This window comes from Wolbachia endosymbiont (group A) of Apotomis capreana (assembly GCF_964027025.1).
GTDB lineage: Bacteria > Pseudomonadota > Alphaproteobacteria > Rickettsiales > Anaplasmataceae > Wolbachia > Wolbachia pipientis.
Map to the genome: position 1 here is coordinate 1210955 of NZ_OZ034721.1, position 57671 is coordinate 1268625.

The following is a 57671-nucleotide window of genomic DNA, read 5'->3' on the forward strand; positions in this document are numbered from 1 at the left end:
TGTCTCGCATGCTGATCTCAGACTAAAAGAAGCACAAAAGTTAGGATTCAAAAAAGCAATTATGCCTAAAAATGGTAATTACTCTTCTCACGATATTGAGATAATTAAGCTTGGTCACGTAAGGGAATTAAGAGAAATTTTTAATTACAATTAAATAACGCTTCAGCAAATTCTTTGCTAGTAAACTCCCTTAAGTCCTCTATATTTTCGCCAATTCCTATAGCATGTAACTTTATCTTATAAGCTTCTGCAAGTCCAATTACCACTCCACCCTTAGCAGTGCCATCTAGCTTTGTTACGATTAGCCCGGTAACATTAACCATTTTGCTAAATGCTTCTAATTGGCTATAAGCATTTTGGCCGGTAGTTGCATCAAGAACTAAAATAACATCATGAGGGGCAGTGTCATCCAATTTCTTTATCGTTCTATATATTTTTGATAACTCCTCCATAAGGTTCACATTATTTTGCAGCCTTCCTGCTGTGTCAATTAGAACAACATCAACGTTGTCTTTTATAGCTTGACTTACAGCTCTGTATGCCACACTTGCAGAGTCGCTACCGTACTCTCCAGTAACAATTAAGCAATCAGAACGTTCTGCCCAAATGTTTAATTGCTCACTAGCAGCCGCTCTAAATGTATCGCATGCAACAAGCATAACGGATTTTCCCATTTCCTTATATTTATATGCAAGCTTACCTATAGTTGTGGTTTTACCGTTACCGTTTACTCCGCATACCATTATTATATGTGGTTTTTTATTTAAAATTAACGGCTGTACAACTGGGCTCAATATAGCTTCTATTTCGTTCATTAACTGCTGCGAGATAATATTATGTTCAACTTCCTTGTCAAACTTGATGCTTGTGAGCCTATCGATAATCAACTTAGAAGTTTTATGACCAATGTCCATGCTAATTAGCAATTCTTCTAGCTCGTCTAAAAGCGACTGGTCTAATTTTTTTTTGCCAGAGAAAATACTTTTCACTCCGTCGCTAAAGCGAGAAGAAGTTTTTAACAGGCCTTTATAAAGATTACCAAATAAACTCAAGGGAATGCTCCTTTTAAAATTACAATATAAAGAATGACATGCACTGAGTGTATTTGTAAAGTTAAATACACTCACTTTTGTGTTATTCTGTGAGTAAAATATACCGTTTGCTAGTGTATTTTACTTTAGTTTTTAACCTAAATATGTTATAATGTAGAATAGCGGTTCACAGGTAATTTTATGAGTTATAATGAGAAAATTTTAGATCATTACGAAAATCCAAGGAATGTTGGCTCTCTGGATAAAAATGATCCAAGTGTTGGCACTGGTCTAGTTGGTGCACCATCGTGCGGTGATGTAATGAAATTGCAGATAAAGGTCAATGACAAAGGTGTTATTGAAGATGCAAAATTTAAAACTTTTGGCTGCGGTTCTGCCATTGCTTCAAGTTCCTTGTTAACAGAGATGATAAAGGGAAGAACCATCAGTGACGTTACACAGATAAAGAATACTCAAATAGTGGAAGAGTTGTCTTTACCTCCAGTGAAGATACACTGTTCGGTACTTGCTGAAGATGCTATAAAGGCTGCTATTCATGATTATCAAAGTAAGCAAAAGAATTAAGAAGCATGAGTGAATATCAAGAAGTAGGCGGAGGTGAAACTGTAAAAAAGAATAAAAAACTTATCACTATAACTGCGGAAGCAGTAGAAAGGATAAGGTATTTATTGGACCAAAAGAAGCATACTAACCTTGAGAAACCGGAAGAAGCAATAGGAATAAGAGTGCTAATTAAGCAAAAAGGATGTTCTGGTTTAAAATATGATATTGAATATGCATATGATACTCGTCCTTTAGAGTCGGTAATTGAAGAAAACTGTAGTGATGGCCAAAAAGTTAAAGTGTTGATCGACCCAAAATCCGTCATGTTTATTCTTGGCTCTGAAATGGATTATGTAGAAGAAAAATTTTCATCGGGTTTTGTTTTCAAAAATCCTAATGAGAAAGGAAAATGTGGTTGTGGAGAGAGTTTTCATGTCTAGCAACTATTTTGCATTGTTTGAAATTGAACCAGCTTTCAATATCAGCTTTGATGAGTTAGAGAAAAAATATATTGAGCTAAGCAAGACTGATATAAATGAAAGACAGTCCAAAAACATGGAAAATATCAACAAAGCTTATCAAGTGCTAAAGTCACCACTAGAACGTGCTGAGCATTTGTTGAATCTTTTTGGTGTGGGAAGCCCAAAGGATCATCCAAATTCTGAAATATTAAATGAATCAATGGAAATAAGAGAGTACTTACTAGACTGCGATGATCTACAATTTGCAAGCAGGATAATTGATGAAAAAATAAAAGATTGCGTTAAAAACCTAATTAACACTTTTGCTGTAAAGAATTTTGATGGAGCTGCTACACAAGTCTTAAGATTGAAATATTTATATAAGTCATTTGAGGAGGTGAAAAAGAATGCAACCAATTCAAATTTCTGAACCAAATTCAAGTGAAGTAGTTTTTGGTATAGACCTTGGCACCACCAATTCTTTGATTGCTATGGTGAATAAAGCTGGCAACGTGGAGATATTTAAAGATAAACAAGGAAGAGAACTGCTGCCTTCTGCTCTTTCATATGAAAATAATACATTGAAAACTGGCTACGATGTCGGTCAAAATGCAATCTACTCAATAAAGCGTTTAATGGGTAAAAGTGTTGAAGAATTAAATAAAGAAGGCGTCAATTTTGAAATAGATCATGAAAGCGAAAAAGTTATTAGAATAAAATGCGCAGAGGAAAAGTATCTTACTCCTATTGAGATTTCTGCTGAGATATTAAAAGCTTTATGTGAGAGGGTAAAAAAGTCTAAGGGACTGGAAGTAAAAAAAGCAGTGATTACTGTGCCAGCTTACTTTGACGATTCAGCACGTAACGCAACTAAATATGCGGCAAAATTAGCTGGAATAGAAGTTCTTCGCCTCGTTAACGAGCCAACCGCTGCAGCGCTTTCTTACTCCATTGAAAAGAACAATAGCAGTGGAATATATGCAGTGTATGACCTTGGTGGCGGAACGTTCGATATTTCGATATTGAAATTGCACCAAGGAGTGTTTCAAGTCCTTGCGGTTGGTGGTGACACCAAACTCGGCGGTGATGATTTTGATCATTTGCTAAGCTTAATTGTGCTCAATAAGTATAGAGAAAAAGTAGGTTTAAACAAAGAATGCTCTAGTGTCATCCCAGTGCTCCGACACTGGGATCCAGAAAGTTTGATTACAAATGAACACACCAGAAAGTTATATAATAAGAACTGGATTCCAGTGTCAGCTACTTACATGACAGGGCTATTATCATTCGTTGAATTACGTACTGTGAAGGAATATCTGAGCAAAAATACTGTAGGCACTTTTAAATTCAACATTAACGGCGAATTATTTAAATGCGAAATTACTAGAGAAGAATTCGAGCAGGCAATCAGTTCTTTGGTCAATAAGACTATCAATATAGTCACTCGTACTATAAGCGATATAGATCTTAAAATTGATGATATAAAAGGAGTAATTTTAGTTGGTGGTGCAACTAGAACACCATTGGTTCAAAATTCACTAGTCAAACTCTTTGGAAATAAAGTACTAAATGACGTGGATCCAGATAAAGCAGTTGCCATTGGGGCAGCTCTGCAGGCTCATGATTTAACTTCGAGCTCAAAAGATAGGAATATTCTCCTGGATGTTCTACCTTTATCACTTGGCATAGAAACTATGGGAGGTATAGTTGAAAAAATCATACCAAGAAATACGCCACTACCAGTTTCAGAGATAAAAGAGTTTACAACTTATGTTGATGGGCAAACAGCAATGAAAATTCACGTTTGTCAGGGAGAACGTGAAATGATAGAGGATAACAAATCTCTAGCGCAGTTTGAACTGAAAGGTATACCGCTACTGCCTGCAGGTTCTGCAAGAGTTGAAATAGAATTTACAGTTAACGTTGACGGAATATTGACTGTTACTGCAAGAGAAAAAACCACCAGAATCGAGCAGACAGTTGAAGTAAATTCAAGTTTTGGCTTAAGTGAAGCCGATATTCAAAATATGGTTAACCAGTCAATAAACAGCTTTGATGAAGATATGAAGGATCGTTCCCTTGCAGGCGCTAAAATTAATGGAAATAAACTCATACACTTGGTTGAAAACAATAATAACTTTTCCACTGATCAAAAGTTGAAAAACCTATTACAAAATGCAAAAAAAGCTTTACAAGGCAATGACTTGAATGAAATTAACAACACTATCGCCGAGTTAGAAAATTCTTCTTTAGAGTTGTGTGAATTAACAAATAGGTAGAAAAAGCTTACACAACCTTGTGCAATACCCTATTTAATCTCAAAGCAACAGGTAACCTGAAATTAAATGGTAACCAATCGACCTTTTCTAATTTAAATGATAAACCAACTATGCTTACACGCCCAATGATATTTTCCATTGGTACAAAACCAACTTCAGGAAACCTGCTATCTAAAGAATTATTTCTATTGTCTCCCATAACGAAAAATTGATCGTTAGGTACATAATAAACCGGAGTGTTATATGATAGCTTATTAGAAATGTCATCTACCAAAATCTCATGTTCCTTGCCACTTAAAAGCGTTTCTATATATCTTGGTATGTTACGATTTGACTCATAATCAAAAAAACTTTCAATTTGCCTTCGCTCTACTTTCTGATCATTTAGGTATAATTCTCCCTCTATCATTTGCACTTTGTCACCTGGTGTTCCTATTACTCGCTTAACAAACCTGATGCTGTCATTTCTTGTGGGTTTGAAAACTACTATGTCGCCACGCTTTGGAGGGGTATAAAAAATCCTGCCGCTAAAAATGTTTGGAGAAAATGGAAATGAGTGTTTACTGTAACCGTATGAATATTTACTAGTAAAAATGTAATCCCCTTCAAGTAGGGTGCTTTTCATTGAACCAGAAGGTATATGAAATGGCTCGAATAAAAAACTACGTATTGACAGCGCAATCAACAGTAAAAAAAACAATGAAGATAAAAATCTTCCCGTTCTTATCACCCAGTTTTTGCTTAGTTCTTCCAACTTTTCCAACTTTGTTTTTCTTATAGATTAAGCTTATTATAATACATAAATTAAAAAATGGTAATATGAAATTTTACTTGTGAATGTTATTCCTCTATTCAAAACAATTTTGAAAAGGCGGTTCATTTCTTTCAACGGTGTCATCCAAGTAGCTGACACATAACTGTACGAACATTGCAATTTGCAGGTGGCAGATGAAAGTAGCTGATGCACATCTGTACGAACATTTGCTTTTGTTAAGGTAATATGGTGTTATGAAAGTAGCTGACACTGGAATGGCTTTGTTGCATCGCTACTTATGAAAGGCTAACTATAGTTAGGATTATAAGCAACCTATTGAAAATCTTGTTTTTTTGCAATCAATCTGATCAAATTTAAGAATAGTAATTTGTTATTTATATTAATAAATTTAATTCTATTGAAAATAGCTAAAGCATTGAAATTCTTGAATTTTAGCCGGATTGGTAAATGGTAGTGAAATTTCTTTTACTCAAATTTAGGTATTCATTGACCGTTCTTGTTATAAATACCAGAATAATAAGCTACTGATATTCCCTATCTTTTTTATCTTTAATCCATCATAGCTAGCGATGCAACAAAGCCCACTGGAATCCAGGTTGTAACCGTTCACGGATTGTGAGAATGAATAAAGAACTAGGCAGTGTCGACATTTATTTTAACCAAAGATAAATGCCAGCAATGTGAACAAAAGACAGAAAAGCTATGGCCAATTTGTCGTAGCGTGTAGCAACTCTGCGGAAGTGCTTGATTTTGTTGAACATCCTTTCGATTAAGTTTCTCTCTTTATACAATTCTTTGTCATATTCTCTTGGTGTTTTTCTGTTGGAACGCGGTGGGATTACTGGCTCAGCATTTACAGCTTCTGCAGCCTCAATCATATAATTTGCGTCATACCCTTTATCGGCAATAAGTGCCTCCATGTTCTTGCCTTCTATCAGGTCTAAAGCTTTTACGTAATCCGATCTTTGCCCTGCAGTAACAAAGAATCTCAGTGGGTTGCCCAAAGCATCACAAGCAGCGTGTAATTTGCTTGAAAATCCTCCTTTGCACCGTCCCAGCTCTTGTTCTTGTCTACCAGTTTCCACATTTTTTTCTTGCACCAGCAGCATGTTGATGTGCCCTGATTATTGTTGAGTCTATCATGAGCCACTCTGTGTCTCCATTAACAGCTAATGTGTTGAAAATCATCTGCCAAACACCAGATTTTGCCCACCTTATAAAACGTTTATGTACACTTGACCATTTTCCATACTCAGCCGGCAATGCTCTCCATGTTGCTCCTGTTCTACCTATCCACATTATTGCAGCTACGAATCTCCTGTTATCTTTTGCGCTTCTTCCTCTATCTCCTTCCTTACCTGGCAGACTGTTTTTTATTCTCTCCCATTGCTCATCTTTTAAATCATATAGCATTCTCTTTACCTATTAATAAAGAGTACTCTATATCACTATTTTTTTTTATGTCGACAAGACCTAAGCAGTCGTAACTTTTGGAAGGGATTTTGGCCATTGAGACGTGATGTCAAAAATATCGACAACATTCTTTCCACAAATCTTTCTCCATGTTCCGACCAGGTGAAAAAGCTGTTTTTACGATAGCCGTCTAATTTGCCGTTCTGCAAGGTTGTTGATTGACTTCAGGCTTTCGTAAAAACTTCCACACCATATCCTCGGCCTTAACATCTTAATGGCCATTCTCAAACCATTTACAAGCCTTGTCATTTCATGCCCCCCCTTTTTGCATTAGTTGTGTAGCATCTTTTAATATTAGCAAGGCCTATAATAGTGCAACACTGCCTTACGTATTGCCAATCCAAATTCTACTTGCTGTAAAATAACACAATCTGCTACATCGCTGCTAATCTCAATCCCTCTGTTTATTGGCCCTGGGTGCATAACAATCGCATCTGGTTTTGCGTATGATAGCTTTTGTGAATCAAGTCCATACAAATAAAAATATTCTTTCTCTGAAGAACTATTATTCATGCGCTCTTTCTGCAATCTCAAAAGCATAATTACGTCAGCATCCTTTATACCTTCAATTAATGAATAATGGACTGAATCTACTTCAGGAAAATGCTTACAAATCAAAGTTGGTGGTGCGACCAAGTTTATCTCTGCTCCAAACATTTTTAGCAATCTTATATTTGATCTTGCAACTCTACTGTGCAGAATATCTCCACATATCACAACTTTGAGGTCCTTTATTTGCTTTTTGTGATTGCTGATTACAAGATAGTCTGCAAGAGCTTGAGTTGGATGTTCACTACTTCCATCGCCTGCATTGATTAGCGAGCAGTTAACATACTTTGCCAGTGTATTAATGATACCACTACTTTTATGCCTGATTATTATGTAATCAGGATTCATTGCATTTAATGTTTTGATCATGTCTTTTAGATCTTCTCCCTTGTTAATAGAAGAAGATCTTATTGGCAAAGTTACAACATTTGCTCCAAGGCTTTTTGCTGCTATTTCAAAAGACGCAAGTGTACGCGTTGAATCTTCAAAGAATAAATTTATTACTGTCTTATTTTCCAAGATATGACTATTTGCAACTTCTTTTTTAAGGTACTGGTTGGCCAACTTAGTTATATTTTCTACATCATCGACTGTAAGGTCTGAGATGTTTAACAAATTCCTTCTCTTGTTCATAGTTTCCTTTTCAACTACTTGAACCTATTCTACTTTCTTATTACCTTTTTTCAATAGACTTCTTGTGCAGCAATTGTTTTGGTGAAAGAACGGAAAAAGATAGTAAAGTCAAAATTAAGTTAGAAGGAAGAAAAAGTTCAGCGAGTCAAGAGTAAGGTATATTAGCATAAATCTTTCATCCCAATGTTTAGTGGCGCTGGGGATTACTTCCACTTACACTCATCCGCTATCATAACAGCCTCAAAAAGATGCTTCTCAAGTTCACTTAGAGGCAAATCACTTTGTGAATAATTTCCCCAAGATTTTAGTATATCGGAAGTTTCAACGCCTTCAATAATAGGATATTCTTGGTTTTTTTTAGCGTATAACTCTTGAGCCTGCTTGCTTACTAAAAATTCCAATAAGACTATAGCATTTTCCCTGTTTTTTGCGTTTTTTGTTACTGCTGCACCACTGATGTTTACCATTACACCGTGATCGTTGCGATTAGGAAAAAAAGCCCCTAGCTTGTCTGCAACATTCTTTTTATTTTCTGATGAAAGAATTCTCGCAAAGTAGTAGCTGTTTACTATTGCAACATCTCCCTCACCCGCTGCTACGGCGTAAATTTGATCAGTATCACCACCACTTGGTTTTCTTGCCATATTGCTCACAATTCCGCTTACCCATTCTTTCGTCTTTTCAAAACCATTATTTGCAATCATAAAAGCAATTAACGATCTGTTATATGGACTTGTAGAAGAACGCACTAATATTTTTCCTTTCCATTTTTCATTTGCTAAATCTTCATAAGTACTTAAGTCCTTAGGGTCTACTGACTCTTTATTGTAAACCAATATCCTAGCTCTTTTTGTAAGACCAAACCAATAATCTTCACTGTCTCTAAATCTTGCAGGTATAACACTTTTTAAAACCTCTGAATCTACTTGAGATAAAAGTCCTCTTTTTTTTGCTAGAATTAAGTTGATTGCATCAGCAGTCAAAAATAAGTCAGCTTCACCACCGTTTTCCATTCGTGAAAGTAGCTGAGAATAATCATCAATGATGTAACGTACTTTAATACCTGTATTTTTCGTGAATTCATCAAACAAAGTACGTACTAATTCTTCTTTGCGCGATGAATAAACATTTACCACTTGTGAGTCATTAGTTCCGTCGTTTCTGTATAAATAAGTAATAACTATCAATATAACTGCTATTAAGGATGTGAATATAAAGGCTTTTTTCATATTGGATAAAAAATAACTTCTTTCAGTTAAAGTTACCAAGATGGTACAACTTTAGCAAGTGTAAAGTTCGTTAGATAAATCATAAAAACTTGCTTGACAAGCCTTGCCAGTCCCCTTATCATGAAACTGAAGCTATTTATTTATCTTCTCTGTACAGATTAAATGACAAAAAAACTCACGTATCTGGCGTCCCATGTTTAATTTTTTGCACTATGTGCATCTTATGTCTTTATAAAATTTCTAGGTTTTTACCTAATATAAGCTGAAATGCGCTTATAAAGCATTTAAAACATCAAAAAACGCCGATTTAAAAAATGGATAGTGAATAACTAGCTACCCTAGGGTTTCTTTTGCCTTTTTTTTATTTGGTAAATTTCTTAATATTTATAGCTAAACGACAACCGTCATCCCGCTGCTTGTTAGCGGGATCTATGTTAAGGTATGACGGTTCGTGGCGGTATGACGGTTCATGGTGGCATGACGATAAGCTCGTCATCCCGCTACGTGTTAGCGGGATCTAGAGATACCGTGACGGTATGACGGTCTGCGGCGGTATGACGGTTCGCGGTGGCATGACGATAAGCCTCGTCATCCCGCTACGTGTTAGCGGGATCTGCCGAGATACCGTGGCGGTATGACGTCTCGCTTGCAACCTATAGCCTTGTCATTCCAGTGCTCCTTTTTTTGTCATCCCAGCGTCACGCGTTGGTTTCAACATTATATCATGAACTTTCTAAAATTCATTGAACTGTGCTTTCAAACGGTGGTGCCGGGGTGTGAGTATAATGATTATCAGTATATAAAAGTCATAGCAGACAGACTTGAAGCGGCAAATGTTGGCAAAATGAGGCGAATAATATTCAATATGCCTCCGCGTTCAATGAAGTCCCTGTGCGCTAGTGTTGCGTGGCCCGCATGGATACTGGGAAATCAGCCAACTGCAAGAATAATAGTTGCAAGCTACTCTCGGCTGCTTAGCGAAAAGCACTCGCTCGATACAAGGTGTATAATGCAGTCTAGTTGGTATAGAGAGCTGTTTCCAGAGGTAGAACTATCCAAAGATCAAAATACCAAATACAAATTCCAAACAGTGCAGAGAGGATACAGAATCGCAACGTCCCTTGGAGGGACGTTAACAGGTGAAGGTGGTGATTTCATCATCGTGGATGATCCACTGAGTCCTGCCCAAGCTTTGAGTGAAACGTTTAGAAAGCGTGCTACAAATTGGTTTGACCAGACTTTAGTAGCCAGGCTCAACAATAGAAAAAAAGGAGTAATTGTTCTTGTGATGCATAGGCTACATCAAGAAGATTTAACCGGGCACCTTCTCTCCAAACCGAAAAACATATGGAACCATACTTGTTTACCGATGATATCTGAAAATAAGGAGATTATCTATTCAATCAAAAAGCCAGCGCCTCCTTTTCTTGTTCCTGTCACCCGAGTAACTACAAATGAGTACAAAAGCTGGATTACAGCATCAAGTGCTAGAATGACACCACCCGTAATATTATACTCAAGAGAAGAAGGTCAGTTGCTATATCCCCTCGATGGAGGAAAAGAAGAAGTTGAGATGATAAAGGTTGAACTTGGAAGTTACGTTTTTGCTGCACAATATCAACAAAACCCTCTGCCACTTTCAAGTGGTATAATTAAACGAGAGTGGCTGAAGCGCTATAGAAATTTTCCTGACAATCTCTCGCATGTAACTCAAAGCTGGGACACTGCAGTTTCAACAAGCAACATGAGCAACTTTAGCGTCTGCACCACCTGGGCAAAAATAGATAACAAATTCTATTTACTTGATGTATATCGTGCAAAGCTTGAGTATCCAAAGCTTAAAGAGCAAGTTTTGTCCTTAGCAGCAAGATGGACACCACACGCAATTTTGATTGAAGCAAAAACGAGTGGTCAGCAATTGGTGCAAGAGCTAAAGACAAACAGTGATTTACCAATTATCGAAATAGTACCACATGATGACAAACTCACTCGATTTTATCAAATTGTTCCGATTATAGAGTCTGGCAAGGTTTTTCTGCCGCACCAAGCAGTATGGCTGAACGATTTTGAGTATGAGATTTTAATGTTTCCTGAAACTCGACACGATGATCAAGTGGATAGTACCGTGCAATATTTGCAGTGGGTGAGAGATAGTAGCTCTAGGGTCGCAGCTTTACGGGCATTGTGATTTGAGTCTACCAGATCCAAGTAGTCAGCTACTTGCATGACACCCTGACAACCGTCATCCCGCTACGTGTTAGCGGGATCTAGAGATACCGCGAATGAATCGCGGTATGACGGTTCGTGGTGGTATGACAGTTCGTGGCGGTATGACGGTTCGCGGTGGCATGACGATAACTTCGTCATTCCGCTATGTGTTAGCGGCTAAGAGATACCGCGGCGGTATGACGGTCTGCGGCGGTATGACGGTTAAGCAATTCGTCATCCCGCTACATGTTAGCGGGATCTCTTGTTAGCGGATGAGATACCGCGAATGAATCGCGGTATGACGGTTAAGTACGTGTTAGCGGCTAAGAGATACTGCGGCGGTATGACGTAGAGCTCGCGTTAGCTATAAGATTAGCTAAATTCTGCACGTCCATAAAAAACAAACCTTCTTTTTCGTCTTGAACGCTAATAATAGCGTGAGTGTTAAAAGGTAAAGGATCATTTGTATGTCCATGGCCTACCCCTTTCATTGTAAATACAGGAAAGTTAACACTTTTTGCAAACCTTTCTTTTACAACTTCAACAAGGTTATCGTTATAGCAGTTAACGAAATCCCCAAAGATTACTGCATGTACTCCATCAAAGATGTGAGCTTGTTTTAGGTGATCTAAACTGCGCTCTATTGCGTATGGGTAGACTCTTATGTCCTCTAAAAATAGAATTTTACCTTTCGCATTTATTTGCCAAACAGTTCCTATACTGTTTTCAACTAAAGTCATATTACCACCGATGATTTTAGACTTTAATCTGCCATCTTTTAGTCTAATGCCATTATTTATCGTCTTTAGGTTATCAAATCTGATAGAATCCCGCTTGTTAAGAATTAACTCTTTCAATTTTTCAACAGAGCTTTCAGAAACGGAGTTATTTACTATCATTTCCAACATGGTGCCGTGAAGAGTTTGCCAATCATATTTAGCTTGTAGATAGATGTGCAAGGCAGTTATATCGCTATAGCCTATGAGGATTTTTTTGTTTTGAGCAATCCTTTCTTTTTTATCATTGGGTAACTTTTCTAGATAGGGAATTAACCGAGAAGCCCCTTCTCCTCCTCTGATACACCAAATTATTTTACTATCACCGGTTAGTGCACTAACCAAATCATTTGCTCTGAATTCATCAGAGTTGGAATAAAATGGATTATCATTACTATATATTTTCTCCGAAATATGAGGATTAAAATCCAAAGCTTCTACATATTCTTTTATAGTAGTCAGATCTGATTCTTTTCCCTTCGAAGAAGGAGCAATAATATCAACTTGGTCGATTGCATGAATACTTGTGTTAGCACATAAAGTGAGAATGAAATATAAAAGATAAACAATCATTAAAATATCTTATAAAACTCTTTTTTTAGTATATCATCCAATTCAGAGAGTGGAACTTTCACTCCTAGTTCTTCCATTGACGTGACGCCATAATCTTGCAGTCCACAAGGAATAATACCCTTATAGTGAGAGAGGTCTGGAAAGACGTTAAGCGCTATGCCATGATAAGTTACCCATTTTCTTAAACGGATACCAAAAGCTGCAATTTTTTTTTCTACTCCGTTATGGTTTACCCAAACACCTATTCTATCCTCTTTAAATTCTCCAAGTATATTAAATTGCTTTAAAACATTTATGATCCACTTACTTAGATCTCTAATATATAGCTTTATATCGCATTTGTTTCTTTTTTTAAGGTTTAACATTAAATATATAATGCGCTGTCCTGGACCATGATATGTGTGTTTGCCACCCCTGCCTGTTTTATATATAGGAAATAATTTTTCAACAACGTCGTCATCTGTTGCACTGATTCCTGCAGTATAAAGTGGAGGGTGCTGGAGTAGCCATACTAATTCGTCTGCTGAATTATTGTGAATTTGTTGAATTTTTTCTTCCATAGATTTTACGGCACAGTTATAATCAATAAGCTGATTAGATATTAGCCATTCTGTCATGTTCAATTTCTTTTTTTTTAGTATAGCAGTTCGTTCTTTTCCTGTCACCCAAGTGCTTTCCTTCCGTCATCCCAGTGCGTGACACTGGGATCTATGTCTTAGTTTAACTACAGAATCTAAAACACTTTTAACTTTTAAACATCTTTCATGAGGCACATATGAATTTCAACATCTTTCAAAGAAAAAAAAGCGCAGTATTTACTAAATATTCTGCTTTGCAGCTAATGATGGAGCCAAGTTGGAGTAAGCGTGATTATGTAAGTTTTGCTGAGGAAGGTTACATAAAAAATGTTATTGCCTTTCGAGCAATCAATATGATTGCAAGTGCTGCATCTTCGGTACCTCTTACTCTCTGCCAGCTTACTGACCAGGGAAAATCGCAACTAAAAGCCCATCCATTACTGAAATTACTTTATTCTTCTAAGAAACTCTTTCTGCTAGTAGCTCTTTTTTAATCAAGACATAACCAAATTCACTAGCTTTCTTGCTTAGAGTCTTCACTATTTTTTCCTTATATAACTTTTCATAGTAATCAATGCCCTTCTCTACATATTCCTGTCCATACTTTAGCATACTATAAAAAATGCACGCCAATTTCCTAGCCGTAGCGGTAATCGCTTTCGGTGCTCCTAGTCGTTTTTTTAACCTTCTGCAATATGCACCAATCCCACTGTTGCTTCTTGACACACACTGGGCAGCCATCCTAAAAGCATTTGCAGCACGAGCAATAACTTTGCGAGTTCTCGTCCCAAATACTTTTTCCCCTGTAACTTTATTAGCAGGACTTAGCCCCAACCAAGAAGTAAAGTGCTTCTCTGATGGCCATTTATCGTGGTTCAAACCAACTTCTGAGATAATTGTTTGTATAGTTAGCACATCAAGCCCAGGAACTTTAGTAAAATCAATACCGGTTACTCTATACAGTTCTTCGTGTAAAGGAAAGTCTGGTCTGTTTTTTGAAAACCTATTCTTTATTTTGCTGCATCGCTTATTCTCGTCAGATTTTGTTTCAAATGTTTTGTAATATTGTTCGATGCTTTTGTCGCATTCTGCTATTTTTTCCTGATAAATATTATACAATTCAAATTCTTGCTTTAACACAAATAAGAGTTCCTTTCTGTAGTCGCCTTTTAGCGCTTTTGCCATGGTAGATCTATCATTTCTTATCCGTACATCTCTCAATTCTGATAATTTTTCAGGATTCCTTTCACCTTCAATTATTGCTTTGATAATTTGCATACCGGTCACTCCAGTAATATCACTTATGACTTTGTGTAATTGAACGTTCATTTGAATTAACGCTTTTTGCATACGTAGAATATGTGTGGATGCACTTTCAATCAGGTTGCTACGTTGCCTAACGTAATTACGCAACACACACATTTGATCATCAGGTCTAAACGACCCATGGAGTAATCCATAGCTGTGTAATTGTTGTAACCATTGACAGTCTTGAACGTCGGATTTTCTACCAGGCACGTTCTTAATATATCGTGCATTTACCAATTTTACCTCAAATCCATATGACTCAAGTATTTGAAACAAAGGAATCCAATATACTCCTGTTGATTCCATAGCTACTGTTCTAACTTTACATTTCTTTAACCACCCTGCTAAGTTATGAAGATCAACTGTAAAGCATCCAAATTTTTTGACACGTTGTTCATCTCTTCCTTCAGGTACACATACATAATGTACAGCTGAGCCGATATCAATTCCTGCTGTATCAGGATTCACTATTTCTAGTTTACTTTTTGCCTTTATCATGGTAATTATCCTACTATAACTTATAATGGAGAAGCACTTAAGCTTGGGACGGTTAGATTATACAATCTTCTAATCGAGGTAGTCATAATAGACTCCATCAGTGGTTTAACCGTTCCTCCAAAACCACGCTCCTAAACGGGCACTTAAGCACCATTGATCAGTCGGTTATAACTGCAGAAGTACTTCTTGATAAATTATATATAAAAATTGCTATGGAAGTGAAGAAATAGTTTCTTTCCGGTTTAACAAGATTTTTTTCTTGTTCGACGCTCCTAACCCAATGACATCAAAATCGGAATTTATTGAGGGGATTGTAACTTATCGGTTAGTTAACGGCAATTCTTATATATTGATGGTTGAGTCACAGAATAGTAGAAAACCACCAACAGAGCTTTATCTTCTGCGCCCCGATAGGGTTGAAATTGTTCCAGGGAGAAATAACGTTCCTTATATCTATCGTTATACCATAAATAACAACAGTTATGACTTTAAAGTTGATAAACTAACCGGACGTTCAGCAGTGTTGCACCTAAAGACCTTTAACCCTTTGAATGATTGGTATGGGCTATCACCAATTGAGGCAGCTGCATATAGCATAGATCAGCATAATCAGGCGGGTGCTTGGAATCAAGCGATGTTGCAAAACGGAGCAAGACCAAGTGGTGCAATAGTTGTGAAATCAGCAAAAGATGGAAGTGGTGGAAGTTTAAGTCAAGAGCAGTACCAACGCTTAAAGGTGCAGATAAATGATCATTATTCAGGTCCTGTCAATGCTGGAAGACCGATATTGCTTGAAGGAGGCTTGGAGTGGAAGGAAATGAGCTTATCGCCAAGGGATATGGATTTCATTGAGTCCAAACACAGTTCAGCCCGCGATATTGCCCTGGCTTTTGGCGTTCCGCCGCAGTTGCTTGGCATACCAGGTGATAACACTTATAGCAATTTGGTTGAAGCACGCTTATCCCTCTGGGAACAAACGGTTTTACCAACACTAGAAAATATTATCTGTCACCTGAATTCTTGGCTGATACCAAGATTTGGTGAAGATCTGTGCTTGTCGTATGACAAAGATGCAATAGAAATTCTCATGGAAAAGAGACAAAAGTTGTGGAAATACGTAGAAAATGCAAGCTTTATGACACTCAATGAAAAAAGAGAAGCTTTTGGCTTGCCACCACTGCCAGGTGGTGATGAGTTAGGTTAAGTTTGTATCCGTTCAGATGAGTTCATTGTCCCCTAAACCGTACGCCTAAGTAAATCAACTATTTTTCTTGCCAACCAGAGCGGTGAAGATTTGGTCTACATCAAAACTCATCTTAGGACGCCAAATAGGGCCATCCAAATGCATATCGATATAGATTGGATTACTATGGTTTGGCGGTATGAAAAAGAACCTGAATATAGAAGCTAAAGCGAAGTTAGATAAGGTTAAATTAGAAGAGATTGACCCTGATGCTTGATCAATCCCGAATTGTAAACTAGTTGAACATATACCACTCTTAATACTTGCTTTTCCGCTAATATTTTCAAAAGATGTTTTACCGTTATATATATCAACATAAGCAAGTGTGGAAATTTCAGATTTATTCTTACTGTTTAACAAATTAGTGATAAATGAATTGAAATCTACATTAGTAACTTCTATTCCTTGCGCTTGTAAGTTTACATCTCCTGATAAGTTACTAGCCCAATCATGAAAACTTTTTCCTTGAGTTTTGATTTCACCATTTAAGCTTACCTGACCATTTACATTGTCAATTCCTATAACCTTACCAATCTTTTTAGTGTCCAAATTTACAATAGAAAACCTTGTATTTATTGAGTCTGATCTTAAATAACCCTGAAAAAACACTTGCCCGTGTTCTAATACGTAACTTGCCTGCCTGATAGTGATAGTGTTGTTTCTCATTACCGCATCCAAATTAAAATCTTTCAAAACATTATGCTCGGTTTTAAATTCTGCAGTATTGATTTGCACATTTGCATCAAAGCCTTCTTTATCATCCAAAAAATCAAGCTGCTTTGTTGACCATTGAATTTGATCTATCTCATTTCTTGAATTTCTTTTCGTCTCTACTAAATTTGGTAATGTAATAATTTTTCCATTAAATTTACTGCCCGTAAGGTTAACATCTAATAAAGGTTTGGCGTATTTTTGATCTGCTAATATTTTTGCATTACCGGTAATATCGAAATCTTCTCCAGATAGTTTTATTTTATCTGCAACTAGCTTACCTTTTTCCATTTTCAGCAAAAAATCCAAATTTTTAATTTTCGTATCATTCAATGTAAGGTTATTAACACGGGCCTTTATATTTGCATCATACTGAAAATTTTTCAGCCATTGCATTTTAGGTAAACTGCTAAATAATGAATGATCATATTTATCTGCATCAAGATTATGCATGCTAAATTCACCATCGATCACACTGCGTTTTTTTGTGTGGCTTACTCTAATTGATCCTTGCAAGGATTCCTTATTATTTAGCAGTCTAATGTCTGAGATAGATAATATTCTTGGTGCAAGGTGCAGTTTAGAACTTAGTGTAAATTGATTTTTCTGGTTTTCTTTCATCTTTATAGAAGGGAAAAAACATGAAATGAATGACCCAAAATCATTTCCTTCGACTAATAAATCACCGTTGAATTCAGATAGGACATTATTGTTTGAGATCTCTCCTGATAAGTAAGATATATTATTGATTCCAGGAAATTTAAGAAGCGTATTAACTTTTACTTTGCCATCAGTGGATTTTAGTACAGCACGGAAATTGTCCAATATTTTGTTTTGATATTGAATGTTAGAAGCTTCTATATTAAAATTTAAGCTCAAGTTCTTTGGCACAACTGCTCTAAAACATTCCAGAAGATCCTTCATATTCATTGTTCTTTGTGAATCATTTTGTATGGAATCTAAATCAACTTTACTGAAGCTAATATTGAAATTAGTGTGATTGCCTTTTCTATCATTTTGTATTGTACCGCTGGCTTGCATGCTTTTGGAATCAATTTTTAAGTCAGTTGCCGTAAACTCACTTTCATTAAGACTTATATTGGATGATATCTTGATATTTTCGCTAGGAATAACACAAGAGAGAAAGCTAAGATTAATGATTTTTGCTAAATCACTCACAGAACCGGAACTGTTATTAATTGTTAATGTTAAATTACCCTGGAGTTCTTCTTGATTTCTATTACCTGTAAATAGCAAATTTACAAAATTTGATTCAACACTAATGTGTACATTCCTTTTTGTGATATTAACCTTTCCTGAAAAATCGTAATTATTATCACCTACCTTTACTTTACCAAAAAACTGCTTATTTTTTTTTACAGCAACTTCCTTTATGTTAACAATATCAGCGAAATCATTCTTGAAACTTACTTGGCTGTCTTTTATTACTATATTGACTGTGTTACCACTGGCGTTTGTATTTATAATATTAAGTAAATTTTCTTTGTTGCTTTTCATGCCAAACAATGTGATTGACTTTGGTTGCAACGAAAATAAAAACAACGATAGGAACGATGGCCTTATTTCAATTTTTCTTACACTAATTAAATCTGACAACTTTTGCTCTTTATTTTCGTTGTATTGTACGTATACATTATAAATAGTGAGCTTTGGGGTAATCAACGAAACTTTAATTTTTCCCCCAATATGCACTTTAGCATCATACGTCTTCTCTAACTCTTTTATGATATATTTCCTGTAGCCACTCCAATCCTTAAAAGTTGCAGCAACATGCATGAGAATTAATAGCAGTGAGATTGATAATATAGCATATAAAGAAAGTCTCATAATTTACACATGCTTAAAGTTTCCCTTAAATATTAAATAGAGAATACCAAAATAAACAATAACACTCAAAGCTATTAAAGTCGTTAAATAAACAATACGAGCCAACATTTTATCAAAAAATAATCCTGCCAACAAAGAATTAAAAATATAAAGGGCTATTGACATGACTGCCGTTGCTACAAAAATTTTCATGACATTTAACAATAACGCTTGGCTAACCTTATACATTTTATTTATTGTTAAATAACTAATTAATAGAATAGAGTTTATCCAAGTGGAAACGGAAGTAGCAATAGCAATCCCCGTATGCTGATACTCGTTCATTAACAAAAGGTTTAGCACTACATTAATTCCAAGACACATTAGCGAAAATATGGTTGGTATTTTCAGATTGCCTTTAGCAAAAAATGTAGGTAGCAATACTTTATTTATAATAAATGCAGGTAAAGAAAGAGAAAATGCTATTAAAGTGGGAACAGTTTGCTGCACTGCATAATGATCAAACCGGCCGTAAGAAAAAAGCGTAAGTAAAATTATGTCGGGAATAATGATAAAGGCAGCAGTTGTTGGCATAATTAACATTAATCCTATGTTGAGAGCCTTGTTCTGTATTTTGACTATATTTTCAGTATTATCCACCTGTTTTGAAATTAAAGGAAGAAGCACTGTACCAATTGCAGTACCGATTATTCCCTGCGGTAGTTGATTTAGTCTATCGGCATAATATATATAGGACACCGCATTTGGTATAAAACTCGCCATGATTGTATCAATCCATAAGCTTATTTGAGTTACACAATTGTTGATAATTGCAGGTATCACACGCTTAAAAAATAACCTTACTTCATTGCTTAATTCAAGGCTAAAAGAAAAAGCTGCCTTTAACTTGTATGCACTAAATAGTATCAAAAGTAGCTGGAAAATTCCTCCTATAAGGACAGCTATAGAAAGGTTGTGCGCTGGAGTTTTTACGTAAGGCACAAACAAACTGATGATTAAACAGAGATTCAAAACGATTGGTGCAATAGCTGTTGAAGCAAAATGCTGCTTTACTTGCAGCATTCCACCAATAAGTGATGCAATTGAAACAAAGATTATGTAGGGCATCATAATTCTTGATAAAGTAACAGTAAGGGTAAACTTACTTTGGTCAAATCCAGGAGCAAAAATTTGAATCATATAAGGGGAGAAAGTTTGCATGATAAGGCAAAAAATTACTAAGATAATAAACGTAATGGATATTACACTACTTGCAAAATTAAATGCCTTTTTATTATCATATGATTCTGTCGAATATAATGGTATGAATGAGGTAGTGAACGCTCCTTCTGCAAAAAATGCTCGAAATAGATTGGCAAAACGAAACGAAGAAAAAAATATGTCTGCAAGAGAGTTCGCACCAATAACCGTAGCAATCAATACATCTCTTATTAACCCTGAGATCCTTGAAATAGCCGTAAAAAAACTAAATGTGAAAATACTTTTAAACATACCACTACTTCATTAGTGTCAATACAATTAACTATAATGGTAAAAGTATCAATGAAAATATTTATTGGCTAAACTTAAAACCCTCTGCAAAAGGAGAGTTAAATAATCAATTGACTATTTGCGCTCTTATGTTAGAAATTTTATATCTTGGCGGGCGTAGCTCAGTTGGTAGAGCGTCAGTTTGTGGTACTGAATGTCGCCAGTTCGATCCTGGTCGCTCGCCCCACTAAAACCCGATAATTTGAAAAACCGTCATCCCGCTGCTTGTTAGCGGGATCTAGAGATACCGTGACGGTATGACGTGAGTTAGCTATACATTGGCCACTGATGATTGAAATAGTTAATTACTGTAAAATTTGACATTAACCGCTAATAGTTAGAATATTAGTAGAGTAAGAATTACTCAAGAAGGCATGCATAAATATGATGTAGTAGTAGTAGGTGGTGGTCATGCAGGGTGCGAAGCTGCTGCTGCTGCAGCTCGCCTTGGTGCAAACACGCTGCTTATAACTCATAAAATTTCAACTATAGGGGAAATGTCCTGCAATCCAGCAATCGGAGGAGTTGCAAAGGGCGTTGTAGTCAGGGAAGTTGACGCTCTTGATGGAATAATGGGAAGAGCAATCGATCAAGCAAGTATACACTCAGTCATTTTAAATAGCAGCAGAGGTGCGGCGGTGTGGGGACCACGTGCACAGGCAGACCGAAAATTATACAAGCAAGCAATACAGGAAATTATTCTAAATTATAATAATTTGACGGTAAAAGAAGAGTCGGTTGACGATTTTCTTATAGAGAGTAATAACAATGGAGAATTGTGCATTAAAGCTGTAATAACAAGCTCAGGGGAGCATATACTGACAAGTAAAGTCGTTCTAACTACAGGGACTTTTCTGCGGGGTGTGATTCATATAGGAGAGCAGGTAACTCCTTCAGGGAGAATGGGAGATAAGCCTGCCGTAGAACTTGCAAATACGTTGAAGAAATATAATTTTAAATTAGGTAGATTGCGTACCGGAACTCCGCCAAGGCTTGATCGTGGCACTATAAACTGGTCAATATTGCAAGAACAAGTGGGTGATAATCCACCTGTGCCGTTTTCTTATCTCACAGAAAAAATTAACCAACCTCAGGTATCATGCTTTATTACCCATACTAATGAAAACACGCATAAAATAATTAGAGAGAATCTGCACAGGTCAGCTTCTTCGTATTTGGATGATATTATAGCACCAAGATACTGCCCATCCATTGAAACTAAGGTTAAAAAATTCGCAGAAAAAAGTAGTCATCAAATATTTTTAGAACCAGAGGGCTTGAATGATGATACTATATACCCGAACGGAATTTCAAATTCATTGCCTATTGAAGTGCAGTGTGAAATGATAAAGAGTATCAAGGGACTTGAAAATGCAGAAATACTAAGACCTGGATATGCAGTTGAGTATGACTATATTGATCCACGAGAACTAAGCCATACTCTTGAAACTAAGAAAATTAAAGGCCTATATTTTGCTGGCCAAATTAATGGCACTACTGGATATGAAGAAGCAGCAGGGCAAGGAATTATTGCCGGAATTAATGCAGCACTCTCTGCATCTGAAAAAAAAGAAAGCTTTGTTCTTCATCGCACAGACTCATATATCGGCGTAATGATAGATGATCTAGTCACCAAAGGGGTGATCGAACCTTATAGATTATTTACCTCACGTGCAGAATATAGGCTAGCTATCAGGTCAGACAATGCAGATAGAAGATTAACACAAAAAGGTTATGATATTTCCCTTGTGTCGCATGAGAGATACTCTGTTTTACAGAATAAACTTAAATCTATTAAGCAACTTGAAGAAAAACTAGAGAGTTTGACGATTACTCCTGAGCAGCTTAGGTCTTATGGTATCAAAATATCTTATGATGGGATAAGAAAAACGGCACTAGATCTACTTAGCTATCCAAATATCGACTGGAATAAATTACAAGAAATATGGCCGGAGTTAAGCAGCGTCACGCGCTGGGATGACACCGCAGTGGGTAGCATAACTAAGAATGAAATATGCGAAGCGGTTGAAATTGAAGCAAAATACAAACCTTATCTAATAAGACAAGAAGCAGATATGAAGTTTTTACGAGAGGAAATCAATACTCAAATTCCAATCAACTTCAACTATTCACAAGTTAAAGGCCTGTCAAGTGAAGTAATAGAAAAGTTGCAGACGATAAAACCAGCAACGATTGGCATTGCAAAGCAAATACAAGGCATCACTCCTGCAGCGATAGTGAGCATATTAGTGTATTTGAGAAACAGGAAAACGAAAGTGGCTGCTAATTTTGTATGAGGTGTTCTATGTCAAAAATCGAAGAATTTCGTTCTTTTATGCACGAGATAAACGTTGATGCATTTATGTTGCATACTAAAGATGAATATTTAAATGAGTATTCAGAGGAGCTAACAAAGCTGTGTGGCTTTACAGGAACAAATGGGCTACTTATCGTTACAAAAGACAACAAGTGCCCATTTTTTACGGATGGACGCTATATTACACAAGCTCGCAATCAGCTCGATCGGGGCAATTTTCAAGTATATAATATACAAGAAGAGGATCCACGCGAATGGATAAAAGCAAACTTAACATCGACTGCCTCACTAGGTTATTATTTGCAATATTTTACCATCGAAGATATAAGAAAGTATGAGAATATCTGTAAATTCATACCCTGTTTAGCTGGAAAAAAAAGTGACTATCGAAAACAAGCAGTGGTTTTACATTCTATTAAATATGCTGGTAAAAGTAGTAAGGACAAATGTGAAAAAATAGCTAGAAGCGTAGATAAAGGAGCTGAAGCAGTGCTTTTAACTGATCCAAATTCAATTTCATGGTTATTAAATTTAAGAAACGAAAATGCTAAATATACTCCATGTATATTGGGTCGTGCTATATTGTATAAAAGCGGTAATGTTGATTTGTTTATTCAAGATAAAGAACATTCAACTATAGAAGCAAATTTAGGCAATCATGTAAATATTTTTGATATTAGTGAGCTAGAAAATTCGCTGCACAAGCTAAATTCAATAGTCATGGATCCAAGCACAACTCCAATGAGTATCATGGCTGTAATAAAAGATAAACAGGTAGCTGAGAGAGAAGATCCTTGTCTAATTTATAAAGCAGCAAAAAACCAAACTGAAATAGCTGGGGCTATAAATGCGCATATCAGAGATGGAGTGGCAGTTACAAATTTTCTATATTGGCTTGAAAATAATGTTGGTACAGAACTTGAAGCTGAAGAAAAGATTTTAGAATACAGAAAAGAGCAGAATTTGTTTAAGCAACTAAGTTTTCCAATAATTTCAGCATTTAATGAGAATGGGGCAATAATTCACTATCGTGCAAGCAGTAAGACGAATAAAGTAATTCAGAAAGATGGACTGTATTTGATTGACTCTGGTGGCCAGTACCTTGACGGCACAACTGATGTGACAAGAACTGTAGCAATTGGCAATCCAACTGATGAACAAATAACCCACTATACAATAGTACTCAAAGCTCACATTGCTATAGCAAGTGTCATCTTTCCTCCTGGCACTACTGGTGGAGAATTGGATATATTAGCACGTACGCATTTATGGAAATTTGGAATGGACTATATGCATGGTACAGGGCATGGAGTAGGAAGTTACCTATCAGTACACGAAGGACCACAAGCAATATCAAAAAGTAATAAAGTGAAACTCACGCCAGGGATGATACTTTCCAACGAACCTGGCTATTACATTCCGGGAGAGTATGGAATAAGGATTGAAAATCTGATGTATGTCAACAGACAAGAAAACGGCTTCTTAAACTTTAAACAACTGACCTCTATTCCATATGATAGAAGACTAATAAATGTGCAAATGCTTACTAAGGATGAAATTGAATGGATAAATGGCTACCATCAATTTGTCTATAAAAACTTAGAAAATAGCGTAAAAGATAAGAAATGGTTAAAGAAGGTATGTGACCCTTTATAAGCAAAGGAGCATTTTTTATTATTTAAAAAGTATTAATGCAATTGTGACAGGTATTTTGTATTGTTTTTAATTTTAAAATAATATATAATAAAGAACACGTATTTTTAGGTAGGTTATAATTATGATAGACAAAGGGCAAGAAGATGAATTTATGAAGCAGTATATGGATACTTGCAAAGAGCAAATAGAAAAATTAGCCAAGGATCCTGAATTGCTTAATCAGACTTTAAAACCATTTATGCAAATGTCTCAGCAGCTTATGGCTGGCGGTATGTTAGAAGGGGCTATGCCTGGCATGATACCTGATTTGGGCAGTATGGATGTTAACAAGATGATTGCTCAGATGAAGGAAATGATTGACTACATAAGAGGTAACTATAAGGAACTAATGAAAGAGCACAGCTCGCAGATTCAAGAGCTTGATGAATCCAGTAAAAAGCTAAGAGGCTTAGTTAAAAAATTGATAGAAAAGATCGAAAGTAAGTAAATAACATCTGGATTTCTGTCATTCTATATACAACTTTCTAGTTGGACGGTAAGTCGAGGTCAATTATTGATGCCATGAAAGTAGCTGACACTGGTTCCTTTATGACGGCAGTGCCCAGAGGTGTCATCCCAGTGCTTGACACTGGGATCCAGTTCTTATTACCTGGTGTAAAGTTAAGTTTCCTGGATTCCAGTGTCAAGCACTGGAATGACAGCAATCCTACGTCATACCGCGATTCATTCGCGGTATCTTAGTATAGATTCCGCTAACAAGTAGCGGAATGACGGTTTTTCAAATCGTCGATGAACCTAAGTCACTTTAGCTATAGTATCGGGAACGTAATTGCACATTGGTTTTACAAATTTGAAAATTAGTGTTAGATAAAAATATAAACGCAAAAGGAAAAAAAATGATTGAACTTAAAGGCCCAGAAATTTGTGCAGGCGGAAATAAGAAAAATTTGATTATTTTTTTACATGGTTGGGGCTCAAGTGGTGATAATTTTGTTCACCTTGCTAAAGTTATGAGCAAGTTTTTACTGGGTTCATATTTTGCAGTACCCAATGCTCCGTTTAAGAGAGAAATAGGTGATGGTTATCAGTGGTTTAGCTTGGAAGATCGTAGTGAGGAAGCGCTATATAATGGAGTAAAAAATGCTACATCAATTGTAAATCATTTCATTGATACAAAATTAAAGGAGCTTAATTTAAAAGATACGCAACTTTCTTTAGTTGGATTTTCTCAAGGAGCAATGCTTGCAATACATACAGCTCTCACCCGCTCTCAATCCTGTGCATCAGTTGTTGCATACTCTGGTAGGTTTCTTTTACCTTCAAAAACTGCACCAGAGATCAAATCAAAACCTAACATATGTGTTATCCATGGTGATGCTGACGACGTGGTACCTTTTTCGTCCCTCGACTTAGCGGTTAAAGCTCTGAAAGAAAATGGAGTAAATGTTGAAGGACACCCAATTCATGCATTAGGGCATATTATTAATGAAGAGGGAATAAAATTAGGAGTAGAATTTATCAAGAAGAATTTTAAAAATTAATTTTCATGCACTTGTTTTGCTTTGGTTATGGATATGTAGCTAAATTTTTATCGAAAAAATTACTGAACTTAGGTTGGAAAGTCAGTGGCACATCAAGAAGTAAAGATATACAAAATGTAATCCTCTTTAATTATGAGAAGGTTAGCCAAGATCTGCTTAAAAGCGCAACGCACGTTTTAATTTCTATTCCTCCAGATGGTGATGATGTTGTGGAGAGATACGGTGATTGCCTGCAAAATGTAAAATGGCTTGGTTATTTGTCTGCAACTAGCGTCTATGGTGATCACTCTGGTAATTGGGTGAATGAGGAATCTGAAACAAAACCTATAGAAATCAGAGGAGAAAAACGCCTTAAATCTGAAAGGAAGTGGCTAAATAGCAAACTGCCTGTACATATTTTTCGTTTAGCTGGAATATACGGCCCTAGTAGGAACGTGTTAATTGACTTGCAGCTTGGCAAAGCAAGAAATGTGAAAAAAGAAGGGCATTTTTTTTCTCGTATTCACGTTGAAGATATATCAAATATTTTATTTTCTTCCATGCAAAACATAAAACCTGGTGAAATATACAATTGTGCAGACGATTTACCCACTACACAATCTGAAGTGGTAATATATGCGACCAAACTTCTCAATGTTAGCCCTCCAGAACCAATTGAGTTACCAGATTATGCACAGAGTTTTTATTTAGGATCAAAGAGAGTAAGTAATGTTAAAATTAAAAAAGATCTTAATGTCTCTCTAATTTATCCTAACTACAAGGTGGGATTAGAGAGTTTGCACGTAAACAAAACTGAAATCACATCAGAATGATAGATAGGCTTATTGTCACTGCCATTAAGTTAAGGAAAGAATGGTTAAAAAATGAACTAAAAAGTCAGAAATAATTAAGGATTTATGACAAATGCTGAAACAGAATAGAGTAAACTTTAAAGCAGATAAACTCTGAAGTGTAAATTACTTAAGAAATAGTGACCTTACCCAGAAAAAGTGGAGAGAAAGAAAGGAGTTTTTTCGGGTAAAATAAAATTTTGGAGGATTAGAAATGGTAAGAGAATATACGGCAGAATTCAAATTGGAAGCTGTTAAGCTGGCAAATGAACAAAGAAAGGTAGGTCAACCAGTTGCAAAAGTAGCAAGAGATCTAGGAATAAGGGATAGTGTATTAGGAAAATGGATGAAGAAATATAACGAAAAAAAGTCAGCGGCAAATGCATTTCCAGATGTAGCACCTTATGACAAAGAGAGGTTTGATTTACAAAGCAAGAGTAACAAGGGAAAGAGACATTTAAAAAAAAGCCCTGGCCAGTCAAAAGGAGTAAAATATTTTTTTATATAGTAACTGCTATAAAGTACAGGAATTATGTAGGATTTTCTGCTAGTGGCTACTATAAGTGGACCACAAGAAAAATAAGCAGTAGAGAATCAGCAAATAAAGAGCTACTCGAAGCTATTCAAAAAATATATCAAGTTTCTAAATGTAGATATGGAGCTCCTAAAATTCATGCTGAATTGAAGGCTTTGGGTAAAAGTTGCAATTTGAAAACGGTGCAAAGTATTATGCAGAAAAATGACATCAGGGCTATACTGAGAAGAAAGTTTAAAATTAAAAAACAACAAACAGATAATAGAGCTGTAGCTCCCAATATACTAGATCAAAACTTTATTGTTGATCAACCAAATAAAGTATGGGATTACTTACATCAAAACCAAGGAGGGATGGCTATATTTGGCAGCAATAATTCTCACGTATGGTAGTTAATGAGTAGTGCAATAAATAAACAATTGGTTATGAACTCTTTATTAATGGCCATTAATAGGCGTAAACCTGTTAAAAATCTACTGCTGCACAGTGACCAAGGTTCACAATATACTGCGCAAGGGTATCAATATCTCTTAGCTGTAAAGAATATAGATGAGTAATAAAGGCTGTTGTTACGACAATTCTGTTGTGGAAAGCTTCTTCAGTTCTCTAAAAAGGGAGTTACCAATAGACACCTCTCGGCACTCTAAACAGCATATCAAAACTGCTATATTTGAATATATAGAAATTTTTTATAACAAACAACGTCACTATTAACTATTGCATTCCAGAACAATTTGATGCATCATTCTTTTTGTAAAAAACATTCCAAACTTTCTCTCCACTTTTTCTGGGTAAGGTCAAATTTCTTCTACTAGGTTTTGATATTACATATGTGTACATCCCCATCATGAATGCTATTTTCGGTAAAATCTCTTACAACGCTCAAAAGCAGAAAAACAAAAACTTGATTTTCTCAGCTAAATAGTGGACCATCAAAAGCACGCATAAATATCTACAATGAAAGAAAAAACTTTCACAATCATCGATGGCTATGGTTTTCTTTTCAGAGCTTACTATGTACTACCTCACTTAATTACCACAACAGGAATGCCAATAGGTGGTGTATATGGCTTTCTGAATATGGTTCTTAAGTACATTGCCCATTCGGACTACTTAACTATAGCACTTGATGCAGGGAAAAAGAATTTTAGGCACAATTTATATTCTGAATACAAAGCAAACAGAGTAACGCCTCCTGAGGATCTAACTCCACAGTTCACCATACTGAGGGAAGCGGTAGAAGCTTTTAACCTCAGCTATGAAGAGATTGAAGGTTATGAAGCAGATGATATAATCGCAACACTAGCTGCAAAATACGCCAACCACCAAGACTTTAAAGTGGTAGTCGTTTCATCAGATAAAGATTTGTTCCAGCTTTTGAATTACAACATTCTAATATTTGATCCTATTAAAAATATATACATAGATGAAAAACAAGTAATAGAAAAATTTGGTGTAAACTCACACAAGCTTCTTGATTTATTTTCTCTAACTGGTGATGCATCTGACAACATTCCAGGCGTTCCGGGAATAGGTCCGAAGACTGCAGCTAAATTACTGGATGAATTTGATTCATTGAATAATATTATAGAGAACATTGATAATATCGAGCAAACGAGGATTCGTAATATTCTTACCGAACATAAGGAAAAAGCACTAATTTCAAGAGAACTTTTATCACTATGCGAAAAAGTAGACCTTCAACATGATATTGCAAAATATGAAGTCCATTCTCCAAATATGGAGAAACTATTATCCTTTTTAAAGAAGTATGAATTCAATTCCTTAATAGGTAAAATGGAAAAGCTTTTTTCCTATAATGGGTCTAGCACAAAAGAGAAAATAGAATATAGTAGTGAAGAGTTAGAGAAATTTTTGGAGCATTGTAGATATGAAGGCAGAATTGCAATTCATTGCCACTTTGAAGACAACTTATTAAATAAAATTTCCTTATCTTATAGCGAAAGTAATATTTTTTATATAGAGCAAGACAGCATACAAGATGCACTCATTATAATTAACTCAACTTTACTCTCAAATGGGGCGCTTAAAATAATACATAACATTAAAGAAATCAGGAAAATCTTCCCTACAGTAGAGAAGATGCTAGATTCAGTTGATGATTTGATGATAATGTCGTATAGCTTGGATACAGGAAAACACGATCACAGTATTCCAAACATAGTTGCGCATAATTTGAGTGAAAATGCAGAAATTTTCTCGGCAAAAACTTTAATAGCAATTCATGAAAAGCTAAAGCAAAGGTTATTTCAGGAAAAATTGTTCACAATTTACGAGCGCTTCGATAAGCCACTTATGAAAGTAATATTTGATATGGAGAAAAATGGGATATTACTGAACATACAAAAATTACAGGAGCTGTCCGATAAATTTCAGCAGGTAATTGCCGTGCTTGAAGATGAGATATATAATTTGGCAGGAGAAAGATTTAATATTGCTTCGCCAAAACAATTAAGTGATGTTTTGTTTAACAAAATGGGGCTTAATAAAAAGAAAAAGTCAAAAAAATCTGGATCGTATAGCACCAATTATGAAGTTCTAGAGGCACTCGAAGAAGAAGGGGTAGAAATCGCAAGTAAAATCTTAAATTGGCGACATTTAAGTAAATTAAAAGGCACCTACACTGATGCATTAATAAAGCAAGTTGATCCACTTGATGGTAGAATACACACAAGCTTTTCAACGACTGCAACTGCAACTGGAAGGCTGAGCTCCAGCAATCCTAATTTACAGAATATTCCTATCAGAAGCGAAGAGGGAAATCTTATCAGACAAGCATTTATTGCGCCAAAAGGGCATAAGATAATTTCTGCTGACTATTCACAAATAGAGTTAAGACTCCTGGCACACGTTGCAAACGTTGCAGCATTTAAAGAAGCTTTTGCAAACGGACAAGATATTCATGAGATCACCGCTAGGCAAGTTTTTGGAGTGCAAGAAATAGATGAGCAATTAAGACGCAAAGCAAAATCCATCAATTTTGGAATTATATATGGCATTAGCCCATTTGGTCTTGCAAAGCGGCTTGGAATTACCATTGCGGAAGCTGCTGAATACATTAATTACTATTTTTCCTGTTACCCAGAAATAAAGGCCTATATGGAAAAAGCAGTGTCTATCGCAAGATTGCATGGTTATGTAGAAACTTTGTTTGGCAGGAGATGCTTTGTAAGAGACATAAACAATACAATTCCTTATATAAGACAATTTGCAGAAAGGGCAGCAATAAACGCACCACTGCAAGGAACCGCTGCTGATATAATAAAACGTGCGACAATTCAGCTTTTTGACCAATTGAAAGTAGGTAAAATAATCCTCCAGGTTCACGATGAACTACTGGTTGAAGTAGAAGACGAAAAGGTGCAAGAAACAGCAAAACTTATAAAAGATATAATGGAAAATGCAATAGAAATTTCTATACCACTTGAAGTAGAAATAAAAATTGGCGACAACTGGGCTCTTAATTATGACTTAAACATCGTGGATTCTAAGAGTATAAATCATTTGAACTAATACGAAAAATATGTTAGAATAAAACATAGCAAATGCAAATAGGTCAGCCATGACAGGCCCACAAGTAAAAAGTTCAAAACCTCCAAAGTTACCTACTCAGGTAACTAACGAAGATGAGAAAATTTTTGAAAAAGAGGAACATCAGGTAATCCATGATGCCTTTATACAATTGCTAAAAAACAAAGTACAACCTAAAGAATTAAAGGAAGATGACGAGGCAGTACTCGCTTTCATGCTAAGTCAGAATCAAATTATATTCAATAATGTCAAGCTAGAAGATGTAGAACCACTCAGTGAAGAGAATTTTTCTCAGTTTTTACTTTCCGTATTTGAGAAAATTAGAGAGAAAAAATTAGCTAATGAGGAGAATCTCAAGAATGGTAAAATAAAAGAAGTAGTAGATGACTGTGTAGCTGATATACGCGGTACAGAAGCTAAAGATTCATCCATAAAGTTTGTATTGGAAATGCTGCTGCTGCTAATTGGAGGGATCAAAATAGACCCGAAAAATATTTCTGGCTCCTTTATGGATGGGATGAAAGAAAAAATACCATTCTTAGGTAAAGACAAGAAAGAAGAGGATGAACCACCGCTCAGTGATGAAGAGATGGTAAAAACGTTCTTAAGTAAATCTTTACTTCCTATTACTCTTTTTGCTTTTTCAGCATTAATATTTGGCACTGGCCCAATTGCACTAGCAATTAGTGGTGGTCTCCTTGTATGGACTGAAGTAAGTACAATCAAAAGTCTTTTTTCAAATAACAAAAAAGGTACTTTGTATGACCCTAGCTCACAAGATAAAGATGATACAGAAAAGAGAGCAAAACTGAATGGAAAAATTCTCGAGGGCATTGATGATATTTTAAAAACCCCAGTTACAGGAGTTGAGAAAGGCACCCCTGTTCCTGAGCAAGTTACTTCGGTAGGAAAAGAAAAGAGTGAACAACAACCTGTTCCTGAGCAAATTTCCCAGGAAAACAACAGGGGAAACGAAAAGAGTGAGCAGCAAGATCGATCTTGGGCAGGAAAGGAAAACAAACGAAGGGAAGAGACCATAGAGCAGCAACCAAGTAAGACCTAGGTTTGCCAAAAGTGAGTTGTGTAAGAGGTCTACTATTATTCTATAGCACATACAACAGGAGTATGATCAGACGGATTTTCTAGCTTACGCAATCTATCATCTATGTAGCATGTTTCCAATTTATCTACAGCTTGTGGTGATAACAGCATATAATCTATTCGCATTCCTTGATTATTTCTGAGTGAATTGCCTTGATAATGCCACCAAGTGAATTGTTGCAAATTTGGGTGAGATATTCTAAACGCATCTTTAAACCCAAGATTCAAGATCGCTCTTAACTTCTCACGTTCTCTTATATGAAAGCACACTTGGCCATTCAATAAGTTTGAATCAAAGACATCAATTTCATCCGGTGCAACATTATAATCGCCAGCTATAATAGTTAACTCTTCGTTCTTTAACAAAGTGCTCATCCTTTCATATAGATTATCAAAAAACTTGAGTTTATATTCAAATGCTTGAGAGTCCGGGCTTTGACCGTTTGGAACGTATACACTTCCCACCCTTACTTTCTGATTATTGTGCTTTATTATGCACTCTATATAACGCGCTTCTTGATAACCTTCTACGATATCAATCTTAAACTTCTCCAGTATCGGATATTTAGATAAAACACAAACGCCATTTCTTGCAACTTGTCCATAGACAGCACATTCATATCCCAGCTTCTCTATCTCTGCATAAGGAAATTGCTCTTCCGTACATTTTATCTCTTGCAGCAAAATTATATCTATCTGACTATCAACTATAAAACTACAAAGTTGGTTAACTCTTTTACGTATGGAGTTTACATTCCAAGTTGCAATCTTTAGCATCAACAATCCTTATTAATTATATCAATTAAACTCTCCCCAGTAGGCAACCTCGATGTTATAATTTTTTTCCATTTGATTAACTTTAAACTATCAGCAATGTTTTTACTCATGGTATATGCAACTGCATTATTCATCACATGAGATAGCCCACTTTTTAGAACTAATGAACAAAATATCCTTGCTGTCTGTGAGGAAAAAAAAGCAACACTATCAATTTTACCATCCAATAGTAAATTTTTACACCTATTAGTTAGATTCCTTTTTATAATTGTTTTATAGAGTACGACTTCTCTTACGTTGAAATCTTCTTCAGATAATCTCTTTTTTAGGTCACATGATACTTCTTGTCCCCTTATATATAAGAACTTTATTGCGTTTGAATAATGAGCTTTTATGAATGATATCAGACCATCAACGTTGCTGTCTGCTGAGATTATATCAGAAAATCCCAAATTTTTTGCAGCCTGCATGGTTGAATTACCAACTGTAATAATCGGAAAGTCATCCACTTTGCATATTTGACTAAAAGCCTTTACACTGTTTTTACTTGTGGATATTACAACGTCAAATTCGTGCGCAGATATATCAGGATTTAAGTACTTTATTGCGAATACTGGTTCTATAAAAACTTTGTATCCATACTTTCTCAATATATTTCTTGTATTGAACGAATCCAATAAAGGCCTCGTTAATAAAATAGACTTCATTCTGATTTATTTCACTACTAGTAAAATAGTACCCTTTATACACAAATTACTGAATAAAAACTTTTATTTTGATAGCTTGAGCAATTATTCAAGTAATTGATGTGGAAGTAGGAGTACTAAGCGCTCCTACCCCAATAAGCCCACAATTTCTGCTTACACTTTTTTGACGCTAATTACATCGAACTCTTTTGAATGGCTTCCTTCAGTGGAATTATATAGCTAATATTCCTGTATAAGTTAAATAAGTTAATACTTAAGCTTGTACTCTTGCAGTATTTGAAGAGAGATTCTCAAGGACGTTTTTTGTCTGTGGTTCACTAATCATAGTTTGAACGATATTAGCTGCCATAATAACACAGCCTAGAATAAAAAAAGGCGTAGAAACAAAATAAATAACAGAAGACTCAAAAAGCGACATAGATGCAATACCTCCTATTAGAAATGAAGCACTGGATGCTATATCAAGATAGATCTTTGTTAACTTTTTTTGTCCTGGAGTGTTTTTTATGCCAGATTTCTTATTAAGATTCTGTTGTCGGGAATGATCATTTAGTGACCATATATTTAAAGCAAACGAAAGTGCACTGAATATAGTGCCGGCAATACTAAAATACAGACTTAAGACAGGAATATTCAAGACCAATGCCGCTATGTATCCAATGAAAGAGATAGTAGATAGTGTAGTAACTAAGCGTTTCGAGTAAGTTCGTACCTTCTTTCTGTAGGCTAACTTATCTTTTTCACCATACATAGCATAAATATTACCTAATATGTTATATTATAACATTAATTAATTCAATAAGCAATATGGAAGCTAAGAGTGCCCGAGAGAAGACTTGAACTTCCACAACTTAAAAAGTTACTAGCACCTGAAGCTAGCGCGTCTACCAATTCCGCCACCCGGGCTTTTTATAGTTTACTATGTTAAAGTTAAATAATATACTTAAACAATTTTTAGTTCAAAGGTAATGCCAAATCTAGATCAAATATTTTTTGCTCAAAACAATGTTAATATTAATAACGTATATAAAATAGTCAACAACGCTTTGAGCAATAGCGATGGTGGTGAGCTGTTTCTAGAATTTTGCCAGTCGGAGTCCCTGGTTTTTGAGGATAACATATTAAAACACATGGACTTGAATACTAGAAGGGGATTTGGTTTAAGGTCTTTTTGTGAAGATAGTACATCTTTCGTTTGTTCTTCTGAGATCAGCGAAAAAGAAATTAGTAATGCTGCTTCTATGGTAAAAAGCTCAGTGTCTTTAAACAAGACAAATTCAATAAATTTAAACGAAGAGACAAAAAGCCTATATTCGAGGATTAACCCTATAAATGAAATGGATCTGAATTCAAAGATTAAGCTACTCAATGAGGTTAATGAGTATGTAAGGTCCAAAAATAACTGCGTGAAGCAAGTAAAAATAACTCTAAGTGGAGAATGGCAAGTTGTACAAATAATAAAGGGTGATCACAGATTAAGCGATATCAGGCCTCTGGTACGTTTTAATGTGCTAGTCATTGTAGAAAAAGATGGCCGTACCGAAAGAGGTTCTGCAGGGCATGGTGGAAGGGACTCTTATAGTAAGTTTATTTCTGAGAAAAAGTGGAAAGAAGTTGCAAACCAAGCGTTAGAACAAGCACTGGTAAATCTTGAAGCAATTCCAACTCCAGCCGGAGAAATGACAGTCGTTTTAGGTCCAGGCTGGCCAGGAATATTGTTACACGAAGCCGTGGGTCATGGACTTGAGGGCGACTTCAATCGCAAAAAAGTCTCAGCATTTTCAAATTCTGTGGGTAAACAAGTAGCAGCTAGTGACATCACAGTAGTTGATGACGGAACTCTGCCCAATTTGCGCGGCTCTATCAGCGTAGACGATGAAGGCACTCCACCCAGTTATAGTATATTGATAGAGGATGGGATCCTAAAAGGATACATGCAGGATCATATGAACGCTAAACTCATGGGTGTAAGCCCAACTGGTAATGGTAGAAGAGAAAGTTATAAAGAAGTTATTATGCCGCGCATGACAAACACCTATATGTTGCCCGGAAAGTATACACCGAAGGAAATAATATCTAGCGTAAAGAAAGGTCTATATGCAGTAAATTTCGGTGGTGGGCAGGTTGATATAACGTCAGGAAAATTTGTTTTTTCATCTTCGGAAGCTTACCTAATAGAAAATGGCAAAATTACACAGCCAGTAAAAGGAGCAACACTAATTGGTGACGGTCCAACAGTGTTGAAAAAAGTATCTATGGTTGGTAATGACTTAAAGTTAGATCCTGGTGTTGGCACATGCTCGAAAGATGGACAAAATGTGCCCGTTGGAGTTGGTCAGCCGACACTCAAAGTCGACGCAATAACTGTTGGTGGAACTGAGATATAGATAAGGGCTAAAACGGATTCCAGCGCACGGCGCACAGCTGTACAAACATTATGATTTGGAAGCAATTGCCACCAATAGGGTGTCATCCCAGTGTCTGGGCACTGCCTTTGTGTTTGAGGCAAAACTGGCTATAACATTTAACACACTGCTTTCGCAAATAAATGTTCGTACAGTTATGTGTCAGCTACTTGGATGACACTTTTGTACTTGATACAAGATTATATCTTGAAAAAATTAAGTTTTAATGCTATAAAATAATTGTAAATTTTGTCTCCGTGGTAGCTTTATGAATGTTGAAAGTAAAAAAATACACGATGCTAAAATAAAATTACCAATATTTCTTGATTATCAATCTACTACTAAAGTAGATCCCCGTGTTTTAGAGGTGATGATACCTTACTTTGGTGAGTTCAGCAATGCACACTCTCGCAGCCATTCATTTGGTTGGACTGCTGAAGAAGCAGTGGAAAAAGCAAGGAAACACATCGCTGATCTGGTGAACGCAGATAGCAAAGAAATTATCTTTACCTCAGGTGCAACTGAGTCAAATAATACAGCAATCAAGGGCGTTGCTCACTTTTATAAAAATAAAGGAAATCATATAATCACTGTCTGCACGGAGCATAAGTGTGTTCTGGATTCTTGTCGGCATCTGGAAAATGAAGGCTTTAAAGTTACATATTTGCCTGTTAAGCAAAACGGAATTATAGATTTATCAAAGCTTGAGGAAGCAATTACTGATCAAACAATCCTGGTTTCAGTGATGATGGTAAATAATGAAATCGGAGTAATTCAGCCTGTCAAAGAAATTGGTGTAATATGTAGAAAGCATAATATATTTTTCCACACAGATGCAGCTCAAAGCTTTGGAAAAGTTCCAATTGATGTTAATGAGATGTGCATTGATCTTATGAGTCTCTCTAGCCACAAAATTTATGGACCTATGGGAATAGGCGCATTATATGTACGTAGAAAGAATCCTCGTGTTAGGCTGATACCACTAATTAGTGGTGGTGGACAGGAAAGAGGCATGCGTTCTGGAACAGTTCCAACACCTCTTGCAGTTGGTTTTGGTGAAGCGGCACGTATTGCTAGAGAAGAAATGAAAAAAGAAACAACTAGAGTGGAAGAATTAAGGGATATTTTGTATAACAAGATAAAAGAAGCGTTTCCTGATATCGTTTTAAATGGTGATTATGAAAATAGAATTCCTGGCAACCTAAACTTGAGCTTTCCTTATGTTGAGGGTGAGTCTCTCATCATGGCAATCAAGGATTTAGCAGTAAGTTCTGGTTCTGCGTGCACGTCTGCGTCTCTTGAGCCTTCCTATGTCGTACGGTCGCTAAATAATGGCCATGACCTTGAGCATTCATCAATTAGATTTGGCCTAGGCCGATTTACAACTAAAGAAGAAGTTTTGTATGCAGCAGATCTTGTTGCTAAAAATGTTGGCCGACTGAGAGAAATGAGCCCACTTTGGGAGATGGTACAAGAAGGAGTAGATTTGAACACCGTGAAATGGGACTCTCATTAAATGTATCCGTTCCAACTGCAAATGCACTTTGAAATTACTCTGTACCGTTCACACTTAATTCTTCAATCTCACTAATAGAAAGGCCAGTAAACTTGACAATAGTGTTGACATCAACATTATTAGCCAGCATTGCTTTTGCGACTTCAATTTTCCCTTCCTCTTTACCAATTTTGATGCCTCTTTCTTCGCCAATTTGGATGCCTTTTTCAGTAGCAAGGTCAAGTCTGTATTCAAGAATGGCTTCTTCTTTGCGTAGATCCATTATTCTTTCTTCATAAGCTACTAAATCTTTTTCATTCCAGCTAAACCTGTCTAATTCATCGTAGGCTAACTTTATTATTGGTGCTTTTTCTGCTATTTTCCTTAAGTCTTCTTCCGTAGTTTCATCTGCATATTTGAAGAAAAATAACCAACGATCCACTATGCTTTCTAGCTGTTCTTCCTTATTCTTAGGAAATTTAGGTAGTTCAATAAATACAAATTGAAAATCTTTTAAGTCATGCTCATTGGTTTTCTCATCTCTTATAGTGTGGCTGGATATATAATCAAGCTTATCAGGAAATAAATTACAATTAGAGATAGCAATAAAGAAAACCTTCTTTAAATCAATGTACTTACCAGATTTATCAGCTTGCCTTGAGTAAGCCTTAGCAGCATATAATTGAGCTCGTTTTTCGAAGCCTTTATCGCGAGTAAGCTGCATTTCAATCACATACCTGGCCCCACTAGAATCCCTGCAAAGAACATCAACTATACTTTGTTTATCAGATGCAATTTCAGGATCCATTATAGTACTGAGGAATTCCACTTCTTGTATAGTATTTATCTCGGTAAACCCTAAAATATCATTCAAAAAATGTATGAGAATATTCTTATTTTTTTCAGTGCCAAAGATTCTTTTAAAGGTTAAATCCAGCTTAGGGTCGAGAAACTTAGATAAAGCCATAGCCAAAGTGCTTAAAAATATTAATAATTATACACTATTATTAACAATTATTCAACCATATTTTTGAAGATAGCTATGCCGCCGCGGTATCTCTTAGCCGCTAACACGTAGCGGGATGACGAATTACTTAACCGTCATACCACCGCGAACCGTCATACCGCCGCGGTATCTCGGCATAGATTCCGCTAACTAGTAGCGGAATGACGATTGTGCATCGTGCTTTGCTAAAAAAAATCACAGAATACAGTCTGGTTACATTACTCTAGCTATACGCAACAACTTTACTTTCAACAACTTTATTAGCAATAATACGACTTTCATAATCAATATTTATTATATCAGATAGTGAATTAATATCAGTATAACTACCAAAACTTTCCATTGTTGATTCCACTACCTCTACTATTTTTAAAAAGCCGATTCGTGACTTCAAAAATTCATTAACAGCTATTTCATTTGCAGCATTGAGCACAATACTGTTTGTTTGTGGAGCAGAAGAGTTTAACACTGCCATGCTAAGCTTTAGCGCAGGAAAACGCTTATGGTCTGGCTCTTGAAAGGTCAATTTTCCTTGCTCTGTTAAATCTAGTCTACAATTTAAAGCTGATCTTTCCGGCCAAGATAGAGCATATGAAATAGGAATTGCCATGTCAGTTTCTGCAAGCACAGCAAAGTTGAACCCATCCTTATAAGTTACAATTCCATGTACTATTGACTCAGGATGCACTACTGCTTCAATTTTATCCGGGCTGATATTAAACAAGTTATGTGCTTCTATTATCTCTAGTGCCTTATTCATCATTGTTGCGCTATCAACCGAGATTTTCTTTCCCATATTCCAAGTGGGGTGACTAAGCGCCTTATCTACCATAACATTTTTTAATTGCTCAAGGCTATAATTTAAGAATGGTCCACCAGAAGCAGTAAGTATGATCTTTTCTACGCATTTGTCGTCATTTTGCAAAATTTGAAAAATTGCATTGTGCTCAGAGTCAATAGGGATTATTTGTACATTTTTTTCTTTAGCTTTTTTGAGTAATAACTTTCCACCACAAACAATGCTTTCTTTGTTTGCCAATGCAATGACTTTGGTACCGCTTTCTATAACCTCCATAACTGGCTCAAGGCCTGCAATGCCAACTATTGCAACAACTGAGAGATCAACAGGTATGGTAGCAATATTTGTAGCACCAATTGCTATTTTTACATCTGTACCAAGTAGATTTTCTTTTAAATCTTTGTAAAACCTTTCATCGGAGATAGCAACGTATTTTGCATTCAGCAGTTTTGCTTGGTGTGCCAGTAGAGCAAAGTTCGAATGGGCACTTAGTGCTTCCACTTGGTATCCTTCTCTTCTCTTTGAGAGCAAATCTACAGTCTTTTTTCCAACACTTCCTGTTGACCCTAAAACTGAAACCTTTTTCACTAAGACAAACTCATGTTAATTATAACAACAGCAACTTTTCTTATTGGGCCTTCTCGCATACTATTCAGCAGTTTTTAAGCGTTTAACCAAGTTCATGCCCGTGGTCATCGCCAACAGATGGTGAAGGACCAGGTGAAAAAGATTGACCATGGTGATCACCTGCATCATGCATGTCTTGCAAACCATCAGCATTATGAGCTATTTCGTTATTGGCATGAGGGTAATCATCTGAGTGATGTCCATCATCACCATGAGCCATATCCATTCCTTCTGATGGCATATCTTCCCCACCTCCACCTGAAAAATATTCTGCAAGGCCTTCAAGAAATTTTATGCCAAACATATTACCTGACTTTCCAAACAATGTTACTAAACTACTGCCACTCACCAAACCTTCAAACACGTTACTATAAGCAGCAATTGCTCCTTCATGAAAGTTGAACAACCATTTCATTCCATCGACAACTGTTGAAACAGAGTCACTATGACCAAGACCAAAACCACTTTTCTCACCAGCAGCCTCTTGGTGTTGCTGCTGCGCTTGCCATTCTGCAATATTTGGACCTTGAGCTTCACTCATAAATTTTTACTCTCAACCTTAAGCTATTATTTTATCACAAATATTGCAAAATATCAATAGAGCTTTTGAATATAGCTAATACAAACAATTTCTGTCATCCTATATATAGCTAAACTGACTTACGACAATTTGAAAAACGACAAATTCGTCATTCCGCTAATAGTTAGCGGAATCTATGCCGAGATACCGCGAATGAATCGCGGTATGACGTGTTAGCTATAGGATCCAGTTTGAAAAAAATCTGAATTCCAATGTCCACTACCTTTTACAAAGTTAAAACTTAAAAATATGACTGTTAGCAATAGTGTATATATCTTTAGCTATATATAATGAATGAATTTTTTTATATATTCGTTATTAGTATTTTGTATTTCCTGAACAGTTCCATGGGAAATGATCTCCCCTTCATATAATACTGCTATTTTATCAGCTATTTTAAATGCGCTATGAATATCATGTGTAATCGTGATAATTGTAGGGTTAAAGTCTTTAGATAATTTTATTATTATCTCGTTTACTATATCTGACATAATTGGGTCCAATCCTGAAGTTGGTTCATCCAAAATAATGATTTCTGGATTGTGTGCAATCGCCCTTGCAAGTGCCACTCTTTTTTTCATTCCACCTGATAGCTCTATTGGAAACATATCTGCTATGCTTTCCTCCAGTCCAACATCATTTAACTTCTCGATTGCTAGCTGTTTTGCCTCTTTTTTGCTGATATTAAAGCGCTTTTTATAATTAAAAGATATATTTTCCCACACTGTAACGTAGTCAAATAAAGCGGAATTTTGAAATAAAACCCCAAATTTATTTTTGCTTTTACTATTTATTTTAACAGACCCTGAGTCTGGAGCAAGCAAGCCGATAATTGTTTTTGTTAATACAGATTTGCCGCTTCCTGAGCCACCAAGTATGACTAATGATTCCCCTTTTAATATATCAAAATTTAGATCTTTTAGTACTGTCCTGTCATCAAAAGATAAGCTTAAGTTCGATATTGATATTATGGGGTTACGCATGTATCAAAGTAATCATGTAGTTTGCTAAAATGATCAGTATGGACGATAAAACAACAGTTGATGTTGTAGCAACACCTACTCCTCGTGCACCTTCTTTGCAATGGTAACCGTAATAGCAGCTTGAGACAGAAATTATGGCGCCAAATACAGTTGCTTTTATTAGCCCAGTTATAAAATCATACGTATTAAAGAACTGAGCTGTGTGTTTAATGTATATATTTAAATTGTGGTTAAATTCGAAGACTGCAGTGATACATCCTCCAAATATTCCTATTAAATCTGCACATACTGTAAGTATGGGAAATACTATGATTGGCGCTAAAATCCTTGGTGCAATTAAATATTTAAAAGGGTTGATGTTCAAGGTTGTAAGTGCATCTATTTGCTCGGTGATGCGCATTGTACCAATTTCTGCTGCAACTGATGATCCAACCTTTCCTACCATTATTAAGCTGATCAAAACTGGTCCTAACTCTTTAATGATAGTGATCGTAACAAGTTTGGGTATTATCTGTTCTTGGTTAATTAATGGGTCACTCAAGCTACTTTGTAAAACTATTGCCGCTCCTATAAAAACTCCAGTGAGCCCAACAATTGGCAGAGAGAAAAAGCCTATCTCTATAATTTGTCTTGCTATGTTGCTAAAATAATATGGTGGCACAAGGCAGTGGTATAGAGATTGAATAAAAAATATGAATGCACTACCAAGCCTTAACAAAAAATTGATAAAGTACCTACCAATTATTCTAACACTATTTATATCAAAAAAGCTCACTTTGTATTCATTTTAGCTAGAGTTACTGATTTTATTAAAATTTTTATTAACTTTATCGCAAAGTATAGCTGAGATATGTTTTAAGTTCAATATACTTGATGTTTTAATTTAAAGCTTAACCCAAGAAAGGTTTCCCTACGTCATACCGCAATTCATTCGCGGTATAGATTCCGCTAACGAGTAGCGGAATGACGGTTTTTCAAATTGTAGAGCCACTTTAGCTATAGAACTCAATTACATAAGCAAACCTTACTTATTTTACTATCCCTGTTTACTTCCTGTAAAAAACATGTTACTAATGTATTGTATTTTGTAGTAGAATGGAGGAAATTTTGGCAGTTCCAAAAAGAAAAAAGTCAAAGTCAAGGCGTAATATGCATCGTTCTCATCATGCTATTGAGCCTAAGAATATTGTGGTGTGTTCAACAACTGGGGAATTCATGTTGCCTCATAACGTAGCAGTTGATGGCAGTTACAAAGGAAAACGGGTTTTCATCAAGCAACAGGCAGAGTGACTATTATGATATGTTATCTACGGTCAATAATAATATAGTTATTGCACTTGACGCTATGGGGGGCGATTTTGCGCCTCTTTCCGTAATTCATGGTGCTGGTTTTTTTTTAGACAACCTTGTTGACCCAGGCATTAAAGTTTTTTTTCATATTTATGGAGATAAGGAAGAAGTATCTCCTTTGCTTTTGAAATATAAAAAAGTAAGTAACAATTCTGAGTTTACTCATTGTTCTGACAATGTCCTTGCAAATGATAAGCCATCTTTTGCGCTGAGACATCGTAAAGACTCAAGTATGAAAGCTGCCATTGAGGCAGTAAAAAAAGGTAAAGCTTTCGGAGTGGTGTCTTCAGGCAACACCGGAGCATTGATGGCAATTTCCAGATTTATTTTAGGAACATTACCAAACATTTATCGTCCTGCTATTGCCTCTATCTGTCCAACTAAGACAAAAAGCTTCGCTTTGCTTGACCTTGGTGCAAATGTTGATTGTAATGCCGACTCATTATTTCAATTTGCGTTAATGGGTAGTATATTTGCAAAAATAGCATTAAAAATTGACAATCCTGAAGTTGCTTTGCTAAATATCGGCACAGAAGAAGTTAAAGGTAATGACTCAGTGCGCGGCGCTTTTGAGTTGCTTAAAAACGCTCCAGGCATTAATTTCAAAGGGTATATAGAGGCAAGTGAATTTTTAGAGGGTAATATAGATGTGATTGTTGCTGATGGTTTTGTTGGCAATGTAATGCTCAAAACGGCTGAGGCAACCGCTAGTACCTTTATCAATCTAATAAAGCAGGAAGTATTCAATTCGTGGATAGCGAAAATGCTTGTTGGTATATTGTTAAAATCCAAACTAAATAAAGCTTTAACGCGTTTTAATCCCAAAATTAGAAGTGGAGCTATGTTTTTAGGGCTGAATGGTATCATCATTAAAAGTCATGGAAATTCTGATGCTATTTCTTTTGCCCATGCCATAAAATTTGCAGTAAATGCAATTAGTGAAAATTTAAATCAAAAGATAATTAACGGGGTAAGTCATATTGAATAAAAGTTTCATATTAAGCACTGGATCTTACCTACCAAGAAAAATGTTGAGTAACAACGAAATTGCATCGATAGTTGAGACGAGCGATGAATGGATAAGGCAGAGAACAGGAATAGTTCAAAGGCATATAGCAGATGAAGGAGAACTAACGTCAGATCTAGCTGTAAATGCAGCAAAAAGTGCTATAGAAAAAGCTAAAATTTCAGTAGATGAAATTGACTTGATTATAGTTGCTACAACAACTCCTGATAAAACTTTTCCTAGCTGTGCAACGATTGTACAAAGTAAGTTAAAATGTAAAAACGCATTTGCTTTTGATGTACAAGCAGCATGCTCTGGTTTTATATATGCAGTTACAGTTGCTGATTCGCTCATAAAATCTAACAATAGAATTAAATATGCATTGGTTATAGGTGCTGAAATAATGTCTAGGATTGTTGATTGGGAAAATAGGTCAACTTGTGTACTCTTTGGTGATGGTGCTGGTGCAGTAATAATGAAATCAGCATGTCATTTTAACGTCATTCCAACAAATGATGCTGATACTTGGGTGGCAGAGAAGGGGGTTACAAAAGGTATAATTTCAACTAGCCTATATTCTGATGGCAATGTGGACATACTATGTACGAACGGAGGGATATCCTCAACTGGTGATTCTGGAAAAATATGCATGAATGGAAGAGAAGTGTTTAAACATGCAGTGGATAAGTTAACAGCCTCAGTAGAGGAAACTCTGAAATGCAATAATTTGAAAATCACTGATATTGACTGGTTAATTCCCCATCAAGCAAACATTCGTATTATTGAAGCAGTAGTAAAGAAATTAGATTTTCCTATAGAGAAAGTGATTGATACCGTTGATAAGCATGCAAACACCTCAGCGGCATCAATTCCACTGGCCTTAGACTATGCAATACAAGAATCAAAAATAAAATCAGGAAATCTGGTACTGCTGATTTCAATAGGTGCAGGCCTGACCTGGGGTTCCGTGTTGCTGCACTATTAGACTTCCTGCATTACCTCCTGTCATCCAAGTACCCTCTTTGTCATTCCAGTGCCTCTTTCTCCTGTCATCCCAGTGCCTCTTTCTCCTGTCATCCCAGTGCCCCCTTTTGTCATCCCAGTAGCCCCTTCGGTGTCATTCCAGTCTGGAATCCAGTTCTTATTGTACATTCACCTGGTGTAAAGTTAAGTTTCCTGGATCCCAGTGTCAGCTACTCGGATGACAAAAAAAGGAGCACTGGAATGACAGCAGTCCTACGTCATACCGCGATTCATTCGCGGTATCTCTAGATCCCGCTAACAAGCAGCGGGATGACGGTTGTCGTTTAGCCACAAATATTTAAGAAATTTACCAAATGAAAAAAAAGGCAAAAGAAGCCCTGGGGTTATTATCCGCTTTAAAATATTGGCGTTTTTTATGTTTTAAACGCTTGACAAGCGAGATTAAGCTGCTTTTAATTGCAACTAACTTACGCTGCAAACGTTTAAGAAATTTACTAAGCAGAAAAAAAGACAAAGAATCCCCGAGTTAGCTAGTCTTTTACTATCTCTGTCGAGTATTGGCATTTTTTGATGTCTTGTAACGCTTTGTAAGCGCGTTCAGCTTATTTAGATAAAAATCTAGATGTAGATGAAGTTTTGTAAAGACATACAGTATCTATATACTGCAAAAAATTGAACATAAGACGCCGATACATTAAGTAATCCTTACCTTTTAATCTGCAGATTGGCGAAAGCAAATACAATAGCTTCAGTTTCATGATAAGGGAGCTGGCGAGGTTTGTCAAGGAAGTTTTTCTTTCCCGTGAATTCCCTTTGAAGTTGAATATTGAAAATTGACTGGAGAGTTGTGGATTACTTTGTATATGTCATAACAAGCCATGGCGCTCTCAGCAAAACCATTTAGTATTAATTTTAGTTTGCCTGAATAAATAGCTATATCTCCGATTGCATATATCCTATCTCTACTGGTTTTAAGTGTAGCTGGGTCGACAACTATGCGGCTATGTTCTAACTGTATACCCCAATTGTTTATTGGACCAAGATTCATTGACAATCCAAAAAATGGCAGCAAAAAATCAGCGGATATTTCTTTTTCTTCCTTAGAGGCAATGTTTTTTACTATCACTGTGCTCAATTGCCCATTACCTCCTGCTAGTTCGTGTAATTGATATGGCACTACCAGTTCTATTTTTCCATCAATTTCAAGTGATTCTAATTTATTTCTAGTTTCAGGAGTGCAGCGAAATTCCTTTCTTCTATGTATCACATAAATTTTCTTCACAACTTTAGAAAGTTCTACAGTCCAATCAGCTGCAGAATCACCCCCCCCTGCAATAACTACAGTTTTATCCTGAAAATCAGAAATTTTATTTACACTGTAAAATACAGATTTATTTTCATATTCTAATATACCACTTAAGGGTGGACGGTTAGGTTCAAACATTCCATTACCTGCAGCAACAATAACAGCCTTACATTTTACCTCTGTACCTATGCTCGTTATGATAGTAAAGTTTTCACCTTCGTTATTTGAAATCTTTTCTACTTTTTGACTTAAATGGTAAATAGGCTTAAATGGCGAAGCTTGCTCTATTAGCTGCTCAATTAATTTTTGGGCAGTAATTACAGGATAACCAGGTATATCGTATATTGGCTTTTCTGGGTAAAGAGCTGTGCATTGTCCTCCTGCTTGATCCAAAACATCTATTATATGACATCTCATATCAAGCATTCCCGCTTGAAAAGCAGTGAATATTCCAACAGGTCCTGCACCTATTATTACTATATCGGTTTTCATATTCAGATGGTGATCTATTTATAGATATTAGCTTTCTTTGCTAACAAGGTCAATTTACAAAGGGATGTATTTTTAAAAGATGTGGCTAGATTAGACAAGATTTCCAGCGTTATGAACCACATAGTCCAAATAAGCTCTAAAAATCAGCTAGCATAGCGAGATGCTGTGCGGACGGAATGGGATTCGAACCCATGGTACGCTCATCACGTACGTCAGTTTTCAAGACTGGTGCCTTAAACCGCTCGGCCATCCGTCCATTTCTTTTCTATCACAACATTTGATTTTAAGCAATCTATAAAAGCTTTACTTGCCCACGCAAAAGTTGCTAAATATACTGTCCAATATTTCCTCAACATCAATAATTCCAATCACCGCACCAAGTTCAAATGCAGCAAGCCTCAAATCTTCAGATATCAACTCAATTGGATTATCGATATTAAAACGTTGTAAATGTTCCAGTGCTTTCTTCATGTGATTCCTATGTCTTTGCCGAGTGATTACAGGAGTGTCTCTATCATGCCCAAATTTTTCCTCTGCCTTCTCTTTTATGAGAGAGATCAATTTGTTTGTACCTATTCCCTTTAAAATAGAAATAGGTAGAAAATCTATGCCATTAATTTTTATATTGTGATTATTGATAACATCGTCAGCTTTGCTCAATACATAAATAGTATCGCTATTTACAACGTTGCAATTGATATTATGACGCTGTTCAAAAGGAAATAGTTCTATTCTTAAATCAGCTTCAAAAGACCTCTTTTTCGCTCGACTTATACCTTCTGATTCTATTGGATCTGAACTCTCACGAATTCCAGCAGTATCAGAGAGAATGATTGGGTATTCGCCAATGTCAATATGAGCTTCAAGTATATCTCTTGTTGTGCCTGCATATTCAGAAACAATAGCAATATCACGCTTGGCTAAGAAATTAAACAGAGTTGATTTACCGACATTTGGTTCACCAGTTATTACAATATGTAAACCCTCACGCAACCTTTCGCCCCGTCTATTATCATTTAAATGCTCTTGTATCAATCGCACGAGAGATTGCACTTCATTATTAATTTTTTCCAACTCACTTTTTTCTGCCCAAATGTCCTCTGGAAAGTCTATATATGCTTCGATTTTGGATTGTATCGTTATCAATCTTTGCCTCCAATTGCTGTATAGTCTCTCCAATTCTCCTGATATCTGCTTAATCGCTTGTTTAGCTTGCATTTTCGTCTCAGCGTCAATTAAGTCTGCAATTCCTTCTATTTGAGTTAAGTCAAATTTACCATTTAGAAAAGCCCTAAGTGAGAATTCTCCAGGCCTGGCCATAACGAAAATTTTTGATAATTCCTCCAAGATGATTTTTATGACTGCCTTACTTCCATGCACTTGTAACTCTATAACATTCTCGCCAGTGAAACTGTTTGGAGCAGGGAAATAGATGATTATTCCATTATCTATCAATTGATTGAAATCATCATATAGATCAACTAAAGTAGCAAATCTTGGTTTAATTTCTTTCTTAATATGAAAATGATTTAAAGCTTTAAGCGCATAGTTGCCTGAAATTCTAATTACTGCAACTCCTGACTTACCAAATACGGTCGATAAAGCGAAAATAGTTTCATTTGTGTTTGTCATTATTTATATAAACTACTTAGCAATATTACACTTAAGAAACCAAAATACCTAAAAAGTCACCCAGGTGAAAATATTTATTTTGAAAACTGATAATATGATTTATAATGACTGACACAAGTTTTAAATATTTTATGCTCAAGAAATTAGCTTGGTACTGGTCTTTTGTAGAGTTAATTAAAGGGTTTGTTATTACATTAAAATATATGTTTAAGCCAAAGGTTACTTTGAGGTATCCTATGGAGAAGGGCCCTTTAAGTCCAAGGTTTCGTGGTGAGCATGCGTTGCGTAGGTATCCAAACGGTGAAGAACGATGCATAGCTTGTAAATTATGCGAAGTTATCTGCCCTGCTCAAGCAATAGTTATTGAAGCAGAGGAAAGAGAAGACGGTAGTCGCCGCACTACGCGCTATGATATTGATATGACAAAATGCATATACTGCGGACTTTGCCAAGAGGCATGTCCAGTTGATGCAATTGTGGAGGGTCCTAACTTTGAATTTGCTACTGAAACGAGAGAGGAGCTAATGTACAATAAAGAAAAGTTATTGCGTAATGGTGAAATTTGGGAAGACGCAATTGCACTCAGGTTAAAAAAGAATAGACCTTATTATTAATGTTCAGAGCTTATAACCCTGTTATCCATTATGATTTAGGGGCAGTGCCCACTAGGGGTGGTGTCATCCAAGTAGCTGATACACAACTGTACGAACATTTGTTTGCGAGGGCAGTATGTTAAATGTTATGGCCTGTTTTGCCTCAAACACAAAGGTGTCATCCCAGTGCTTGACACTGGGATCCAGTAAAATTGATTGTGAACAAGCACACTATACAACATTTTCAATGAAATTACAAAAAAGCTGGATTCCAGTGTCAAGCACTGGAATGACACCATTTGCTGTGCAATTTACCTTCGAAAATGAATGTTCGTATGGCTATGTGCGTGACACTGGGATGACACCGTTGGAAGAAGCAAACCGCCTTCAAGCTACATGTCCGTATAGGTTTATTTATGGTTAGGATTACTTTCTCAACCGAACAAAAAGTAAAAGAATACAGTGGTAAAATTACTGGTTTTGATATACTACAGCCGAATGTTTTAAAGGAAGCAGTTGCATTGAAAGTAAATGGTGAGTTATATGATCTCTCACGTGAAATTGAATCTGATACAGAGATAGAGGTAATACAACTGAGTGACGAAGCGGGTTTAGATATAATAAGGCATGATGCTGCTCATATAATGGCGCAGGCAGTGAAAGAGCTATTTCCTAATACTCAGATTACTATCGGCCCAACAATTCAGGACGGTTTTTACTATGATTTTGCTACAGATCGTACCTTCACTACGGACGATCTTACCGCAATAGAAAAGAAAATGAAAGAGATTGTAAAAAGTAACCACAGATTTGTTCGAGAAGTTTGGACTCGCAAGCAGTCAGTTGATTTCTTTAGTGGTATAGGCGAAAAATATAAGGTTGATATTATCTCATCCATACCAGAGGGTGAAAACCTAACTGTTTATAGGCAAGGTGATTTTGTTGACCTATGCCGTGGTCCGCACTCACCATCAACCGGTAGAGTTAAAGCGTTTAAACTTATGAAAGTAGCGGGTGCATACTGGCGAGGTGATGCAAAGGGCCCAATGTTGCAGCGAATATATGGCACAGCATGGAGAAATAAGGATGAATTAAACGCTTATCTTGAGTGCCTCAAAGAAGCAGAGAAACGTGATCACCGCAAAATTGCCAAGGATATGGATTTATTTCACATCCAAGAGGAAGCTGTTGGGCAGGTTTTTTGGCATGAACAAGGATATATTCTATATAATGTTCTTGAGTCTTACATCAGAAAGAAGCTAATAAATAATGGCTATTTTGAGGTAAAAACTCCTATTTTAGTAAGTAAAGAGCTGTGGGAAAGATCTGGACATTGGGATAAGTTTCGTGAAAATATGTTTATTGTTGACGAATCTGAGAATAAAAAGTTAGCAATAAAACCCATGAATTGTCCTTGTCATGTGCAGATTTTTAATTCTCACACCAGGAGCTACCGTGATTTACCAATACGTATGGCAGAGTTTGGCACATGCCATAGAAATGAAAGCTCAGGCTCATTGCACGGACTGATGCGAGTGCGTGGTTTTACGCAAGACGATGCACACATTTTTTGTATGGAAGAACAAGTGAATTCTGAAACTATAAAGTTTTGTGACCTTTTAAAAGAAGTATATTCAGAGCTTGGATTTAATGAAATTTCTGTGAAATTTTCAGACCGTCCAGATATTAGAGCAGGTAATGATGAAGTGTGGGATAGAGCTGAAAAAGCGCTGCTTGAAGCCGTTAAAGAAGCGGGCTTGAGTTATGAACTGAGCCCTGGTGAAGGTGCATTTTATGGTCCAAAGCTAGAGTTTGTTTTGAAAGATGCAATAGGCAGAAGCTGGCAATGTGGAACATTGCAAGTTGATTTCATTTTACCAGAACGTCTGGGAGCTTTTTATATAGGGGCAGATGGGCACAAGCATCACCCTGTCATGTTACATAGGGCAATTCTTGGGACTTTTGAGCGTTTTATTGGAATTTTGATAGAAAATTACGCAGGAAAATTTCCAGTTTGGCTTGCTCCAACGCAACTTGCTATTCTAACCATTACAAATGAGGCTGACGGTTATGCCACAGAAATCAGCAATGTCTTAAAAGAACAAGGTGTGAGAGTCAAGACTGATTTGACCAATGAAAAAATTAGTTATAAGATACGTTTGCATAGTCTAAACAAGGTTCTTATATTGTGGATTGTAGGCAAAAATGAAGTTACAAGTAAAACTGTGTCAGTGAGAAATTTAGGATCGGAAAGACAGGAGTCTTTTTCTTTGGAGAAGGCTATTGAATTGTTGTTAAAAAGTATTAATTTGAATTAAGGGAGTTAAAGTTTGCAAGTTAAAAAGAACAATAAAAACAGAATTAATGGATTCATCACAGCTAAGGAGGTACGCTTAGTTGATCATAGTGGTGAAATGGTCGGAATCGTGCTAATAGAACGAGCTTTGGAGCTTGCACAGGGTGTTGGTTTAGACTTGGTAGAAATTGCACCTGATTCAACCCCTCCAGTATGTAAAATTCTGGATTATAGCAAACAAAAGTATGATATAAAAAAGAAAGCAAGTGAAGCAAAAAAGAAACAAAAAACATTAACTATAAAAGAAATTAAACTGGGTCCCAATATTGGTGATCACGATTACGGAACAAAATTGCGTCAAGCAAGAGACTTACTTGCCCACGGACATAAAATTAAAGTCACAATGAGATTTAGAGGGAGAGAGCTTATAAACACTGAAGTTGGACTGGAAAAATTAGAACGGCTAATTCGAGACACTGAAGATATCGCAAAGGTAGAATTGGCACCTAAAAGAGAAGGGAATCAATATTTTTTAGCTCTGGTTGCTAAGTAGCAAAACGGCTTAAGAAGTATAAGTAAAGTTAAATTATCGCTCTCTCTTTGATAACATGGCGAAAATGTCTTATTAATCCTTGAATCGGCCAAGCTGCAGCATCGCCAAGTGCGCAAATTGTATGTCCTTCTATTTGAGTTGTAAGGTCAAGCAGCTTATCTATTTCATCAGGCTTAATATCTCCTGCCACCATCCTCTTCATAATCCTCCACATCCATCCAGTACCTTCACGGCATGGTGTGCATTGTCCACAGGACTCATGCATATAAAAGTGTGATAACCTCTCTATTGCAGCTATTATATCAGTTGATTTATTCATCACTATTACAGCAGCAGTACCAAGCCCTGATTGTGCAGTTCTTAATGAATCAAAATCCATTTCAATAGTATCACATATAGATTTTGGAATTAATGGCACTGAAGACCCACCAGGTATTACAGCAAGTAAATTATCCCAACCTCCTCGCACTCCACCTGCGTATTTTTCAATTAATTCACGTAATGGAATTCCGAGCTCTTCTTCAACATTACACGGGTTGTTTACGTGCCCTGAAATACAAAAGACCTTGGTACCAGTATTATTTGGTTTACCAAGAGATGCAAACCATTCTCCTCCGCGATTCAGAATATCTGGAACCATGGCTATAGTTTCAACGTTGTTTATTGTAGTTGGGCAGCCAAAAAGTCCAACACCTGCAGGAAATGGAGGTTTCATGCGAGGAAAGCCCTTTTTTCCTTCAATTGATTCAAGTTGAGCTGTTTCTTCTCCACATATGTAAGCTCCTGCACCCCTATGGATAAACACATCAAGATCATAACCTGATTTGCAGGCATTTTTTCCAATTAAGTTTTCTTTATAGGCTTCCTCAAGTGCCTTTTTTAGAACTAAATATTCATTATAAAATTCACCCCTGATATAAATATATGCAACTGATGCGCTGATCGCTCTGCTGGCCAGGAGAATTCCCTCAAGTAACTTATGTGGCTCATATCGCAATATATCTCTATCTTTACATGTACCAGGTTCTGACTCATCTGCATTGACTACTAAATATGCTTTTGGGAGATTTTTGGGCATAAAGCTCCACTTAAGGCCGGTGGAAAATCCTGCACCCCCTCGACCTCTCAAACCAGATTTCTTTACTTCATCAATGATTTTTTCTGATCCTAAATCCAGTAATTCCTTTGTTTTTTGCCAGCTACCACGTTTTTTTGCACCCTCAAGTAGTGGAGTTTCTTTACCATTTAGGTTGGTGAATATTTTGTCTTGTTCTTTTAGCATGTTTTTCAAAATTTGTGAGTGATCCCGACGCGATTCGAACGCGTGACCCACTGATTAAAAGTCAGTTGCTCTACCGGCTGAGCTACGGGATCATTTCATTTTTCAGCTATACTCAATAGTAATATAGTTTTTATCCGTTTTAATCAAACTAAAATTTTCATGTGTGGTTAAATAAATTATATAATATACTGTGTTAGTGATAATTTAGTTAAAAAATTTTTAAAGGAAAACTTCTTGTTAATTTTCAGTTCACAGATTTATTTGGATGGTGTGACGTATAACGCTAAGGAGACAAAAAAATAGAGAAGTGTGTACACCCTGCAGAATTTGTACACTATTTAGCAATAGCCTAATAGATAAATATTTCTTGCATTTCAGCCTGAGTGATTTATGCTTTAAGCAAGAATTACCTGGGGGTATAGCTCAGCTGGTAGAGCATCTGTTTTGCACGCAGAAGGTCAGCGGTTCGATCCCGCTTGCCTCCACCAGTCTATACAGCTCTAGCCGCCACAAAACCTGTCAAAGCAGCTTATTTTAATCTATGAGGATTTTATACTATTTCCCTGAAAATCTCTATTTCTTTTCGTAACTTTTCTCTACACAAGTAATGTTGGTTATTACAATTGTAATATATACTAACTTAACAATAAATTAATCAATAAATGTTAGAATACTAACAATTAATTTATTGGTAACGCCTATGAGTGGAAAAAAGCATGTTTTTAAGATGATACCTGGAAAAGAGGTGTTTAGAAAAACCCCGACTACAAGGATAAAGTGGCCTGAAGGTAATGATCCTACAATGCCTATTAAAAAAGTTGAGCTTGTATCGCTGGATGATAAAAACGATGTAGTACTAGGCTTATTGCCTATAAAACTTTGCAGCAGTTCTTGCCTAGGCAGTGTCGACATTTATTTTAACCAAAGATAAATGCCAGCAATGTGAACAAAAGACAGAAAAGCTATGGCCAATTTGTCGTAGCGTGTAGCAACTCTGCGGAAGTGCTTGATTTTGTTGAACATCCTTTCGATTAAGTTTCTCTCTTTATACAATTCTTTGTCATATTCTCTTGGTGTTTTTCTGTTGGAACGCGGTGGGATTACTGGCTCAGCATTTACAGCTTCTGCAGCCTCAATCATATAATTTGCGTCATACCCTTTATCGGCAATAAGTGCCTCCATGTTCTTGCCTTCTATCAGGTCTAAAGCTTTTACGTAATCCGATCTTTGCCCTGCAGTAACAAAGAATCTCAGTGGGTTGCCCAAAGCATCACAAGCAGCGTGTAATTTGCTTGAAAATCCTCCTTTGCACCGTCCCAGCTCTTGTTCTTGTCTACCAGTTTCCACATTTTTTTCTTGCACCAGCAGCATGTTGATGTGCCCTGATTATTGTTGAGTCTATCATGAGCCACTCTGTGTCTCCATTAACAGCTAATGTGTTGAAAATCATCTGCCAAACACCAGATTTTGCCCACCTTATAAAACGTTTATGTACACTTGACCATTTTCCATACTCAGCCGGCAATGCTCTCCATGTTGCTCCTGTTCTACCTATCCACATTATTGCAGCTACGAATCTCCTGTTATCTTTTGCGCTTCTTCCTCTATCTCCTTCCTTACCTGGCAGACTGTTTTTTATTCTCTCCCATTGCTCATCTTTTAAATCATATAGCATTCTCTTTACCTATTAATAAAGAGTACTCTATATCACTATTTTTTTTTATGTCGACAAGACCTAGACAGTTACATATGTCTGGAGGAAGAAAATGAAGGAAATCTGGTAGCCAAAGATTATAAAAGTGATTCTAACTTAGATTATGTAAAAAGTAACCATACATTTGTATATTACGGTAATGAGTTGGCTAAGTTATCATATACAAGAGAGCTTGTGCAGCCTTTCAAAACTATGTGTAGCAGTTCTATTAAATCAAAAAAATTGGAATACAAATATGTAACATGGGAAGATTCAGATACTGGCAACAATAAATATTATTTTTCAGACGAGGCAGGAAATATAATCGATTCACCTGACAATGAGGTATTACAAGACATTATGTTATACTACGGTGAGAGACATATAAGAGATGTGCTACTGTTGCTATCAAACGCGTTTACTAAAGTTTTTATTCAGGGCCTAACAGACGATCAACTAAAAACTCTTACCAATACTCTTAGTAACGAGCAACTGCAAAAAATAATTCCTGAACTGAGCTCAAGCCAACTACAGACCTTAGCAAAGAACTTAACAGATGAACAACTCCAAGCTTTAGTGGATCATCTAACCAATCACCAATTACAAACTCTTGCTCAGGAACTAAATCCAGAAAAGTTACAAATAATTGTTCCTATTTTAAATGATGCTCAGCTTGAAGCTCTAGTTAGAGACTTAAATCCAGAGCAAGTAAAAGAAATTTTACCTCACTTAAAAGTGGATCAGTTCAAAGCACTTATTAAAACTTTAAATGACGAGCAATTTACAGTGCTTGCAAAAGACTTGGCTGAGCACCACTTGACAATACTCTCCAAAGAATTAGAAGGTGATCAGTTGAAAGCTTTAGTAAATAGTCTGCAAGAAGAACAACTGAAAGACTTAGTTAATAAGCTTGATCATGAGAAACTCGAAGCAATTGCTCAGGATTTAACTGATTCTAATAAGATTCAGATTATCATTAAGTCTTTAGTTGATAATCCAGAAAAACTTCAAGCTTTTGCTCGCAATATGTCTAATGAGCAGTTTAAAGAACTTTTGGATAACGTAGGTGCAGAAGAGCTTAAAGACATCATTCACAAACTGCCTTATGAGAAAGTGACAGCTGTGATTGGTGATCTTGGCAATCAAGATCAGTCTAAAGCTATTATTGATGCGTTAAAAGAGAAGTTTGATGAACAAAACAAGAAACAAGAGGAAATGAAAGAAAAACTTGAAGAACTTAAGGAATTGCTGGAAGGTGATGATATAGTTAACCCCAATCAATTTAGCTATCAACATTCTTCTGTAGTAAATGAAGAGTATTACCTTAACAGTAATGATGCTTATACTGTTCAGGATTACTCCATATCTGTTTAGCAGATTACAGAAGATAATGAATAACATTATTTTTAATATTATTATTTAAGGAGTTAATAAATATGAGTAATTCAACAGAAGATAAAAAATTTAATGTGGAGTTAATTGAGGCACCACTAAAAGAGATAGAAGGAAAGACAGGGATGGTAAAAGTTTCCACATTTGTAGAATCAGTCAATCCCATAATAAGACATATCAATAACGTAGTAAGCAAAACCACACAGCATTTATCTACAATAAAGAAGGAAATTGGTGATGAAGATTCAGGTTTAATTGAGAAAATCGATAAATTGAGAGAAGAAGTAGATTCATTCACGGATTCTGACATAATAAACCCCAACACCTTTTTTTCTCCAGAGTTAAATCCACTAGGATAGAAAATAGCTAATAATTAGCAAAAATAAGAAAAAGTAATAGCCCACTGGGCTATTACTTTTTTCACATATCATTTCAATGTAGCTGAGTTGATTTTGAAAATTATAATTTTTTATAGGAGTTAATATGAGTGATTACAGTATGAAGGCAACAGGAAAAGACTTTGAATTAATAGGCATAATAGGCGGAGATAACTCTAGAGTAATAGATGACATAGAAGTCAAAATTAAGCCTAAATCTTTTGAGAGCAATAAAGAAAAGAATGCGTCGGTTGGCTATGTTCATAAAGTTCTAGACAAACTAGTCGAAGATTTAAACGACACATTTGTTTCTGGCTTGGATTACCAATTGAGGCTTAATGCAAACTATGTTCAGAATAAATTGAGTAAGGATTTATATGATTTAGACAAGGTAGTTATGGGTACTAATCAGAATTATGAAAGTTTGGAAAAAAACTTTAATAATCTAAGAGAAGAAGTTGAAAAATTAAAAACAGGAACGGTTAGTGATGACGACATAGATGAATGGGAAGCACCAACTCACTCTGATATATTGTAGTAGTTAGGAAAGTCACAGCTTGCTAGCAGGCTGTTACTCTCTCTACATACTATTTCAATATAGCCAGATTAAGGAATCTATTTTAAAACTTTCGGCATATAGTTCTCATCATGTTTTGCAAACACCGTATCTGCAAGAAAGGTACTGTTATCAGACATTTTACCTTGCACAACAATACCACTTTTTTCTGAAAACATTGGTGGAAGTATTCCCTGATATTTCACCATAACGCTCTTATTAAAATCTGTCATTTGAAAAATCACTTCACTTTCGTTGCGTATCACGCTATTTTCAACAACCATTCCACCAACACGGATTAGTTTTTGACTATTTGGTAAAACTATTGCCTCACTTACTGTATAGAAAAATGAGATATTTTCTTTGAGCGTTGTTAAAATAAAAAAAACTGCACAACTTAAAAAGCAGAAAATTCCTGAAGTTATAAGTAATCGCTTATGTTTCTTCTTCATTATTATCTTTCAGGCTTTCTAGAATTTTTTTACTTTTAATATAGCAAGAAATGGTAAGAATCAGTTCTCCGGTAATCAATGTAAGACTAATAAGGTAAGCAAAAATCACATACGTGTTCATAATATATCGTTAATAAATAACTCACCTGCATCAAAATAAATTAAGCTTCCATCCTTTTGCTGCAACACCAATTTACCACTTTCATCTATATCAGCAAAAATTCCTTCGTACAATTTGTCAGCTAACTTTACACTGATTTGCTCGTTCATCTTGAATGCTCTTGTGAGCCACATTTTTCTTATAGCATAAAACCCATCAAACAGCCATTGCTTTCTTAGCTTATTAAAATTTATTATTAATTTCTCTAATAGATCTATGTTAGACACAGATTCACCGTAATTGCTAATACACGTTGTTCCTGGAAGTGGTGCATGATTGACATTAATTCCAATTCCTACAATAAGCCAATTCGAATTGGATCTTTTTTCAAGCAATATTCCACTGATTTTTTTACTATCAACTAGGACA

Annotated in this window: 56 protein-coding genes, 5 tRNA genes and 3 pseudogenes (2 of these 64 running past the window's edge); 35 read left to right on the forward strand and 29 right to left on the reverse strand. The window is 36.0% G+C overall.

Annotated elements, in window-relative coordinates; genetic code table 11:
* Positions 1–154, forward strand: partial view of a DNA repair protein RadA gene (gene radA / locus AAGD50_RS06075; RefSeq protein ID WP_264723993.1) — the final stretch only. It extends 1190 nt beyond the left edge of the window; 154 of the gene's 1344 nt are visible here — the last part of the coding sequence; its start codon lies beyond the left edge, outside the window; the stop codon is at positions 152–154.
* Here the strand turns inward: radA and ftsY are convergent.
* Positions 141–1052, reverse strand: a complete 912-nt coding sequence (ftsY, locus tag AAGD50_RS06080; protein ID WP_155969582.1) for a signal recognition particle-docking protein FtsY — start codon at positions 1050–1052, stop codon at positions 141–143. The two genes, radA and ftsY, sit on opposite strands and share 14 nt — an antisense overlap.
* A gap of 180 nt (positions 1053–1232) precedes the next feature.
* Between ftsY and iscU the strand changes: the two genes are divergently transcribed.
* From iscU to AAGD50_RS06100, 4 genes are read left to right on the forward strand one after another with little or no spacing between them, the layout of a single operon-like run.
* The gene (gene iscU / locus AAGD50_RS06085) at positions 1233–1616 is read left to right on the forward strand and encodes a Fe-S cluster assembly scaffold IscU (RefSeq protein ID WP_151808025.1); all 384 of its coding nucleotides are present in this window, start codon (positions 1233–1235) and stop codon (positions 1614–1616) included.
* A 5-nt stretch (positions 1617–1621) separates the two neighbouring features.
* Entirely contained in the window at positions 1622–2035 is a 414-nt protein-coding gene (locus tag AAGD50_RS06090; protein WP_182309603.1) for a HesB/IscA family protein, read from the forward strand.
* Positions 2028–2486: an iron-sulfur cluster co-chaperone HscB C-terminal domain-containing protein gene (locus tag AAGD50_RS06095; RefSeq protein WP_265024473.1), complete on the forward strand. Its 459-nt coding sequence runs from the start codon at positions 2028–2030 to the stop codon at positions 2484–2486. The genes AAGD50_RS06090 and AAGD50_RS06095 overlap by 8 nt, the downstream gene beginning before the upstream one ends.
* Positions 2464–4335 (forward strand): Hsp70 family protein, encoded by a 1872-nt coding sequence (locus AAGD50_RS06100; protein WP_341810033.1) that lies wholly within the window; start codon positions 2464–2466, stop codon positions 4333–4335. The genes AAGD50_RS06095 and AAGD50_RS06100 overlap by 23 nt, the downstream gene beginning before the upstream one ends.
* 7 nt (positions 4336–4342) lie before the next feature.
* Here the strand turns inward: AAGD50_RS06100 and lepB are convergent, their stop codons facing one another.
* The 4 genes and pseudogenes from lepB to AAGD50_RS06120 form a co-directional block, all read right to left on the reverse strand.
* Positions 4343–5089 (reverse strand): signal peptidase I, encoded by a 747-nt coding sequence (gene lepB, locus AAGD50_RS06105; RefSeq protein WP_155969584.1) that lies wholly within the window; start codon positions 5087–5089, stop codon positions 4343–4345.
* 671 nt (positions 5090–5760) lie between these two features.
* A pseudogene (locus AAGD50_RS06110) lies at positions 5761–6523 on the reverse strand (IS5 family transposase).
* Between the two features lie 354 nt (positions 6524–6877).
* Positions 6878–7765 carry an aspartate carbamoyltransferase catalytic subunit gene (locus tag AAGD50_RS06115; RefSeq protein ID WP_006280416.1) on the reverse strand — a complete coding sequence of 296 codons (888 nt, stop codon included), beginning with the start codon at positions 7763–7765 and terminating at the stop codon, positions 6878–6880.
* 203 nt (positions 7766–7968) lie between these two features.
* A complete protein-coding gene (locus AAGD50_RS06120; RefSeq protein ID WP_264723907.1) occupies positions 7969–8994 on the reverse strand; it encodes an extracellular solute-binding protein in 1026 nt (341 codons plus the stop codon).
* Between the two features lie 724 nt (positions 8995–9718).
* Here AAGD50_RS06120 and terL point away from each other — a divergent pair.
* Complete coding sequence (gene terL, locus AAGD50_RS06125) at positions 9719–11182, forward strand: phage terminase large subunit (RefSeq protein ID WP_265041067.1); 1464 nt, start codon at positions 9719–9721, stop codon at positions 11180–11182.
* A 343-nt stretch (positions 11183–11525) separates the two neighbouring features.
* Here the strand turns inward: terL and AAGD50_RS06130 are convergent, their stop codons facing one another.
* Both AAGD50_RS06130 and lipB read right to left on the reverse strand, forming a co-directional pair.
* The gene (locus tag AAGD50_RS06130) at positions 11526–12551 is read right to left on the reverse strand and encodes an LD-carboxypeptidase (protein ID WP_213863201.1); all 1026 of its coding nucleotides are present in this window, start codon (positions 12549–12551) and stop codon (positions 11526–11528) included.
* The gene (gene lipB / locus AAGD50_RS06135; protein WP_264723903.1) at positions 12551–13168 is read right to left on the reverse strand and encodes a lipoyl(octanoyl) transferase LipB; all 618 of its coding nucleotides are present in this window, start codon (positions 13166–13168) and stop codon (positions 12551–12553) included. Before lipB ends, AAGD50_RS06130 begins: the two co-directional genes overlap by 1 nt.
* A 158-nt stretch (positions 13169–13326) precedes the next feature.
* Between lipB and AAGD50_RS06140 the strand changes: the two are divergent.
* A pseudogene (locus tag AAGD50_RS06140) lies at positions 13327–13587 on the forward strand (phage portal protein); the annotation flags it as partial.
* A gap of 1 nt (position 13588) precedes the next feature.
* Here AAGD50_RS06140 and AAGD50_RS06145 read toward each other — a convergent pair.
* Positions 13589–14935, reverse strand: coding sequence for an IS110 family transposase (locus tag AAGD50_RS06145; RefSeq protein ID WP_174515809.1), 1347 nt, complete (start codon positions 14933–14935; stop codon positions 13589–13591).
* Positions 14936–15215: 280 nt separating this feature from the next.
* Between AAGD50_RS06145 and AAGD50_RS06150 the strand changes: the two genes are divergently transcribed.
* Positions 15216–16139 carry a phage portal protein gene (locus AAGD50_RS06150; protein ID WP_264724274.1) on the forward strand — a complete coding sequence of 308 codons (924 nt, stop codon included), beginning with the start codon at positions 15216–15218 and terminating at the stop codon, positions 16137–16139.
* Between the two features lie 54 nt (positions 16140–16193).
* On the opposite strand, the gene AAGD50_RS06155 is transcribed toward AAGD50_RS06150, so the two are convergent.
* Together AAGD50_RS06155 and murJ are read right to left on the reverse strand one after the other, a co-directional pair.
* The gene (locus tag AAGD50_RS06155) at positions 16194–18737 is read right to left on the reverse strand and encodes an AsmA-like C-terminal region-containing protein (RefSeq protein ID WP_264723902.1); all 2544 of its coding nucleotides are present in this window, start codon (positions 18735–18737) and stop codon (positions 16194–16196) included.
* Between the two features lie 3 nt (positions 18738–18740).
* Positions 18741–20228, reverse strand: coding sequence for a murein biosynthesis integral membrane protein MurJ (gene murJ / locus AAGD50_RS06160; RefSeq protein ID WP_010962984.1), 1488 nt, complete (start codon positions 20226–20228; stop codon positions 18741–18743).
* A 150-nt stretch (positions 20229–20378) separates the two neighbouring features.
* On the opposite strand from murJ, the gene AAGD50_RS06165 reads away from it, so the two are divergent.
* From AAGD50_RS06165 to AAGD50_RS06180, 4 genes are all read left to right on the forward strand, one after another.
* Positions 20379–20454: transfer RNA gene (locus AAGD50_RS06165), tRNA-His, on the forward strand.
* Positions 20455–20641: 187 nt separating this feature from the next.
* Positions 20642–22564, forward strand: a complete 1923-nt coding sequence (gene mnmG, locus AAGD50_RS06170; RefSeq protein ID WP_265024476.1) for a tRNA uridine-5-carboxymethylaminomethyl(34) synthesis enzyme MnmG — start codon at positions 20642–20644, stop codon at positions 22562–22564.
* 8 nt (positions 22565–22572) lie between these two features.
* Positions 22573–24240, forward strand: a complete 1668-nt coding sequence (locus tag AAGD50_RS06175) for an aminopeptidase P family protein (protein WP_264723900.1) — start codon at positions 22573–22575, stop codon at positions 24238–24240.
* A 121-nt stretch (positions 24241–24361) separates the two neighbouring features.
* Positions 24362–24727 carry a hypothetical protein gene (locus AAGD50_RS06180; protein WP_064125381.1) on the forward strand — a complete coding sequence of 122 codons (366 nt, stop codon included), beginning with the start codon at positions 24362–24364 and terminating at the stop codon, positions 24725–24727.
* A gap of 37 nt (positions 24728–24764) precedes the next feature.
* On the opposite strand, the gene AAGD50_RS06185 is transcribed toward AAGD50_RS06180, so the two are convergent.
* A complete protein-coding gene (locus AAGD50_RS06185) occupies positions 24765–24926 on the reverse strand; it encodes a hypothetical protein (RefSeq protein WP_264723899.1) in 162 nt (53 codons plus the stop codon).
* A 210-nt stretch (positions 24927–25136) separates the two neighbouring features.
* Here AAGD50_RS06185 and AAGD50_RS06190 point away from each other — a divergent pair, with 210 nt between their 5' ends.
* The 8 genes from AAGD50_RS06190 to AAGD50_RS06225 all read left to right on the forward strand — a co-directional run bounded on the left by AAGD50_RS06190 (position 25137) and on the right by AAGD50_RS06225 (position 31761).
* The gene (locus tag AAGD50_RS06190) at positions 25137–25781 is read left to right on the forward strand and encodes an alpha/beta hydrolase (RefSeq protein ID WP_174515870.1); all 645 of its coding nucleotides are present in this window, start codon (positions 25137–25139) and stop codon (positions 25779–25781) included.
* 5 nt (positions 25782–25786) lie between these two features.
* The gene (locus AAGD50_RS06195) at positions 25787–26593 is read left to right on the forward strand and encodes an SDR family oxidoreductase (RefSeq protein WP_174515871.1); all 807 of its coding nucleotides are present in this window, start codon (positions 25787–25789) and stop codon (positions 26591–26593) included.
* 232 nt (positions 26594–26825) lie between these two features.
* Entirely contained in the window at positions 26826–27119 is a 294-nt protein-coding gene (locus tag AAGD50_RS06200; RefSeq protein WP_264723898.1) for a transposase, read from the forward strand.
* A 122-nt stretch (positions 27120–27241) separates the two neighbouring features.
* Entirely contained in the window at positions 27242–27538 is a 297-nt protein-coding gene (locus tag AAGD50_RS06205; protein WP_094189604.1) for an IS3 family transposase, read from the forward strand.
* 3 nt (positions 27539–27541) lie between these two features.
* Positions 27542–27703 carry a DDE-type integrase/transposase/recombinase gene (locus AAGD50_RS06210; RefSeq protein ID WP_010082071.1) on the forward strand — a complete coding sequence of 54 codons (162 nt, stop codon included), beginning with the start codon at positions 27542–27544 and terminating at the stop codon, positions 27701–27703.
* Positions 27696–27860 carry an IS3 family transposase gene (locus AAGD50_RS06215; protein WP_141456809.1) on the forward strand — a complete coding sequence of 55 codons (165 nt, stop codon included), beginning with the start codon at positions 27696–27698 and terminating at the stop codon, positions 27858–27860. Before AAGD50_RS06210 ends, AAGD50_RS06215 begins: the two co-directional genes overlap by 8 nt.
* A 243-nt stretch (positions 27861–28103) precedes the next feature.
* A complete protein-coding gene (gene polA / locus AAGD50_RS06220) occupies positions 28104–30680 on the forward strand; it encodes a DNA polymerase I (RefSeq protein ID WP_264723896.1) in 2577 nt (858 codons plus the stop codon).
* A gap of 49 nt (positions 30681–30729) precedes the next feature.
* Complete coding sequence (locus AAGD50_RS06225) at positions 30730–31761, forward strand: hypothetical protein (RefSeq protein ID WP_264723895.1); 1032 nt, start codon at positions 30730–30732, stop codon at positions 31759–31761.
* Positions 31762–31796: 35 nt separating this feature from the next.
* Here AAGD50_RS06225 and AAGD50_RS06230 read toward each other — a convergent pair whose 3' ends face one another.
* The 4 genes from AAGD50_RS06230 to AAGD50_RS06245 all read right to left on the reverse strand — a co-directional run bounded on the left by AAGD50_RS06230 (position 31797) and on the right by AAGD50_RS06245 (position 34189).
* The gene (locus tag AAGD50_RS06230) at positions 31797–32576 is read right to left on the reverse strand and encodes an exodeoxyribonuclease III (protein ID WP_264339010.1); all 780 of its coding nucleotides are present in this window, start codon (positions 32574–32576) and stop codon (positions 31797–31799) included.
* Positions 32576–33283: a uroporphyrinogen-III synthase gene (locus AAGD50_RS06235; protein ID WP_264723894.1), complete on the reverse strand. Its 708-nt coding sequence runs from the start codon at positions 33281–33283 to the stop codon at positions 32576–32578. Before AAGD50_RS06235 ends, AAGD50_RS06230 begins: the two co-directional genes overlap by 1 nt.
* A 253-nt stretch (positions 33284–33536) precedes the next feature.
* The gene (locus AAGD50_RS06240) at positions 33537–34034 is read right to left on the reverse strand and encodes a hypothetical protein (RefSeq protein WP_010962975.1); all 498 of its coding nucleotides are present in this window, start codon (positions 34032–34034) and stop codon (positions 33537–33539) included.
* A gap of 70 nt (positions 34035–34104) precedes the next feature.
* Positions 34105–34189, reverse strand: a tRNA-Leu gene (locus AAGD50_RS06245).
* A gap of 62 nt (positions 34190–34251) precedes the next feature.
* Here AAGD50_RS06245 and tldD point away from each other — a divergent pair.
* The 3 genes from tldD to AAGD50_RS06260 all read left to right on the forward strand — a co-directional run bounded on the left by tldD (position 34252) and on the right by AAGD50_RS06260 (position 37204).
* A complete protein-coding gene (gene tldD / locus AAGD50_RS06250; RefSeq protein ID WP_265041061.1) occupies positions 34252–35670 on the forward strand; it encodes a metalloprotease TldD in 1419 nt (472 codons plus the stop codon).
* Between the two features lie 55 nt (positions 35671–35725).
* Positions 35726–35866 carry a hypothetical protein gene (locus AAGD50_RS06255; RefSeq protein ID WP_153296798.1) on the forward strand — a complete coding sequence of 47 codons (141 nt, stop codon included), beginning with the start codon at positions 35726–35728 and terminating at the stop codon, positions 35864–35866.
* Positions 35867–35956: 90 nt separating this feature from the next.
* Positions 35957–37204 carry an IscS subfamily cysteine desulfurase gene (locus tag AAGD50_RS06260; protein WP_151807811.1) on the forward strand — a complete coding sequence of 416 codons (1248 nt, stop codon included), beginning with the start codon at positions 35957–35959 and terminating at the stop codon, positions 37202–37204.
* A gap of 34 nt (positions 37205–37238) precedes the next feature.
* On the opposite strand, the gene AAGD50_RS06265 is transcribed toward AAGD50_RS06260, so the two are convergent.
* The 5 genes from AAGD50_RS06265 to AAGD50_RS06285 form a co-directional block, all read right to left on the reverse strand.
* The gene (locus AAGD50_RS06265) at positions 37239–38150 is read right to left on the reverse strand and encodes an Rpn family recombination-promoting nuclease/putative transposase (RefSeq protein ID WP_264723892.1); all 912 of its coding nucleotides are present in this window, start codon (positions 38148–38150) and stop codon (positions 37239–37241) included.
* 262 nt (positions 38151–38412) lie between these two features.
* Entirely contained in the window at positions 38413–39576 is a 1164-nt protein-coding gene (gene dxr / locus AAGD50_RS06270; protein ID WP_264723891.1) for a 1-deoxy-D-xylulose-5-phosphate reductoisomerase, read from the reverse strand.
* Between the two features lie 82 nt (positions 39577–39658).
* Entirely contained in the window at positions 39659–40156 is a 498-nt protein-coding gene (locus AAGD50_RS06275; RefSeq protein ID WP_007548965.1) for a hypothetical protein, read from the reverse strand.
* A 320-nt stretch (positions 40157–40476) separates the two neighbouring features.
* A complete protein-coding gene (locus tag AAGD50_RS06280; RefSeq protein ID WP_264723889.1) occupies positions 40477–41178 on the reverse strand; it encodes an ABC transporter ATP-binding protein in 702 nt (233 codons plus the stop codon).
* On the reverse strand, positions 41171–41953 hold the full coding sequence (locus tag AAGD50_RS06285) for an MlaE family ABC transporter permease (RefSeq protein WP_264723887.1): 783 nt from the start codon (positions 41951–41953) through the stop codon (positions 41171–41173). The genes AAGD50_RS06280 and AAGD50_RS06285 overlap by 8 nt, the downstream gene beginning before the upstream one ends.
* Positions 41954–42285: 332 nt before the next feature.
* Here AAGD50_RS06285 and rpmF point away from each other — a divergent pair, with 332 nt between their 5' ends.
* From rpmF to AAGD50_RS06300, 3 genes are read left to right on the forward strand one after another with little or no spacing between them, the layout of a single operon-like run.
* Complete coding sequence (gene rpmF / locus AAGD50_RS06290) at positions 42286–42468, forward strand: 50S ribosomal protein L32 (protein ID WP_041573607.1); 183 nt, start codon at positions 42286–42288, stop codon at positions 42466–42468.
* A gap of 10 nt (positions 42469–42478) precedes the next feature.
* Positions 42479–43516 carry a phosphate acyltransferase PlsX gene (plsX, locus tag AAGD50_RS06295; RefSeq protein WP_182367437.1) on the forward strand — a complete coding sequence of 346 codons (1038 nt, stop codon included), beginning with the start codon at positions 42479–42481 and terminating at the stop codon, positions 43514–43516.
* The gene (locus tag AAGD50_RS06300) at positions 43509–44519 is read left to right on the forward strand and encodes a beta-ketoacyl-ACP synthase III (RefSeq protein WP_264723885.1); all 1011 of its coding nucleotides are present in this window, start codon (positions 43509–43511) and stop codon (positions 44517–44519) included. Before plsX ends, AAGD50_RS06300 begins: the two co-directional genes overlap by 8 nt.
* Positions 44520–44539: 20 nt before the next feature.
* On the opposite strand, the gene AAGD50_RS06305 is transcribed toward AAGD50_RS06300, so the two are convergent.
* From AAGD50_RS06305 to mnmE, 4 genes are all read right to left on the reverse strand, one after another.
* On the reverse strand, positions 44540–44686 hold the full coding sequence (locus tag AAGD50_RS06305) for a hypothetical protein (RefSeq protein ID WP_264723884.1): 147 nt from the start codon (positions 44684–44686) through the stop codon (positions 44540–44542).
* Between the two features lie 613 nt (positions 44687–45299).
* Positions 45300–46316, reverse strand: coding sequence for an NAD(P)/FAD-dependent oxidoreductase (locus AAGD50_RS06310; protein ID WP_264723882.1), 1017 nt, complete (start codon positions 46314–46316; stop codon positions 45300–45302).
* A 168-nt stretch (positions 46317–46484) separates the two neighbouring features.
* A tRNA-Ser gene (locus tag AAGD50_RS06315) sits at positions 46485–46572 on the reverse strand.
* A gap of 47 nt (positions 46573–46619) precedes the next feature.
* On the reverse strand, positions 46620–47948 hold the full coding sequence (gene mnmE / locus AAGD50_RS06320; protein WP_155969046.1) for a tRNA uridine-5-carboxymethylaminomethyl(34) synthesis GTPase MnmE: 1329 nt from the start codon (positions 47946–47948) through the stop codon (positions 46620–46622).
* Between the two features lie 131 nt (positions 47949–48079).
* On the opposite strand from mnmE, the gene nuoI reads away from it, so the two are divergent.
* The 4 genes from nuoI to infC all read left to right on the forward strand — a co-directional run bounded on the left by nuoI (position 48080) and on the right by infC (position 51390).
* Entirely contained in the window at positions 48080–48562 is a 483-nt protein-coding gene (gene nuoI, locus AAGD50_RS06325) for an NADH-quinone oxidoreductase subunit NuoI (RefSeq protein WP_174515692.1), read from the forward strand.
* Positions 48563–48677: 115 nt separating this feature from the next.
* Positions 48678–48965, forward strand: coding sequence for a hypothetical protein (locus tag AAGD50_RS06330; RefSeq protein ID WP_264723880.1), 288 nt, complete (start codon positions 48678–48680; stop codon positions 48963–48965).
* Positions 48958–50859, forward strand: a complete 1902-nt coding sequence (gene thrS / locus AAGD50_RS06335) for a threonine--tRNA ligase (protein WP_265024481.1) — start codon at positions 48958–48960, stop codon at positions 50857–50859. The genes AAGD50_RS06330 and thrS overlap by 8 nt, the downstream gene beginning before the upstream one ends.
* A gap of 12 nt (positions 50860–50871) precedes the next feature.
* Positions 50872–51390, forward strand: a complete 519-nt coding sequence (gene infC / locus AAGD50_RS06340) for a translation initiation factor IF-3 (RefSeq protein ID WP_065094376.1) — start codon at positions 50872–50874, stop codon at positions 51388–51390.
* A gap of 28 nt (positions 51391–51418) precedes the next feature.
* Here infC and nuoF read toward each other — a convergent pair whose 3' ends face one another.
* Positions 51419–52672 (reverse strand): NADH-quinone oxidoreductase subunit NuoF, encoded by a 1254-nt coding sequence (nuoF, locus tag AAGD50_RS06345; RefSeq protein WP_155969053.1) that lies wholly within the window; start codon positions 52670–52672, stop codon positions 51419–51421.
* A gap of 19 nt (positions 52673–52691) precedes the next feature.
* A tRNA-Lys gene (locus tag AAGD50_RS06350) sits at positions 52692–52764 on the reverse strand.
* Between the two features lie 320 nt (positions 52765–53084).
* On the opposite strand from AAGD50_RS06350, the gene AAGD50_RS06355 reads away from it, so the two are divergent.
* Positions 53085–53160, forward strand: a tRNA-Ala gene (locus tag AAGD50_RS06355).
* Positions 53161–53372: 212 nt separating this feature from the next.
* On the forward strand, positions 53373–53603 hold the full coding sequence (locus AAGD50_RS06360) for a hypothetical protein (RefSeq protein WP_341810034.1): 231 nt from the start codon (positions 53373–53375) through the stop codon (positions 53601–53603).
* Here the strand turns inward: AAGD50_RS06360 and AAGD50_RS06365 are convergent.
* Positions 53585–54347 (reverse strand): annotated as a pseudogene (locus AAGD50_RS06365) (IS5 family transposase). The gene AAGD50_RS06360 and the pseudogene AAGD50_RS06365 overlap by 19 nt on opposite strands.
* 231 nt (positions 54348–54578) lie before the next feature.
* On the opposite strand from AAGD50_RS06365, the gene AAGD50_RS06370 reads away from it, so the two are divergent.
* The 3 genes from AAGD50_RS06370 (at position 54579) to AAGD50_RS06380 (ending at position 56672) form a co-directional block, all read left to right on the forward strand.
* Entirely contained in the window at positions 54579–55739 is a 1161-nt protein-coding gene (locus AAGD50_RS06370; RefSeq protein WP_341810035.1) for a magnesium transporter MgtE N-terminal domain-containing protein, read from the forward strand.
* 62 nt (positions 55740–55801) lie between these two features.
* Entirely contained in the window at positions 55802–56116 is a 315-nt protein-coding gene (locus tag AAGD50_RS06375) for a hypothetical protein (RefSeq protein WP_264723876.1), read from the forward strand.
* Positions 56117–56240: 124 nt separating this feature from the next.
* Positions 56241–56672 carry a hypothetical protein gene (locus tag AAGD50_RS06380; RefSeq protein WP_264723875.1) on the forward strand — a complete coding sequence of 144 codons (432 nt, stop codon included), beginning with the start codon at positions 56241–56243 and terminating at the stop codon, positions 56670–56672.
* Between the two features lie 77 nt (positions 56673–56749).
* On the opposite strand, the gene ccmE is transcribed toward AAGD50_RS06380, so the two are convergent.
* Positions 56750–57142 carry a cytochrome c maturation protein CcmE gene (gene ccmE, locus AAGD50_RS06385; RefSeq protein WP_264723874.1) on the reverse strand — a complete coding sequence of 131 codons (393 nt, stop codon included), beginning with the start codon at positions 57140–57142 and terminating at the stop codon, positions 56750–56752.
* Between the two features lie 117 nt (positions 57143–57259).
* On the reverse strand, positions 57260–57671 hold the 3' portion of the coding sequence (locus tag AAGD50_RS06390) for a biotin--[acetyl-CoA-carboxylase] ligase (RefSeq protein ID WP_341810036.1). The gene runs 458 nt beyond the window's last position; the window shows 412 of its 870 coding nt (coding positions 459–870); its start codon lies beyond the right edge, outside the window — the gene reads right to left on this strand; it ends in the stop codon at positions 57260–57262.

What these genes read in the sequence shown, in the direction of transcription:
- iscU (WP_151808025.1), top strand. Translation starts at nt 1,233, where the DNA reads ATGAGTTATAATGAGAAAATTTTAGATCATTACGAAAATCCAAGGAAT.
- AAGD50_RS06090 (WP_182309603.1), top strand. Translation starts at nt 1,622, where the DNA reads ATGAGTGAATATCAAGAAGTAGGCGGAGGTGAAACTGTAAAAAAGAAT.
- AAGD50_RS06095 (WP_265024473.1), top strand. Translation starts at nt 2,028, where the DNA reads ATGTCTAGCAACTATTTTGCATTGTTTGAAATTGAACCAGCTTTCAAT.
- AAGD50_RS06100 (WP_341810033.1), top strand. Translation starts at nt 2,464, where the DNA reads ATGCAACCAATTCAAATTTCTGAACCAAATTCAAGTGAAGTAGTTTTT.
- AAGD50_RS06115 (WP_006280416.1), bottom strand. Translation starts at nt 7,765, where the DNA reads ATGAACAAGAGAAGGAATTTGTTAAACATCTCAGACCTTACAGTCGAT.
- AAGD50_RS06120 (WP_264723907.1), bottom strand. Translation starts at nt 8,994, where the DNA reads ATGAAAAAAGCCTTTATATTCACATCCTTAATAGCAGTTATATTGATA.
- terL (WP_265041067.1), top strand. Translation starts at nt 9,719, where the DNA reads ATGAACTTTCTAAAATTCATTGAACTGTGCTTTCAAACGGTGGTGCCG.
- AAGD50_RS06130 (WP_213863201.1), bottom strand. Translation starts at nt 12,551, where the DNA reads ATGATTGTTTATCTTTTATATTTCATTCTCACTTTATGTGCTAACACA.
- lipB (WP_264723903.1), bottom strand. Translation starts at nt 13,168, where the DNA reads ATGACAGAATGGCTAATATCTAATCAGCTTATTGATTATAACTGTGCC.
- AAGD50_RS06145 (WP_174515809.1), bottom strand. Translation starts at nt 14,935, where the DNA reads ATGATAAAGGCAAAAAGTAAACTAGAAATAGTGAATCCTGATACAGCA.
- AAGD50_RS06150 (WP_264724274.1), top strand. Translation starts at nt 15,216, where the DNA reads ATGACATCAAAATCGGAATTTATTGAGGGGATTGTAACTTATCGGTTA.
- AAGD50_RS06155 (WP_264723902.1), bottom strand. Translation starts at nt 18,737, where the DNA reads ATGAGACTTTCTTTATATGCTATATTATCAATCTCACTGCTATTAATT.
- murJ (WP_010962984.1), bottom strand. Translation starts at nt 20,228, where the DNA reads ATGTTTAAAAGTATTTTCACATTTAGTTTTTTTACGGCTATTTCAAGG.
- mnmG (WP_265024476.1), top strand. Translation starts at nt 20,642, where the DNA reads ATGCATAAATATGATGTAGTAGTAGTAGGTGGTGGTCATGCAGGGTGC.
- AAGD50_RS06175 (WP_264723900.1), top strand. Translation starts at nt 22,573, where the DNA reads ATGTCAAAAATCGAAGAATTTCGTTCTTTTATGCACGAGATAAACGTT.
- AAGD50_RS06180 (WP_064125381.1), top strand. Translation starts at nt 24,362, where the DNA reads ATGATAGACAAAGGGCAAGAAGATGAATTTATGAAGCAGTATATGGAT.
- AAGD50_RS06190 (WP_174515870.1), top strand. Translation starts at nt 25,137, where the DNA reads ATGATTGAACTTAAAGGCCCAGAAATTTGTGCAGGCGGAAATAAGAAA.
- AAGD50_RS06195 (WP_174515871.1), top strand. Translation starts at nt 25,787, where the DNA reads ATGCACTTGTTTTGCTTTGGTTATGGATATGTAGCTAAATTTTTATCG.
- AAGD50_RS06200 (WP_264723898.1), top strand. Translation starts at nt 26,826, where the DNA reads ATGGTAAGAGAATATACGGCAGAATTCAAATTGGAAGCTGTTAAGCTG.
- AAGD50_RS06210 (WP_010082071.1), top strand. Translation starts at nt 27,542, where the DNA reads ATGAGTAGTGCAATAAATAAACAATTGGTTATGAACTCTTTATTAATG.
- AAGD50_RS06215 (WP_141456809.1), top strand. Translation starts at nt 27,696, where the DNA reads ATGAGTAATAAAGGCTGTTGTTACGACAATTCTGTTGTGGAAAGCTTC.
- polA (WP_264723896.1), top strand. Translation starts at nt 28,104, where the DNA reads ATGAAAGAAAAAACTTTCACAATCATCGATGGCTATGGTTTTCTTTTC.
- AAGD50_RS06225 (WP_264723895.1), top strand. Translation starts at nt 30,730, where the DNA reads ATGACAGGCCCACAAGTAAAAAGTTCAAAACCTCCAAAGTTACCTACT.
- AAGD50_RS06230 (WP_264339010.1), bottom strand. Translation starts at nt 32,576, where the DNA reads ATGCTAAAGATTGCAACTTGGAATGTAAACTCCATACGTAAAAGAGTT.
- AAGD50_RS06235 (WP_264723894.1), bottom strand. Translation starts at nt 33,283, where the DNA reads ATGAAGTCTATTTTATTAACGAGGCCTTTATTGGATTCGTTCAATACA.
- AAGD50_RS06240 (WP_010962975.1), bottom strand. Translation starts at nt 34,034, where the DNA reads ATGTATGGTGAAAAAGATAAGTTAGCCTACAGAAAGAAGGTACGAACT.
- tldD (WP_265041061.1), top strand. Translation starts at nt 34,252, where the DNA reads ATGCCAAATCTAGATCAAATATTTTTTGCTCAAAACAATGTTAATATT.
- AAGD50_RS06260 (WP_151807811.1), top strand. Translation starts at nt 35,957, where the DNA reads ATGAATGTTGAAAGTAAAAAAATACACGATGCTAAAATAAAATTACCA.
- AAGD50_RS06265 (WP_264723892.1), bottom strand. Translation starts at nt 38,150, where the DNA reads ATGGCTTTATCTAAGTTTCTCGACCCTAAGCTGGATTTAACCTTTAAA.
- AAGD50_RS06275 (WP_007548965.1), bottom strand. Translation starts at nt 40,156, where the DNA reads ATGAGTGAAGCTCAAGGTCCAAATATTGCAGAATGGCAAGCGCAGCAG.
- AAGD50_RS06280 (WP_264723889.1), bottom strand. Translation starts at nt 41,178, where the DNA reads ATGCGTAACCCCATAATATCAATATCGAACTTAAGCTTATCTTTTGAT.
- plsX (WP_182367437.1), top strand. Translation starts at nt 42,479, where the DNA reads ATGTTATCTACGGTCAATAATAATATAGTTATTGCACTTGACGCTATG.
- AAGD50_RS06305 (WP_264723884.1), bottom strand. Translation starts at nt 44,686, where the DNA reads ATGTACAATAAGAACTGGATTCCAGACTGGAATGACACCGAAGGGGCT.
- AAGD50_RS06310 (WP_264723882.1), bottom strand. Translation starts at nt 46,316, where the DNA reads ATGAAAACCGATATAGTAATAATAGGTGCAGGACCTGTTGGAATATTC.
- mnmE (WP_155969046.1), bottom strand. Translation starts at nt 47,948, where the DNA reads ATGACAAACACAAATGAAACTATTTTCGCTTTATCGACCGTATTTGGT.
- nuoI (WP_174515692.1), top strand. Translation starts at nt 48,080, where the DNA reads ATGCTCAAGAAATTAGCTTGGTACTGGTCTTTTGTAGAGTTAATTAAA.
- AAGD50_RS06330 (WP_264723880.1), top strand. Translation starts at nt 48,678, where the DNA reads ATGTTAAATGTTATGGCCTGTTTTGCCTCAAACACAAAGGTGTCATCC.
- thrS (WP_265024481.1), top strand. Translation starts at nt 48,958, where the DNA reads ATGGTTAGGATTACTTTCTCAACCGAACAAAAAGTAAAAGAATACAGT.
- nuoF (WP_155969053.1), bottom strand. Translation starts at nt 52,672, where the DNA reads ATGCTAAAAGAACAAGACAAAATATTCACCAACCTAAATGGTAAAGAA.
- AAGD50_RS06360 (WP_341810034.1), top strand. Translation starts at nt 53,373, where the DNA reads ATGAGTGGAAAAAAGCATGTTTTTAAGATGATACCTGGAAAAGAGGTG.
- AAGD50_RS06370 (WP_341810035.1), top strand. Translation starts at nt 54,579, where the DNA reads ATGTGTAGCAGTTCTATTAAATCAAAAAAATTGGAATACAAATATGTA.
- AAGD50_RS06375 (WP_264723876.1), top strand. Translation starts at nt 55,802, where the DNA reads ATGAGTAATTCAACAGAAGATAAAAAATTTAATGTGGAGTTAATTGAG.
- AAGD50_RS06380 (WP_264723875.1), top strand. Translation starts at nt 56,241, where the DNA reads ATGAGTGATTACAGTATGAAGGCAACAGGAAAAGACTTTGAATTAATA.
- ccmE (WP_264723874.1), bottom strand. Translation starts at nt 57,142, where the DNA reads ATGAAGAAGAAACATAAGCGATTACTTATAACTTCAGGAATTTTCTGC.